This window comes from Capilliphycus salinus ALCB114379, assembly GCF_047276495.1.
Lineage (GTDB): Bacteria > Cyanobacteriota > Cyanobacteriia > Cyanobacteriales > Microcoleaceae > Capilliphycus > Capilliphycus salinus.
Window position 1 is genome coordinate 4,135,999 of record NZ_CP178543.1, and the last position, 57,671, is coordinate 4,193,669.

Below are 57,671 nucleotides of genomic sequence, written 5' to 3' on the forward strand. Positions count from 1 at the left end.
ATCTCCCGATCGCCGTCCGACGGTGGCGAAAAGTTTGATTGACTTGGATCGGTTGGTGGGCGGTTCGCTTTCCGATTACGTTCGAGTTCATGCGGAATGTCCCGTGTTATTGGCTAGAACTGCGGCATCCTAAAGTTTGATTGAAGCAGAAAAAGCGCCGTGAAGCTGACAGCTTTGCGGCACTTTTTTAAACATTCGCTTAGACGGGAGTGATGAACAAATAATGGGTTAAATTATTATCCTTCAGTCTCGCCACGAGTTTGAATGTACAGAATCAAGAGAAAAACAGAGGGAACAAGTACAAACAATAAAGTTGCAACAAATCCAAGATCATTAACTTCCATGATATCCAGCCTGTATGTAAACAATCAAAACGATAAAATTAGCATATCATTGATTGGCTGCTGTTGGTTCATAACAAACAGTTAACGTCCTTAACCTTGAATGCGATCGCGCGAGTTTCCCTTGGGGGCATTCTTCTCTAAAAATTCAATAATCTTAGCAGGAACATCAATTCCGGTGGCTTTTTCAATCCCTTCGAGTCCGGGCGAAGAATTCACCTCCATCACCACCGGGCCGTGATTGGATCGTAACATATCGACACCCGCGACTTTCAACCCCATCGCTTTCGCCGCCCGGACTGCGGTGGAACGTTCTTCCGGGGTTAATTTTACCTTCTCTGCGGTGCCGCCCCGATGCAAATTGGAGCGAAATTCTCCTTCTACCGCCTGTCGTTTCATCGAAGCCACCACTCGTTCACCAATCACAAAACAGCGCAAATCCGAACCTTTTGCTTCTTGAATAAATTCCTGCACCAAAATATTAGCATTTAAGCCCCGAAACGCTTCAATAACCGACTTGGCGGCTTGGTAGGTTTCCGCGAGTACCACCCCAATTCCTTGGGTGCCTTCGAGAAGTTTAACCACTAAAGGCGCACCGCCAACGGTATTAATTAAACCGTCAATATCTTTGGTGGAATGAGCAAAACCGGACACGGGTAAACCAATTCCTTCTCTGGCCAACAGTTGTAAACAGCGCAACTTGTCGCGGGCGCGAGAAATGGCTTGAGACTCATTGGCGGTAAACACATCCATCATTTCAAATTGTCGCACCACAGCGGTACCGTAAAAGGTTTGTGACGCCCCGATGCGGGGAATAACGGCGTCGAATCCTTCCAGGGGTTTTCCGCCATAGATGACCATCGGTTTATGGGAAGTAATGTTCATGTAACAACGCAAATAGTCAATGACATACATTTCATGGCCCCGTTGTTCTCCGGCTTCTCGGAGTCGTCTTGTAGAGTAAAGGTTAGAGTCTTGGGATAAGATTGCAATTTTCATAGTCTTATGTTTCTGACATTTTGGAGTTCAACTGGCGTTAAACAATTTAAGGTAACACGGGTCAAAATTAGAGGAAAATCCTCTTTAGAGTTAGTCCGTTAGCGGATCAAAAATGTTTAACATTCTTTCGTCTCAATAGTTATCTGAATCTGCTTTGGTTTTTCCATCTGTCCTGGGGATGTTAAAAATGCAGATTGCACCTGAACATGATAACGACTAACCGCCTTGTATCGGCGCAAAGCTTGCGTCGGGTACCGTTCGCGTTGGGGCTGTTGGTGCATTCCCGTATTGTATCCTGTTCGGTGATGTATCCTGTCAATCTAAAAGTTGCCCATCCTCTGTTTGCGGTTTAACCCCGGAATGGACAACTCCCCAATCGATTTTTGATTTTTGAATAATTATCAGGCGTTTAGCTGCGTTTGCGGGTCCAAGCTGTGCTTTTCCAAATGGCGATAAGCAACACACCCGAGATTAATGCCCCTAAATTCCATTTTATGGAGTTTTTATTTGTTCTAACTCTTGGGCGGATTGGATTTCTGGAGTTCGCCCTTGAGTGTCGAGACGGCTTAACAGGTTTTCCATTTGTTCTTCTGTTGTCGCCTGTTGGAGTTGTTGTTGTACCTGCTGAATTTGAGTCATTCGCTGTTCAACTTGAGTATTAATCTGAATATTACTTTGTCGATCAATTCTCAAGGTGTTTCCGATCCCCAAAGGCAGCATTAAAAGGAAGAAAATTCCAAATAATAAGGTCAACAACGATAAGGTTTTTAACAGGGTTTTTTCCCTTTTTTCTCGAAATTTATGCCAAAATTGAATGGGCTTTTTGCTCTTATAATTTCAGGTTTTTGGAATTGGAAATAGTCGCCAATATCGCCACTTTTAATACCAACTACACTCCCATTTGAACCAACGGTAAAAGCGAAAGCGGGAGTTGTGGCGCTAAAGACTGTAGTTGTTGCTGCTAATACGCCCGAAATCGGTAAAGATTTTCTCATAGTACAGGTTGAATTCTCCGAAAGATTGGCTCTTATAAAACAAACACTCAGGCTATAAACACCCAAGTGAATGCAGTTGCTCTAGTGATATTTTGGAATTGAGCTATTCTCAAGCCCAGTTTTTTTGATGAATCAATCTATCACTGTGATTCCTAGTAGACGAACAATTTTTGAAAACACAAGATTTACTGAGGTTTAGTAAAGATCGTGTATGTCGATACCCTTTACAGGCTGAAAATTGGCCTTGATACGGCAGAGTTTGAGGGGTTTTGTCCCGATAACTCTCAAACACTGAACTTTTCTATTTTGCCGGACGGGAGGTCGAACGATAAAAAGGACGCTTGACCACTTCCGCCGAATAGGTTTTCCCGCGAATTTCCACATCTAAAGACTGTCCTACCCGAGCAAAATCTGTGGGAACATAGGCCAGGGCGATCGCTTTTCCGAGGGTCGGAGATAAAGTCCCGCTGGTAATTTCCCCGATAATTTCGCCGTTCATCTTCACCGGATACCCGTGACGGGCGATGTGACGTCCTTGCATTTCCAAACCCACCAGTCGCCGAGAGACTCCTTCTGCTTTCTGACGTTCAAGAATAGACCGACCAATAAAATCACCCTTATCCCAGTGAATGACCCAACTTAATCCCGCTTCCAAAGGCGTTGTTGTGGTATCGAGGTCTTGACCGTACAAAGCCATCGCCGCTTCTAAACGCAGGGTATCTCTGGCGCCCAACCCGCAAGGGGTCACACCGGCTTCTAACAAACGCTGCCACAGTTGTACCCCAACTTCGGGGTCAACCATGATTTCAAAGCCATCCTCGCCGGTGTAGCCGGTTCGGGCGATAAAGGCGGGGTGTCCTAAAACGGTAGCGTTAAGATGTCCGAAAAAGGAAATTGATTCTAAATTTTCACCGACCAAAGGCTGTAATTTTTCTAAAGCCTGCGGACCCTGTACCGCAATTAAAGCCTGATATTTGGATAAATCTTCTAAGGTGATATCCGTCGGTTCTAACTGGGCCGATATCCAAGCTTTATCTCGCGAACAGGTGGCGGCGTTCACAATCATCACGCCCCGTTGATTTCCGGTGTCTGGATCTTCGCCTTGATAATAAAAAATAATATCATCGAGGATACCGCCTTGTTCGCTCAATAAGACTGTATATTGAGCTTGATTTGCTTTTAAACGGCTCAAATCAGAAGGAACTAACGGTTGTAGCGTTTCAATTAAGTTCTCTCCGACTAAAATAAACTTTCCCATGTGGGAAATATCAAACATTCCCGCTTGTGAACGCACCGCCTCATGCTCTTTGCTAATTCCTGAGTATTGTACAGGCATCTCCCATCCCGCAAACGGAACCATGCGAGCGTTGAGCGCTACGGCGACATCGTACAACGGAGTACGAGAAAGCGGTTGGGTGGGTTCATTCGGTTTGGCTTCTGTATGTTTGACTTCAGTTGACTTAGCCACAGGTTGTCTATCCCATTACTCTGCTCGGTTTTCTCGATTTTATCGGTAAATTGCCGCACTTGTCAGAACTAAGGTTTCGGGAAGACAGGAGGACCGGAGTTCAGGAGTTCAGGAGTTCAGGAGTTCAGGAGTTCAGGAGTACCTCCTTCGGAGTAGCTTCGCTAACAGGAGTTCAGGAGTTGGGAAAAAACTGTTCACTGAAATCACTGGTGACTGGTGACTGGTGACTGGTGACTGTCTAAAGTGTGTAACAATAAATAAGATTAATACAATTATTGTTTCAGCGAAGTATATTCATGTCGGTTTTGGCAGCGATCGCAGTTCTTGCAGTCTTGATTGTCGTCCACGAACTCGGTCACTTCATGGCGGCTCGGCTGCAAAATATTCACGTTAACCGTTTCTCTATCGGTTTCGGCCCGATCTTGATGAAATATCAAGGCTCCGAAACAGAATACGCCTTGCGAGGAATTCCGTTGGGTGGATTTGTGGGATTTCCCGATGAAGACCCCGACAGTACCATTCCCAAAGACGATCCGGATCTGTTGAGCAACCGTCCCATTTTAGATCGGGCGATTGTGATCAGCGCCGGGGTGATTGCCAATCTCATTTTTGCCTATTTTCTCCTGGTGGGGCAAGTTGGACTGATTGGTATTCCCGAATTTAACTATTATCCGGGAGTGCGGGTGCCGGAAGTGGCGACCGATGTGAGTTCGGCGGCTACCAAAGCGGGGATCAAACCGAATGATGTGATTATCTCGGTTGAGGGCGAAAAACTCGAACCCTCTCAACAAGCCATTCAGGACTTGATCGCCGAGATTCAATCTCATCCCAACCAACCGTTAGATTTAGAAGTCCAACGGGGTACGGAAATTATCCCGCTCGAAGTGATTCCCGAACCCGGAAATGATGGCAAAGGGCGAATCGGCGTCCAACTGACCCACAACCGGGATGTTGTCCGTCGTCGGGCCGATAACCCGATTGAAGCCTTTGGGGTTGGGGCGAACGAGTTCCAACGAATTATCACCCTAACGGTCGCGGGTTTTGGTCAACTGATCAGCAACTTCAGCCAAACGGCCGAACAGCTTTCGGGTCCGGTGGGAATTGTGGCGATCGGCGCCGATATTGCTCGCTCTGATGCGGGGGATTTGTTCCAATTTGCGGCGTTAATTAGCATCAACTTGGCGTTTATTAATATTTTGCCTTTGCCGGCGCTCGATGGCGGTCAGTTGGCGTTTCTGTTGATTGAAGCGGTTCGGGGTAAACCTCTCCCGACTCGGGTTCAAGAAAGTGTGATGCAAACCGGATTGATGCTGCTGTTGGGTTTGGGAATTTTCCTGATTGTCCGCGATACCGCCAACTTGGGTTGGGTGCGATCGCTTTTGCAACAGTAATCGTTTGGGGAAACTGAGCGATGACCATTCGCAGGCGATTAACCCCCCGGCAACTTGCTCTAGAGATTTTGGTGCGTCTCAAACTGCTGTATCCCGATGCGGGTTGTACGCTGAGTTATCAAACTCCGGTACAGCTTTTGGTGGCGACGATCTTATCGGCTCAATGCACCGATGAGCGGGTTAACAAGGTGACTCCGGCCCTGTTTAAACGCTTTCCCGATGCTTTTGCGTTGGCGACGGCACCGGAAGAAGAACTCCAAGAATTGGTGCGTTCAACCGGGTTTTATCGCAACAAAGCCAAAAATATTAAGGGGGCTTGTCGCATGATTGAGGAGAAGTTTGGCGGCAAAGTCCCGAAGTTGATGGAACAGTTGCTTGAACTCCCCGGAGTGGCCCGCAAAACGGCGAATGTGGTGCTGGCTAATGCCTATGGGATTAACATGGGGGTGACGGTTGATACTCATGTTAAGCGCCTGAGTCAACGGTTGGGACTGACCAAACAGACCGATCCGGTTCGGATTGAACGAGATTTGATGTTACTTCTGCCTCAGCCGGACTGGGAAAATTGGTCGATTCGCTTGATTTATCACGGTCGGGCGGTCTGTACGGCTCGCAATCCGGCGTGTTATGATTGTAAATTGTCTGATTTATGTCCGTCGGCCGAAATTGAGGCGAGTCGGGCGAGGGCGAAAGGGCTTTAAGCTCTATGGAGTCGCTCACTAAATAACAATACAGGTAGATTTACAGAGGAAAAACTCTCAAATGGCTAAGAAAAGTATGATTATGCGCGATATTAAGCGCAAAAAAATGGTCGAAAAGTACGCCGAAAAACGGGAAGCACTTCAAGAGCAGTTTGATCAGGCTTCTAATCAAGCTGAAAAAATGGAGATTCACCGCAAAATTCAACAACTTCCCCGCAACAGTTCTCGGACTCGGGTTCGCAACCGCTGTTGGGCGACAGGACGGCCGAGAGGATATTATCGCGATTTTGGACTCTGCCGCAACCAATTGCGGGAAATGGCTCACAAAGGACTTTTACCCGGTGTGGTGAAGTCCAGTTGGTAGGTTGAAGTGATTGGGAGCGGGGGATGGGGAACGCTGTCCCCGGATGTCCTGCACGTATTCCCTCTCCCGATTAACGTTTTGGGGTTATCTTCCACAGCAGCGTTCGTATCCCAAGCTATCTAAGAGTAAGTCGCTGACGGCGTTGGCGATCGCAAACTCTCCATAAAAACTTTGTGAAAAGTCAAACGATTGCATTTCCGTTACAATGGCAATCACTAATGAACCGAGATCGTTTTCTCCTTCCATGCGTTGACGGACAAAGATTTGAGCGGCTCTTTGGGCGATCGTTTGGTTGATGGCTTCGGGGATAAATTCTCGATCGAGCCATGTGTGTAAGGCTTTTTGCAGCCATTCCCCCTCCTGTTGGGGATTTTCGGCCGGGGGAAGTGTGATCGGTTGAATCGGTTCGGACATGGGTCTAAAATAGCGGTAAACTCGGTAATAGGATAATTAAATCAAATTATATCCTTTTGATTTGAGTCCGCCTGGGAAGGGATTTACTGGCGCACGACCGCGATCGCCGGGGCGTTACCGGGGTCGTAGCCTTGCAGGATTCTTTGTTTGACGAGATCGGCAAATCGTTGATTGATCGAAGATTCGATCGGGTTGGCTTCTTGTTTGAAACAGACTTGATAACTTTTGGATTTATCGTAGGTGCGGGTGGAACGGTTGTAGGTTTTGGTGGTTTTCGACTGCACAAAAACGGAGGGTTCGGGGCGTTTGTACCAAAATAGACGGTAAGAATGGGTGGATTCATTACTTTTGAACTTGAGAATCTCCTCGGTTTTTCCTAGAATATTGATGGTGTAAAAATCGGCCCGCTTGTTAATTTGTAAATACCCCCAGTTTTTTTCGGTTTTATTGATTAACTTCTCTAGAGTGGTTTCTAACAGGGGACTTTCATTAAATGCTAACATTGACTTTTAGTTTTGATTTAGACAGACTACTTAATTAATATATCAAAATCATCGGCTCATGCAATACGATGTCGCGGCTATTATTCAGGGTTATGCTCAAGGTTACTTTCTGATGTCAAATGATGACGATGAAGCCTTGGGATGGTATACTTCCCGCCAAAGGGCGTTGATTCCCCTTGACGATCGCTTTCGCTATCCGCGATCGCTTCAACGGGTGTTAAATCAAAATCGATTTAGTATTGCGGTTAACCGGGATTTCTCGGGGGTTGTCGCCGGCTGTGCGAATCGAGAAACCACTTGGATTTCGGAAGAATTAAAGGAAATTTACCACGTTTTGCATTATGCCGGTTATGCTCACAGTTTTGAAACTTGGCAGGGGGATGAATTAGCCGGCGGAATTTTGGGCTTGGTGATCGGGGGTGCTTTTATTGGAGAATCGATGTTTTATCGCATTCCAGAAGGCTCAAAAGTGGCAATGGTTAAGCTGGTTGAACGGTTGAGAGAACGAAATTTTTTGCTGTTTGATGCTCAAATGAATAATCCCCATTTGGAGCGCTTTGGAGCTTATATTCTTAGCAATAAAGAATACAAAAATTTGTTAACTAAAGCCTTGGGTCGTAACTGTTCTTTAAAATAATTTACAAAACACAATAAATACAAAACAAAATAAAATTGACTGTAATCAATAATTTCGATTAAAATTAAATTAGCAAATCAAATCAATAAACTTTTGAGTAAAGATCACGGGTTAGCCTAAAACTTGTCTATTCCTGAAGATTATATGAAAAACCCTCCCCTCTCTAAATCAAAAAATCAATAAACAGCCTTCACCGTTTTTCTAACCTCGTGAGTCAAAATTTGATTGCAGCAAATGTAACAAATTTTTACTCCACTAAGCCCCTATGAAAACCGATCGCGAAACCGAGCCAGATCCCAATCTAGATTATGGCATAAACCCGAAACAATCACCGCAGGAGTTAACAGGATCTCAAGCTTTTCGAGATCCGATAACCCGCGAGGAACTTTGGTATCGTCGATTAGAAGCACGCGATCGAGAAACTTTAGCCGTGTTTGAGTCGATCTCTGAAATTATTCTGGTGATCGAAGCAGAAGCCAAAAATATTACCGTTATCCCCACCCGGTTGGATGAAAAATCGGGTTTGAAAGGGGAAATTATCAATCAAACCATTCAACAATTTTATGACCCCGAACAGTCCGAACAATGGTTAGAATTAATTCGACAAGTTTTCACAACCCAAGAAACCATCAACTTTGACTATAGCGTGTCTGTAGAAAGGCGAACGTTTTGGTTTTCCGCTCGGGTTTCCCCCAGACTTCAATCTAAAACGGTTCTCTGGGTAGCCCACGATATCACCCAAGACCAACAAACCCAAAATCGCCTACAACTGCTTGAACGGGGAGTGGCGGCGAGCAGTAACGGGATTGTGATTACCGATGCGACCCAAACGGATAATCCGATTATCTACGTGAATCCCGGTTTTGAACGTATCACCGGCTACAGTTGCGAAGAAGCGATCGGAAAAAACAGTCGATTTCTTCAGGGAACAGATAGAAACCAACCGGCTTTGGAAGAACTTCGACAGGCGATTAAAACCGCAAAAAGTTGTTCTGTCACCCTGCGAAATTATCGCAAAGATGGCAGCTTATTCTGGAACGAACTGACCATTTCTCCGGTGCGAAATACCTGGGGAAAACTAACGCATTATATCGGCATTCAAACGGATATTACCGAACGTAAACAAGCCGAAGAAGAACGGGATCACTTCTTTTTGCAGTCCATAAATTTACTTTGTATTGCCAACTTTGAGGGCTATTTTACCCGGATCAATCCGGCATGGGAAAAAACGTTGGGTTATACCGAAGCCGAACTTTTAGCCACACCTTATATTGACTTTGTTCATCCTGAAGACCGAGAAAAAACCTTACAAGAAGCGGAAAGACTCAGCCAAGGGGTGAATGCAATTTCCTTTGAAAATCGCTATCGCTGCAAAAATGGAAGTTATCGCTGGTTGGTGTGGAATTCCACCGCCATTCCCGAAAGTCAACTGATTTATGCTGTTGTCTACGATATCACAGAACGCAAACAAATTGAAGAGGCTCTCAAACGACAAGCCTTAACCTTTGAAAATATTTCCGACGGGATTATTATCACTAATTTACAAGGGATAATAATTGATTGGAATCCCGCTTCTGAGTTGATGTTTGGCTACAGCAAAGCCGAAGTTTTAGGCAAAAGTGCCGAATTTTTATACTCGCCAGACCAAGCCAAAAACCTGACAACTCAAATCATCAGATCGATGATCAAAAACTGTCGTTGGAATGGTGAAATTAAAGTCATTTGTAAGGATAAAACTCAACGAATTTGTCAAACCAGCGTTGTTCCCCTCGAAGACGAACGGGGTAAAATTATCGCCGCAATTGGAGTCAACCGGGATATTACCGAAACGGTGAAGATTAGAGAGGAATTAAAAACCTCACAAATGCTGCTATCCGGGGTTCTCAATAGTTCTCTCGATGGAATTATGGCGTTTAAATCGGTGCGAGATGAAAGGGGTAAAATTATTGATTTTGAATGGTTATTATGTAATCCCTCCGCCTGCGAAATAGTCGGACGAACCGAAAGTGAACTGTTAGGAAAACGAATGCTTGAAGAATTGCCGGGACACTATGAAGTTGGACTCTTCGATCGCTATGTGGAAGTCGTAGAAACCGGAGAACCTCAAGAACATGAATTTTATTACGAATACGATGGAATTAAATCTTGGTTTATGAATATTGCGGTTAAATTAGCAGATGGGTTTGCTGTCACCTTTCGCAATATTACCCGCACCAAAGAATCGGAACTGCAACTAATACAACTCAATGATGAATTAGAATCTCGCCTCAGCCAACTTCAACAACGCAACCAAGAAATATTATTACTCAGTCAGATGAACGATTTTCTGCAAGCTTGTCTGACGTTAGAAGAAGCCTACAAAGCCTTTAAAACTCTGATTCAACCCCTATTTCCGCATTGTTCGGGAGGTATTTTTATTACCAAAGCATCCCGTGATTTTGTCGAAGCGGTCGCCACTTGGGGAAAACTTCCCATCGGAGAAACGATCTTTCATCCGATAGACTGTTGGTGTCTGCGACGGGGACGAGAACATTGGGTTAATGAAGATCAAATTGAGTTACTGTGTAATCATAGCGATCGCCGTTCACCGCCAAAAGCAACCCTATGTTTGCCGATGATGGCACAAGGAGAAACACTAGGATTATTTTACCTTTGTTCGGATTCCTCGGATTATCTCAGTGAAAGTAAGCGCCAACTCGCTAGTACCGTCGCCGAACAAATGTCACTTGCACTCGCGAATTTACAACTGCGAGAAGAATTACAAAACCGCAGCATTCGCGATCCCCTAACTGGATTATACAACCGTCGTTACCTCGAAGAATCTTTAGAGCGAGAAATTCATCGCGCCCGTCGCAGTCAACACAATGTTGGGGTAATAATGATTGATATTGACCATTTTAAACGCTTTAATGATACCTTTGGGCATGATGCGGGGGATGCGGTGCTTAAAGAAGTGGGAAAACTGTTAAAAAGCTGTTTGCGAGGTTCTGACATTGCTTGTCGTTATGGGGGCGAAGAAATGACTTTAATTTTACCGGAAGCTTCTTTAGAAAATACCTGTAAACGGGCCGAAGAAGTTCGCAGATTAATCAAACAAATTAATCTTGAATACAAACGTCAAAGCCTCGGACCAATTACGGCGTCTTTGGGTGTGGCTTGTTTTCCCGAACATGGAACTACAGGTTTTTCTGTTATTCACGTTGCTGATAGCGCCCTTTATCAAGCCAAAAAACGGGGTCGCGATCGCGTTGTTGTCGCGGCGGAGGTAGAATGATGGGGATGGGTAACGGATGGGTTGTTGGTGGGTTTTTTGGGTTAATGCTATTAGAAACAGATGGGTTGTTGGTGGGGAGGTGGGGATAATTTTAAGAGTTTCTCAGTAACCACTGATCTGGGTAATTCGTCATATTGACAATTATTCCCAAAATTTGATTATATTCACGATAAAGTTCTCGGCCTTTGTGAAGGTCTAAATAATCGCATTTAACAGCAAATTTTAACCAAACTTGAGTTTATGCTGCCTAGAAACCTGCATCATTTAGTCTGGTCAGAAAAGAACCTTTATTAATCATATCAAGTCCGGTTGAACCCATTAGAAAAGTGTGGGGAGATCAAGAGATTTTGACTAACAGATAATCTTGACTTGACTTAGGGTTTCAATCCAAACCCTGGCACCACAACCGAGAGGTTTATCGGGACTATAGACAACACGACATCCTCCCTGTATTTCGACAATATGCCCGTAAGTATTGGTGTTGCCCTTTTTGACCGTAATCACCGGAAGTTGTTCCTGGTGTTTTTGATTTTGGCGAATTCTGTGAGAATTAACGTGAACAATCTTTTTTGCAGGCTTTCTCAGATTGCGCCAACGCGGAGCCGGGCCTCTTGTGCCTCGCTCAATCATCGGTTTGCCCTTAAACAGGGGAATTAGCCACATCTTCCCGGTCTTATAGGCACCTTCGACTCGGCCGGCGATTAGGAGAACTCGCAGTCGAGCGGTAGAGATTTTTAAAATACGGGCTGCTTCTGTAGTACCGACAATCATTGAACTAGAAAGGTATAGTAATAGTTTTAAAGCTTTATAGCCAAATTATAAACGATCTGCGGATCAATAATCAATGATCTGGCTATTCGGTGTTGGGAGTCACGGTTCGACCGAAGCCTGTTGACTGTCGGTGGTACGGGTCGGGTGTCTGTTATTCGTTGGTTATACAACCAGATTTGATATCAATTTTCAACCAACCTCCCTATCTCCCCACCTCCGGTATCTCCCTATTTTGTTTTGTGTTCGGTGACTAACGTTAAACTTTGCCATTCTCCCTTATCGTTGTAGCGGCGAATTAAACGCTGTCGTTCGTGGGGATGAACCAACCAACCCGCCTCAAAAAAGAACCCTTGACGCAGTTTAACCTGTTGGGGAACCGTTGCAGAAGCGCCATCGGGTAACAGATAAACTTTCACATTTGAACGCCCGTCAAAATGAAGAATAGATCCGTCTATTGTTGCGGTTGAACTCATCGTATGATTGGCAAAAGATAGACTTTGGGTGAGTTTTCCGGTATTGTCTAACTGAAGATTCATTTGAGTCGAAAAGCGATCGGGAGAACGCAAATCGGGATAAAGGGTAACAGCTTCTCCCGTCCAAGTTCCCAGTAACGCTTCAACGGTGAGGTTCGGACGTTCAACGGCGTCGGTGTTCGCCCGAAATTCCCGAATTAACGTCAATTGTTCTAAGTTTCCCTCCGTATCAAACAATTCCACCAACCGCAAACGGCGATTTTCCCCCACAAAGCCAAATTCCGCCCCCGACTTCGCAAACGGCGCCAACTGTATTGTCCCCTGAGAAAACGCCCCATTCTCAAAAAACAGAATATCCCGTCCCAGAGATTGATATTCACGGACTAATTCATCAACGGGGGGTTTTGTGATACCATCAGGACTCGGCGGAAAACGACGCAACGTTAAGCGAACGGTTTTGTTGTCGTTAAACGCTTCTAACTGCAAAATACTGGGCGTATCCTTAACGATTTCCCCTCGATTGGAAAATTGTGTAAACGAACCGTGCCATTCGCCCAAATTTTCTCGAAAATTATCCCATTGCGATCGCATAATTGAACCTCATTGTATCTGCAAACGGTTTCCCCATGTCTCTATCTGGAATTGTCACCCTGCTGACGGACTTTGGTTTGAGTGATGTTTATGTCGGCGTGATCAAGGCTGTTATCGCCCAAATTAACCCGGAATTACGGGTGATCGATTTAACTCATAATATTCCCCCTCAAAATATTGCGGCGGGTCGATTTTGTCTGATGAATGCTGTTCCCTATTTTCCCCCAAAAACGGTTCATATTGCAGTGGTCGATCCGGGCGTCGGGAGTCAACGCCGGGCGATCGCCGTAGACCTGCCTACAGGATACCTGATCGGGCCGGATAATGGGGTATTGGGGGGGGCGATGGGGGCGATGTTGGCCCAATGTCAGACGCCCGATGAGTTTAATGTGATCGAATTGAGTAATCCTGATTATTGGCGGACTCCCATCCCGAGTACCACCTTTCACGGTCGCGATATTTTTGCGGCGGCGGGCGCTTATTTGGCCAGCGGCGTTCCTTTCCGAGAATTGGGTCATCCGGTCGATCCGGCAACGCTAACTGATGTTATTTTATCAGAGTCTAGCTTCACAGAGGAAGGAATCGAAGGCTGTATTCAGCATATCGATCATTTTGGGAATTTAATTACAAATATTCCCGGTCATTTTATTGAGGAAAAAACTTGGTTTGTGGCAATTGGCGGGTTGGAGGACACTGAAGAATCTGAAGAATTGGTTTTGGGAAATTTGGATAAAAATAAGGAGAAGAAAAAGAAGAAAAAAGGCAAAGGAAATAAGGATAAAGATAAAGTTTCTAAAAAAACGGCTTCTGAGATAGAATCTTTGTCTGGGGTTTCTCGAATTATTCCCGGTGGAATCACCTACGCCGACGTACAACCGGGAAATTTGGTGGCGTTGGTGGGTTCTCATGGTTGGGTGGAAATTGCGGCGAATCAAGGCAATGCTCAATCGATTTTACAGCTACAATGGGGATCGCGAGTTCATATATTATTGACGGATTCTTAAGTGTTGGTATCGTGTCAGCCCTTAACTTTTATAGATTAAGCAACTCCATATCCGGTGTAAGGGCGTTTGTAAGGTGGATGCAAACCGAGAACAATATCTTCCTTTGCAACGCCCAAAGAAACCAATTCTTCACCCACATCAATGTCGGTGGTGTTTTGCTGAAGCCAAATTTTATCCTCTTTAATGTCGAAGTGAAGAACTGTATGATAAACTCGTTTTAGCCCTTTCCAGCCGACCCGCATGAGTTGATAATGCTCTCGTACCGGGTCAAAAAGTAGCTGATTTTCTACGTCTTTATCGGAAGATTTGAACTGACTGTGACGTTCTAATAAGGTTTGAATGCAAGAGCGATAATGTTCTAGTTTATCCATTGCACAATCTCCTCGGTATTGTACATCTATTATGTTAAAATTAATGGATTCTGTCGGATTGAATGCGCCTGCATCGCAACAACGGACGCAATATCGGTACAATAAGGCTAACATTATTATAGACCTCAACCGAACTCATGTTATCTCCTGGAACAGTCCTCAACACTCGTTTCCGACTCAAAGAAGCCCTCAATAGCAATTCTGTCCGTCAAACTTGGCTGGCGGAGGACTTGAAGTTTAAAGATCAAGTCGTGGTAAAATTGTTAGCATTGAGCGGTTCGATGGATTGGGATGATTTGAAACTTTTGGAACGAGAAGCCCAAATTTTGCAACAACTCGATCATCCCCGTTTGGTGCGATATCGGGATTATTTCGCCGTTAATAGTTTGAATCCCTGGTTTTGTTTGGTGACGGAATATGTGCCGGGTGTTTCTCTCAAAGAAAGGTTGGATAAACGTCAGAAATTCACCCCAACCCAAATTCAATGGATCGCTGCGGAAGTGTTAGAAATTCTCAACTATTTGCATCAGTTAAATCCTCCGGTTTTGCATCGGGATATTAAACCGAGTAACTTAGTTTGGGGAACGGATAATCACATTCATTTGATTGATTTTGGCTGCGTACAAATTCAACCTCGAACGCCTGGGGCGACGTTTACGGTGGTTGGAACTTACGGTTATACTCCCATCGAACAGTTTGGCGGGGAAGCGGTTCCGGCGTCGGATTTGTACGCTTTGGGGGCGAGTTTAATTCATCTGTTAACCGGGTTGTCTCCGTCGGAATTACCGATAGATAATAACCTACAAATTCAGTTTAGAGAGCGGGCTGTTTCTCCGATTGAACCGCAATTTTATCACTGGTTAGAAAAGTTAATTCATCCCTCGGTTTCGGGACGCTATTCTAACGCCAATCAAGCGTTAATTGCGCTGAATGCTTCCATTTCTGCGCCGATAGAATCCCCGGAAAATACGGGAATTCGTTTGGCAAAATCCGAGAAGAATTTAAGCATCGAAATTCCGTCTCGGTTTGCGATAGAATATCTTCGCCCGAGTAAACAAACGCTACAAAAGAGTCTTTGGAATTGGGGCGAACGGCTTTTTTCTTTGCGTTTATTTGTCAAGTTGCAAATTGTTGGGGTTGTGGCTTTGGCGGGTTGGATGCTGTGGTTGTTACCGCTTCCTCTCGATAAAATAGGCTTGAATTTAATTTCCTCGCTGTTGGTTTTACCGTTGGTTTTACTGATTTTAGGTGTACCTGCGGGATTGATTTTGTTGATTTTGTTACTCAATTCTGGGGTGGATTATTTTGAGAGGGTTTCTCTAGAATTAAATGAACAAGGTTTAGAGATTTGTTGGAAATCTCTGGGATTACCCAAACGAAAAGTTGTCAATTTATCGGAAATTCAAAATATTAATTTAACTCAAACCAAAGCGGGAAATGGTCGGCTTTATCCAACGTTGGAAATAGCGATTTACAAACCCATGATGTTTTTTCTCTCTCAACGCAAAACCTATCACCTCGGACAACAGTTAAAAACCGAAGAATTGGAATGGTTAAAACGAGAGATGAACGACTGGTTAACAAGCCATTCTTCGCCCTTACCCCAACTCAAACCCAGTTCTACAAATTTTCTGAAAATCTTAAAATTCAACCAAAAAACAGCCGATTCTTAACCTGTAAATTCATTAAAATGGAGTTGATACCAATCCTCCTCTTAAACCTCCCCGAATATCCCCCAAATATCCCCCTACATCCCCCTCCCGTCCCCCTTGGAAAGGGGGAGGCTAGATGTTGCTTCGCTTTTGGTTGAACGGGGTAAGCCAAATGTTGCTTCGCTTTGATTTATACGGGGGACTTTCAAGAATTTTTCCCAATTTTCCCCCCAACCTCCCCACCCTCCGACCCCTCTTTTTAAGGGCAGGGCCGTTTCAAAGTCGAACTCAAATTGTATTTTGACCTCTCCCCCAACCCCTCTCCTACGAGGAGAGGGGAGTATTTTTTTTGATTATTAAATCTTTAAAACTATTAATTGCTCCCCCTTCCAAATAAAAAACTTTCTTCCTTTTCCCTCTCGACTAATAAATAGTCCCGCGAGGGACACCTTTCCCCTCTCCTTTTAGGAGAGGGCTGGGGAGAGGTAGGAGAGGGCTAGGGAGAGGTGGGAAGGGGGTTGGGGGGTTAGGTCATAAAATTTCTGGTCGAGAACGAAACGGCCCTGCTTTTTAAGGAGGGATCAAGGCTTGCGAGGGGGGATAAAAAAGGGGGACGAGGGGAGATATAATCATACTACGGAAATCAAATAAACATTTAATATAACATTTAAAATAACGATGAATAATAACAATGAAGAACGCATCCGACAACTGAATTTAGAGTTGGAAGAAACGCGCCAAAATCTGGAAAATAAAATTGAAGAATTAACGCAAGAAAACCAAAAAGTTAAACGGGAAAATGAAGAATTAAAATCATTCAATTCCCAATTAAATCGAGAATCTAAAGACCTAAATACGGTTCAAGATATACTAGAACTCAAAGCCGCTCAACTTGAAGCAAGCTACGAGAATATACCGATAGGATTGGCGTTGTATGATGAAGATTTGCGATGGGCTTGCATCAATCCAGTTTTAGCAGAGATGAACGGTTATACCATCGCCGAACATATTGGAAAAACGATGAGAGAACTTCTTCCGATTTTAGCCGATGAAGTCAACTCAAATCTCCGCTATGTTCTGGAAACAGGAGAATCTTTACTGAATCTAGAAATTCATGGAAAAACGCCAAAATCCGATGAAGAACGAGACTGGATTGTGAATTATTATCCGGTCAATCTTTCTAATGGAAAACGGGGGGTAGGAGTCGCAGTCACAGAAGTCACCCCTCTGAAAAAAATTCAACGCGAACTCGAATACAGCGAGGAAAAGTTTCGTCAACTGGCGGAAAATATCCAGAAAGTTTTTTGGATTGTAGAAATTTGTTGCAGTCCGCCTCTTGAGGAGAAAATTATTTATATTAGCCCGGCTTATGAAAAAATCTGGGGACGTTCCTGTGAGGAACTGTATCAAAATAACTTAAAATGGACAGAAGCGATTCATCCCGACGATCGCGAACGAGTCATCAAATCATTCAGTGAAAATATAATTGCAAGTCAGTATAATGAAACGTTTAGAATTATCCGTCCTGATGGTACAATTCGCTGGATTCGCGATCGCGGATTTTTAGTCAAAGCCGATCAGTTATGTCCGGTTTATCGAGTTGCGGGAATTGCAGAAGATATCACCGAACGTAAACAAGCAGAAGACAACCAAAGACAACAGCAAGAATTACTCCAAACCATTCTCGATAATATTCCTGTGTTGATAGCGTTGATGGATTTAAAAACTCAAAGCTTTATTTGGGTGAACGAAGAATGGAAAAAAGTATTCGGTTGGTCATTAGAAGAAGTGGGTAAAATTGACGAAATATTGCTAAAAATGTATCCAGAATCGGAATATCGTCAATATGTTAAAAACTATATTCAAGCCTCAAAAGGAACTTGGGGAGATTTTAAAACTCGGACAAAAGATGAAAAAGTATTAGAGATGTCTTGGGCGAATATATCCCTCTCCAATGAAATAAATATAGGTATTGGTCAGAATATTACCGAACGCAAACAGGCGGAAATTGCACTCAAAAAAGCCAAAGATGCGGCAGATGCGGCGAACGCAGCGAAAACTCGTTTTCTGGCGAATATGAGTCACGAACTGCGAACGCCTCTCAATTCAATTTTAGGTTTTACCCAACTGTTGCAACGTCAAACCAACCTTTCTCGGGAAAATCATCAAAAACTCAATATTATTTACCGCAACGGCGAACAGTTACTTAATTTAATTAATGATATTCTCGCGATTTCTAAAATAGAAGCCGGTCATTTGTTGCTGCATATCACTCCCGTTAATTTGCTTCAACTTATCGATAATGTGATGTCTATTTTTTCCCTAAAAGCCGCCTCAAAGAATTTACAGCTTACTCTGGAGTCCGAGGGCGAAGTTCCGCAATATATTCTGATTGATGAAGCTAAAATTCGTCAAATTTTTATGAATTTAATTACCAATGCCATCAAGTTTACCGAGCAAGGAAACATCACGATAAAAGTTGCAAATTTAGGAGAATTTGAGGGAGATTCTTCGCGGGTAATTTTGCAGTTTGAAGTTCTAGATACGGGTATCGGTATCGCCCCCAAAGATCAACAGCTTGTCTTTAAACCGTTTAGTCAAGTTCCCAACAATCAAACCTATCAAGAAGGTACGGGGTTGGGTTTATCGATCTGTCGAGAATTTGTTAAACTTTTGGGAGGAGAATTACAACTTGAAAGTGAAATTGGTCGGGGTAGTCGGTTCTATTTTAAAATTCCCGTATCTCTGGCGACAGAAGTAGAAAGTCTGTCTTCATCTTCCAATTCTAGAGTGATAGGTTTAGCAAAAGGACAACCTTATTCTCGAATTTTGGTTGTAGAAGATCATCCCGATAGTTGTCAGTTATTGGTGATGCTTTTGAAAAAAGTTGGGTTTCAAGTTCGCAGTGCGAATAACGGTCAAGAAGCTCTACAATTATGGGAAAGTTGGTCGCCGGATTTGATTTGGATGGATATGCGAATGCCGGTGATGAATGGCTATGAAACCACTCAACAGATTAAAGCCACAGAAAAGGGTAAAGAAACGGTAATTATTGCGTTAACCGCTTCTGCTTTTGAAGAGGATCGTGTTAAAATTTTGCAGGTCGGTTGTGATGACTTTGTGCGAAAGCCTTTTCAAGAAGAGGAAATCTTTGAAAAGATGAAACTTCATTTAGGGATCGATTACCAATATCAGGAAAATTCCTCTACTGAAGACTCGTTATCTTATAATCAATTAATGTTGCTTCATTCCTCCAAACTCAGTTTTATGCCTCCAGATTGGCTGCAACAGTTACACGATGCCGCTTATCACGCCAATGAGTTTTTATTGCTAGAGTTAATTAGACAAATTCCCCCAACTCATGTAGAATTAACTCGTCAACTTTATCATTTAGTTGACAATTTGGAGTTTGAAGAATTGATGAAACTGAGCGAGATATAAAAGTATGAATAGCACCTTAATTTCCGAGTCGGAATATATCCTGCTCGTTGACGATCAGATCGATAATTTAACCCTCCTCGCCAATATTTTAACTGAAGCAGAGTATAACGTTAGACGGGTAAAAAGCGGAACGCTGGCTTTAAATTTGGCGAAATCTCAAGAAAAACCGGCTCTAATTTTGCTTGATATTCTCATGCCGGAAATCGATGGTTATCAAGTGTGCAGACAGTTGAAATCCGAGGAAGATACTCGGGATATTCCGGTTATCTTTTTAAGTGCGTTAGATGAAATTCAAAACCAGTCTAGAGGGTTTGAAGTTGGCGGCGCCGATTATATTACTAAACCCTTTAACAATCAGGAAGTGTTAATTCGAGTTCGTCATCAACTTAACTTACAAAAACTGCAAAAACAACGAATTTTAGAAGCGGAGTTGAGACAAAGTTTAATTAAAGAGCAAGAACTGAATCGGTTTAGACAGAAAATTATCGAGACAATTTCTCACGAATATCGCACCCCCTTAGCGGTGATTTTAAATAGTAGCGAATTAATAGAATATCGCCTGCGCGATCAGATCACTCCTGCGATTAAAAAGCAATTTGATCGCATCAAGTTAATGATTGTTCGTTTAACGAATTTGGTGAATGATGTTTTATTTGCCAATCAAGTTGAACGGGATAATATCGAATTAAATATAACTTCTTTTAATGCCGTAGAAACCTGTCAAAGTATAATTGAAAACTTACAAAAATTTTCTGAAAATGAACGAACGATTCGTTTTAGTTTTTCCGAAAATCTCAATCAAGAAAATATTAATTTTGATTTGTTTATTTTTCGACAAATTATTGAACAATTGCTCAAAAATGCCCTAAAATTTTCCGGGGTTGAAAGTGTCGTCAGTTTGCAACTGATTCGAGAAGATCATCAGCTTATGATTGAAGTTGCAGATCGGGGAATAGGAATTCCTCTAGAAGATCAAGACCGGATTTTTGAGCTATTTTATCGGGGGAGTAATATTGAAACTAGACCCGGAGTCGGTCTGGGACTGGCGATCGTTAAAAAATCCGTCGATCTCTGTCAAGGCGAGATTAACTTCAGCAGCCAAGTTGGAGAGGGGACTTGCTTTACCATCAAATTACCGCTCTCTATTGAAGATCTATAACAGGATTGATATTTTGTAGCCGCCAACTCAAGACTTTTAAAAAATATATAAATTTTAGATGATTGGCTCTCTGTCGATCGCTACTCTTTCACCAGAGGAGATAAAAAGGCTAAAATCTGGGTATATTTAATACAGTTATAATTTATTGTTCATCGTGGGTTTGCCTGTGCCGAAGAGCGATCGAGGGGTGTCTTCTTTTTCTCAGTCATTTTGACTCATAATAGAACTATAGCGATCGCTGTTTTTCTAAAAAACTTCCAACCTCAGAATTTTTCAAGGATACATTAAGGATAAGGGCCATGTCGAGAGAAAATTCTCACCCGTCACAAGGAGCGTCATCATCAGAATTATATGTTGTTGGAATTGGTACTTCTCCAGAGGGACTCAGTGCCTTAGAAGAATTTTTTGATCGTTTACCTGCTGATACGGATGCGGCATTTGTGATCGTTGAGGACTTCTCTGCCGACTTGAAAACTTTAATCAAAGAACTTCTCGAACAACAGAGTCATTTGACGGTTCGAGAGGTTGTTGACGGGATGTTTCTCGAAGCGAATACCATTTATATCAATCCCGCTCAACAGAATTTAATTGTCAGAGATCGACAACTTTTTTTAAGTGTTTCATCAAGTATAAATCTTCATCCCAATCTTAATTTTCCCATTGATACTTTTTTTGAATCCTTGGCGGTTGACTGTGGCGATCGCGCGATTGGGATTATCTTTTTTGACCGGGGAAGCGATGGGATAAAAGGACTACAAGCGATTAATGAAGCCGGAGGAATTACCCTGGTTCATGCGATCCTCTCCGAATTGGATAGAATCGCTCAAAACATGATTCTCAATACTAGGGTTGAGCAACGGTTATCACCCCAAGAACTTGCTGAAACGGTTTATGAGATAGTCAAGACAGGTCGAGATCATTTGACCGAGCCATTCAACTCAGAATTGGCAATTGATTCTGAACAATTCCAAAAAATTATTCGGATTCTCAAAAAATACGAAGATATAGACTTTAGCTATTATAAATCTAGCACGGTTAATCGGCGAGTTTGGCGTCGTTGTTCTTTAAATCGATCCGAGAATCTCAATCAGTATATTCGTCAATTAGAAACATCTCCAGAAGAACGATTAAAATTAAAAAATGATTTGATGATCGGGGTGACTCAATTTTTTCGCGATCCATCCGCTTGGGAATATCTGAAAACCAATGTATTACCCAATTTAATTGAACAAATTCCCGACCGAGAGCAATTCAGAGTTTGGGTAGCAGCCTGTTCGACGGGAGAAGAAGCCTATTCGATGGCAATCATTATCGATGAAGTCTGCCGAAATCTCAACAAAAATATTCAGGTCAAGATTTTCGCCACCGATATCAATTCTAGCACGTTAGCGATCGCCTCCCAAGGGATTTATCCCCAAAGTATTATTACAGATGTTTCTCCTGATCGCTTAGAAAACTATTTTAACTTCGATGGTCAAGTCTTTCAAGTGCGCAAACAGCTACGTTCGATGCTGATTTTTGCCCCTCATAACCTGACTCAGAATGCGGGATTTACTGAAATTAATTTGGTAAGCTGTCGCAATGTTTTAATCTATTTTCAGCCTCCAATTCAGCAACAAGTTCTGAGAATGTTGCACTTTTCTCTCCGGGTCAAAGGGGTTTTATTTTTGGGTGATTCCGAAAATATAGGAGAGCTACAATCCGAGTTTAATCTCTTACAAGAACAATATAAACTTTTTCAGAAAAAAAGAGACATTCGCTTACCGTTACTTCCTCAAACCATAGATTCAATTCAGTCCATATCCCCCCAAACCTTTAGCATAAAGACCGTTAAAAAGGTGCAAAAACCTTCGGATAGTATTTTAGAGACTGCCTTTAGTGCCTTGGCGAAAAAATATCAATCTAGCTGTTTATTAATCAGTGCCGACTACAATCTTTTTCACATTGTCAGTGATGCGGCAAAAGTGCTTCAAATTCGGCCCGGAAAACTCAGCAACAAGATTGCTAACTTGATTATTCCCCCTTTAAAAATGCCTCTAAGTTTGGCATTACATCAAGCCAAACGAGAAGGAAATACGATTTCTTATATTGATATTCCCTGCGAGCATAATGAAAATATCAAGCGAGTTGATTTAGAAGTGCAGTTTCATCCCCGCAGCACTACAGCAGAAGAATTTTTTATGATCGTGGTTACAAATAAACAGGAAATTCAGTCATTTTGTTCGTTAAAAGATGCTCAATCCTACAATTTTGATCGGGCCGTTATTCAACAGATTCAACAACTGGAGTCCGAACTTCAACAAACCCGTGAAAATTTACAAGCTAGCATTGAAGAACTTGAAACCATCAACGAAGAACAGCAAGCCACCAATGAAGAATTAATCGCAGCCAACGAAGAACTGCAAAGTACCAACGAAGAACTACAAACAACCAACGAAGAACTTTACACCGTTAATACTGAATATCAAAATCAAATTCAAAAACTGATCGAACTCTCCAATGATGTCAATAACTTGCTGCAAAGTACGGATATTGGGGTAATCTTTTTAGATCGAGATTTGAAGATTCGGAAATTCACCCCTGCGGTTGTGTTGGCGATTAACCTCACCGAAGTTGATATTGGTCGGCCATTACACCATCTTTCCTCTAATTTTAATTGTCCCAACTTCAATTCATTATTGCAACAGGTACTTCAAACTGAAGAATCCCTAGAACAAGAAGTGGAAATTTTCACAACTGGGGACACCTTGCTGATGCGAATTCATCCCTATCGCCGGGAAAATAAAAGTTGTGATGGTTTGGTTTTAAGCTTTATTAAAATCACCCAACTCAAACAATATCAAGAGGAAATCAAACGCCAAAATATTGAATTGGAAAATATCTATGCCAATATTCCGGTTGGGTTATGTTTGCAGGATGAAAATTGGAGATATCTGCGAATCAATAAAATTTTAGCTGATATTAACGGCAAATCAATAGAAGAACATATCGGACAACTCCCCAAAGATGTAATTCCCGAACTGATCGAGATTGTTGAACCCATTTATCGGCAAGTTCAAAGCACTGGAAAACCCGTTCTTAACCTGGAAGTTCACGGAAAAACGGCCGCTCAACCCGATCTCGAACGGGATTGGATCACCAGTTATTATCCGGTCGAATTATCCTCCGATAAAGTAGGATTTGGAGTGGTTGTTACCGAAGTCACGCAATTAAAACAAGTTCAAGAAGCTTTACGTCAAAGTGAAGCCAGACTGCAATATTTACTGAATAATACTCCTGCGGTTATTTTTAGCTGCAAACCGGAAGGAGATTATGCAGCCACCTACATCAGTCCTAATATTAAAACTGTGTTGGGTTATGAACCCGAAGAATTTCTCAATAACTCTGACTTTTGGGTTACTAATTTGCACCCCGACGATTGCGATCGCATTCTGACTGGACTCCCCAAAGGACTCAATGAAGATGGTTTTTACACCCACGAATACCGCCTAAAAACTGCTGATAATAGCTATCGGTGGATTTCTGCTTCTCTACAATTGATTAGAGATCAACAGAATAACCCGGTTGAATGTGTGGGGTGTTTGATTGATATTACCGAGCGTATTGTCGCCGAAGAAGCTTGGCGTTGGAGTGAAGAACGCTTTAATTTAACCCTGAAAAATTCCCCGATTACGTTCACCACTCAAGATCGCGAATTACGGTATACTTGGGTATACAATCCCGCTCCCGGTTTTACCTTTGAAGAAATTGTCGGAAAGTTAGAAACTGAGCTTTTATCGGCTGATGAAGCCGAACGAATTCTAGCAATTAAACAACCCGTTATCGAGACAGGCCGCAGAAACCGCCAAGAGTATTTTATCGCTCGAGACGGACAGATGCGTTACTATGAGCTAAGTGTAGAACCGCTACGAGATGACAAAAATAATATTATTGGAATTGCGACGGTTGTTATTGATATTACCGAACGTAAACAGGCCGAACTCGAACGCCAACGCGCCCGAGAATTGCAACGGGAAAAAGAAGCCGCCGAGTCTGCTAATCTCGCCAAAAGCCGTTTTCTCGCCAATATGAGCCACGAACTGCGAACCCCCTTGAACGCAATTTTAGGGTTTACTCAGCTATTGCAGCGACAGCCCAAATTTGCCGGCGAACCGAGCGAATACCTGAATATTATTCATCGCAGCGGGAAACATTTACTCGGTTTAATCAATGACATTCTCACCTTGTCTAAAGTTGAGGCGGGTCGAATTACTTTGAAAACTCACCCATTTGATTTGTCGATTTTGCTAAAAACTTTAGAAAATATGTTTGCACTCAAAGCCGCAAATAAAGGCGTCGAACTTGAGATCAAAGCCGACGAAAATGTTCCTCAGGGGTTAATCGGAGATGAGGAGAAATTACGCCAAGTTCTGATTAATTTACTCTCTAATGCGGTGAAGTTTACCTCTACAGGTAGCGTGAGTTTAACCGTTCGCTATCAAACGCTTTCCCCTCACCAAAATTCAAACTCTTATTATCTTCAGTTTGAAGTTCGAGATACCGGAGTGGGAATTAATTGCGATGAACTCGATAAAATCTTTGAACCGTTTACCCAAACTGAAGCCGGAGAAAAAGTCAAACAGAGTACCGGACTGGGTTTGGCAATTAGTCGCGAATTTGTGGAGTTGATGGGGGGTATAATTACTGTAGATAGTCAGTTAGGGGTGGGAAGTGTGTTTCAGTTTACTCTGCCGTTCGAGCAGGGGTCTACGGTCAATATTCAACCGGAACCTCCTCAACGTCGGGTGATGGGTTTAACGAGCGGTCAACAAGAATATCGCATTTTGGTCGCCGAAGATCGTCCCGATAATCGTCAATTAATTGTTAAACTCTTGGAAACGGTCGGTTTTCAGGTGCAAGCCGCAACCAATGGTTTGGAAGCGATAAAACTCTGGGAAAGTTGGTCGCCCCATTTAATTTGGATGGATATGCAAATGCCTGTTCTCGATGGTTATCAAGCCATTCAACATATTAAAGCCATGCCGAAAGGGGAAGAAACAGTTATTATTGCTTTAACGGCTTCTGCTTTTGAAGAAGATCGCCAAAAAATAATTGCTCTCGGTTGTAATGATTTTGTTCGCAAACCCTTTGAAGAACAGGAAATTTTTGCTAAAATTCAGCAATATTTAGATGTATCCTATCGTTATGACGAGCCAGAGTTGACCTCTGAGCCGACCAGAAAAGCGGTGCGAAATCAGTTAAAACCAGAAGATTTTGCGGTGATGCCGACTCAATGGCGAGACGAACTTCATCAAGCCGCTTATCTGGCGAACGAAGCCGAAATTTATCAATTAATTAAACAAATTCCTCAGACTGAAACCTTCTTAATTGAACATCTAACAGAATTGGTCAATTGTCTTCAGTTTGAAGAAATTGAAGTCCTCACTCAACCCGAATCTCTATGAACAGCATACCCGATCTAGAATCTTCTGAATATATTCTACTGGTTGACGATCAGTTGGATAATCTGGCTGTTCTCTCCGCTTTATTGACCCAACAAGGTTACACCGTCAGACGGGTCTTAAATGGTCAAAAAGCCTTAAATTTAGTCCGTTCAAATGAACCTCCAGTTTTGGTTCTGCTCGATATTATGATGCCCCGAAATTGATGGGTATCAAGTTTGTCAGGAGATGAAAAGTAACCCGAAAACAGAGGACATTGCAGTTATCTTTTTAAGTGCTTTAGATGATGTCAAAAATAAGGTGAAAGGTTTTGAAGTCGGAGGAGCCGATTATATTACCAAACCCTTTGAAGCCTTAGAAGTGATTACCCGAGTTCAGCATCAACTGGGTTTAAGAAAGCTGCAAAAACAAATTAAACTCGAAGCAAAATTAAGAGAATCTCTGATTAAAGAACAGGAAATTAAAGAGTTTAAACGGCGAATCATTACAACCATTTCTCACGAATATCGCACACCTTTGTCGATTATTCTGACCTCGGCAGGACTGCTAGAACATTATTGCGATCCCGAAAATGCCAAGCAGCAAAAACACATTCAACGCATTCAACAAATGGTACAACATCTCAGCAGTTTGGTGAATGATGTGGCGTTAATTAATGAACTCGAACAGGATAAAATTATACTTCAACCCGTTCCTTTGAATTTGATTGAATTCTGTCAAACTTTGATTTCAGAATTGCAAATCGTCCGACAAGTCGGAGAGAGAATTAAATTTTCCTATCAAGGCAATCAGTTCGTTGGAAAATGGGATGAAAGAATTTTACGACAAATTTTGAGTCATTTACTCTCTAATGCGATTAAATTTTCTCCTCCCGAAAGTGAGATTGATTTAAAATTAATTCAAGAAGAAGACGAAATTCAGTTTCACGTTATCGATAGAGGAATCGGTATTCCTTTAGGAAACAGAGAAAACATTTTTGATCCGTTTTATCGAGGGGATAATATCGGCAGCATTCAAGGGGAAGGTTTGGGTTTAGCTATTGTTAAAAAATGCGTCAATTTATACGCCGGTCACATTTTATTTCAAACTGAACTCAACCAAAAAACCACTTTTATCGTCAAATTACCCCTTCAAGAAAATCCGCTGTCTCCTCTCTGGTAACGGGAGTCACCGAGTCAGGAGTTGGGAGTTGGGAGTTAGGAGTTAGGAGTCGGGAGTCGGGAGTCGGGAGTCGGGAGTCGGGAGTCGGGAGTTACTGAAAACTGACAACTGTAAAAACTGGTGACTCTCTTACAAACTTTGCTACCGACGGAAACCGCCGGGTCGCAAGTTTGCGCTGGTGACTGGTGAAGCAGCGCGGTCTTGGGGGTTTCCCCCATGAGCGACTGCTGAACCCGAAGGGTGACTGGTGAAGCAGCGCGGTCTTGGGGGTTTCCCCCATGAGCGACTGCTGAACCCGAAGGGTGACTGTCTCTCCCTATCCCCCGAGGATTTGTGTTGATTTGTTATGAATCCTTGGCAATTAAATCTTTAAAGTGTAACAATGAATACAGAAATCTAAAAACTCACCTTGATGAGCTAAGTTATTTTTCGTTCACAAATTAGGAGCGATCGCGAAAATGAGACTGACCTATCGTACAATTAACTATGAACGGCATCAGCCTCCGGTTGACATCGTTGAAAGCGAACTGGGGGGCAAATATCGGGGAAATGCTTGGCAGGTTCACTACCCCAGACACATTCCGGTTCCCTTACCCAACCCCAACCTGAAGTATCGGGGTGTTGCTTACCGTCCAGAGGAGGTCAGAAGCGCCGAACAGACTCAACCTCAACCCTCTGTTACCGCTCCCGTAGAAGCCACTCCAGAAAATATAATTGGGGTTCACACGGCTAATATTTGTCGAGTGTTGGAACATCGCCGAAAAGTCGCCCAAGCCCGAGGAGATGAGCAGTTGTTGAAAATGTTAGAGTTAGAAGCCCAACAATTAGCCTGTTAGTTTCCCTTTAGTTTCCCTGTAGAAATAAACCGTGAAACTTCTACAAAAGGCATTTGTTGTAACTAGCTCTAAAACAAGCTCTAAAACTTGGTGAAAATATTGATAAAGGTTCTGAGTAAGGCTGACGCACCTTTCAGTTCAGCCTCCAGTTCCTCAGGTTGTGTGAGAGTTTATAAAATCATATTCATGCTTTGAAAGTATCACTTTTAAAAGCAATTTATACACCTAAATTATACTTCAAAAATTTAACTTCACACGGGGGGCTGTGATTCCTGTTCTTGAGCGCGAACATCATTTAAAAGTTCCTCAATAATGCGACTTAACTGCTTGCAAATTTCCAGCAAAATACCGGGACGTTGCTCGATCAAACTCAGCAAACTATTTTTCTCTAATTTTAACAGTTGACAATCCGTTACAGCAATCGCCCCCACCGTAGACACCGACTCAGCAAAAAGTTGATATTCCCCAAAACATTCACCCGGAGAAAGCCGTTTAATCCTCTGTTGAGTTCCGCGAATTGATTTCGTCAACACCACAGTCCCCGCCATCAAAATATACAAATGAGTCCCGATACTTCCCTCTTGAATAATCACCTCATTGGACAGAAACTCCTCCTCAACTAACTCTTGATTCAGAATTAATAACTCATCCAAAGACATTCCCTGAAACAGAGAAACATTTTTCAGGATCAGAATGCGATTCATAAAATAATCTTGAGCAAATAAAGGGCTAGTCGGTGGAAAAACCTGTTGTACAAATTCTTGAACCAAAACATCAGAACTTTGGATAACCAAAAAGGGAACCGTTGCCAAAGCCATAATTGCTCCCATTTCTATCCACCGATTTTTAGATTGTATCGCCTCTAATAACAACTTGTAACCCTTGCTTTTCATCCACTCAGAATCGAGCGCCATTTCCGCTTGAGAACTCCCTCCATCCGCCCACTGTTCGAGCAGCGGTAAAATCGGTAAAATAAACCGACGATAGCGCAAAGAAGCAATGGTTTCCACCGCATTCGCCCGACTTCTTTTATCCGTAGAATATCGCAGCACTCGCAAGGCTTCTAAGGTGTGTTTGCATCCCAAGCATGATAACACATAAAAAACCCGTTCAATCACCCGCAAATGGAAATCTTCTATCGCGATCGCCAACAATTTCCAACTGGGATGTTCGCGGGGGAGTTGTTGCCATTTCCAAGTGCGAGAAACTTTTTGTAACTCCTGACTAACGTGGTTAAAAAGAATATCTTCCGCCCGAGAAGTTCCAATATAACCCATCGCACTAATTGCGGTTTTTACCACCTCTGGACGCTCAGAACTCAAACAGTTTTCGACAGAAGATAAACTCATTTCACCATACACAGAAATCGCTTTAGCCGCTTGATTTCGCACCCGATAATCGACATCCTGTAAACAATTTGCCACCTCGTTTAGCATTTGCGGATCGGCGATCGCCCCCAACAATTTTACCGCCTCCGCTCGCACTTCTGCGCTAGGATTAGCAAGTTCTAAAGCGGCGACCTCTCTCAACTCGCGATCGTTTCGAGAAGCTAAACTCACCAACGCTTTTAATCCCTGCTGTTTAATTTCGCAACTGGCTAGGGGTAAAATTTGACATAAAATAGGAAGTAACTCCCGTTTTTTCGTATGAGAAATTACATCTATTGTCGCCTGAGCAATCGGACAATCTAACTTCATTTCCCATAACTTTTGACAAGTTTTTTGCATTTTAGGATGCAAACTTTGTTGATGAGTCGCTATTGCCACACAAGTTAACGCCCGAATTTCTTCCGGTTCTTCCTTGAGTAAATTTACCAGTTTTTTCTCGGAAATTGATTTATTTTTATCAATTAAAAGTTCGAGAGAAACCGCTTTTCTTTGAGTATTTTTAGAGTTTAATCCTTCCTCTATCCAATCCGAAATAATCGGTTCCGGTAAATGACGGAGAAAGGAAACGATAGCTTGTCTAAGTTGGCGATCGGCTTGGGATAATAAAGCGTTAACTTGCGGTAAAAATTGCTGGATGGGTTGTAAATAAATAGCCAATTCTAAGCCGAGTATTTGATCGGCGCGATCGCCACTTTCTAAAAGGTTCTGCACTTCGCTTTGATAATCGGTATTCAGCGTTAAACCCTGTCGAACTCGATCTAAATTCACCGAACCCGAAAGCAACATTTTCACCAGCGATCGCCGATAGCTCTTTCCCGTTTTGAAACTCACCCCAACCAAAACTAAACTTAAAATAATTCCCAGTATACTCACTTGTAAAGATGTACCCGAACTCATTAATCCGAGCAAAATTAACCCCCCAATCATTTCGCCAACCGGGGAAAATAATCCCTCACTTAAAACTCTAAACGTTCCCAAAGCTTGAGCGGGTACGGCGTTGTAATTTATGGTTTTTAAAGGGTCGGCAATACTGCGATAAATTGCCACATGATTAATATTAGCAAAAACCGCAGTGGGTAATCCAAAATTCACCGCAAACCCGATAAAACCGAGCAGGGTTGTCAGGGGATAAATCAAGTTAGCGCGACTGACTCCCAAGCGTTGAATGAGGGGGGTTGTGACCAGAGAAGTTAGTAACAGTTGGATGAGGCTAAACATCGCCGAACTCAGTCCTAAAAAGCTGGTGAGATCCTGTTGTTCGGGAAATCTTTCGGCGTATACGGTTGAAAATAGAAATTCGGTGAGAAGTCTTAATAAGAGGATAATAAAAGTACCGATAGCCAAATAGAAAATAATCGGATACTGTTTGGCGAGTCGGGGAAATTTCTTGAGACTTTTAACCAATCCTTGGGAAGATGTTTTCGCCGCAGTCGGGTTGATTTCTATCGCCTGTTGATCTCGTTCCAAATACACTAACTGAGCGATGGCGATCGCGTAGAGTAGGGGAATACTTAAGAGTAAATTTTCGGGGGAAATAAACTGAACAATTAAACTCCCCAAGCTGTTGGCTAATAAAAACCCAATATTCGCGCCTAAAAATAAAACTGCGGTGTAACGTTTCAATCCCAGAGCGGTAAAATAGTCAGAAACTAAAGTAGAAAAGCTAATTTTAATCAGTAAAACGCTGAGAATATTAGAAAGAATATATAAGCCATAATAGGGAATAACAGTGCTTTGATGAGCAATTAGCGCTTGCATTCCCGCGACTAAGAAAATCCCAACAAATAAAATCCACTGAAACAGTCGGATGTGAGAAATGCGGTTGATCGCCGCAAGAAAACCGGTAGAAACGGCGATGAGAACAACCGGGGTAACGGTAAACAGAAGGGGAAGGGACTCGGCGCCAACGCGATCGAGGAACAAAGAGCGGGACAGCAGCGCAAACAACGCTTGGCTAGTCGTCAGAGACAGGATTAAAAACAAAAAATGAGCCAGTCGTCGGGTTTCTAGCGAGACCTTGAGATACTGTTCCAGAAGCCAGTTCAGCATAGACCAACACTCAGAAATAAATTATAGCCTAGCCGATCGCACGACAAACAAGGCGCTTAAATATCACATAATTTTAGATTTATGGCTTTATTCTTCGGGATTGCACTGATTTAAGGGGGGTTGGGGTTGGCGGTGAACTCCGGTTTTTGTGGGGTCGTAACCAACCAAAATAACCTCCCCATCTTCGGTTCTTATCCAACCCCTCGCCGGAACAATCGTTCTCGAATCTACAGGATGATCATCACGATTATTTTCTCGGTTTTGTGATATTTGTTGAGGACGTTGTGAGGAATGATTGGATTGAGAAATAACGGGTTCAATCAGGGGAGATTGTAACTCAACTAACCGGGGAATTGTTGATGAATCTTGAACGGGGTTCGGCGCTATTCCTCCCCGACCTGTTATCACAAATTCGCTAGTTCCTCTCTGTTTGCAAGGGTCTTGGGCGATTAATTCAGCCGGGTCAACAACCTCAACTTCTAGTGATTCTGGGGGGTCAAAATTAAGCGTTGTATCGATAGAAAGTTCTCCGGCTGCGTTAATAATGCTATTTTGAGATTGAAGAAGTCCAAGTTCGGAATTTCCAAAAGGACGAATATTAATATTACTTCCTCCCGTTGGATCAAAAGCACTGGTAACAATTTGGCTATTTTCCAACAACACTAAAAAATTAGAATTAATATCAATATTTCCATCAAAGGTTTGACCGCTTTGACTTCCAGTTGCTGAAATTAAACTTTGATTAAATAGGCGAGTATCACGCGATCGCAAATTAATATTTCCCCCTTGACCCGCCTCTGAACTTGCATTGAGTTGACCTTGATTATCTAAAAGGGTTTGATTAGCCGAAATATTGATATTACCCGGAATTCCTGAAGCATTGGAATTCACTAAAATTCTAGCTTGATCTCGAATTTGCAGTTGTCCTGTTTGAATGGTTACATCTCCTGCATTTCCAGTGGAGCGAGTTTCAGCAAATAAACCACCAGGATTTCCATTGGGTGCAGTTCCTCGAAGTTCTACTTGTTGAGGAGCATTAATGGTAATATTGCCTGCATTTCCGCTACTGTTTTCGGTTGCTGCAACAATAATTGACCCTCCATCACGAACACTCAATTGACCTGTTGTAATGTTAACGTTGCCTGCATTTCCCTGTCCTCCTGTAAAAGCAATTAAACCGCTTCCACCGCTTCCATCTGTAGATGTCCCTCCAATGTCAACGAACTCAAGAGCAGTAATGTTGATATTACCAGCATTTCCGGTACTGTCTTCGCCGGTTGAGACACCAATGAACGAGTTATCAAGAATGCTCACTTGTTCTGCGGTAATTGCGATGTCTCCTGCATTGCCACTGCTTCTTATTCCTGCTGATATTCCTGACTGGTCATCCATGACAAACCGACCCGTTTCAATAGTGATATTGCCTGCATTTCCAGCATTACTGGTCAAAGAGCTAATTTGAGCATTATTAGTGAATTCAACAGATTCAGAAGCGGTGATGTTAATATTGCCTCCATTGCCTCCTATCAAAGCGATTTCTTCGTTATCAGAAGTAGTATCGCCAACACTGATTCTTGCTTCATCTCGAATCGTTAATTGTCGAGTTAGGATGGTAACGTCTCCAGCATTGCCTGTTCCTGTTGTCAGTGCAGATAAGCCTGCCAGACTACCCGATAACTCAATTCGATCAGTTGCTACGATGTTAATATTACCTCCATCCCCCGCATTAAGACGGGTATCGTTTTGAGAAGAAGCACTGATTAATGAATTTCTAATTAGCAGTTGTCCTGTCTGAATATCAATATTTCCACCATCACCCTCCCCAAATGTGTTCGTAGATATTCCGATTGAAAATTCACCCTGACCAATACCGACTAACTCGACTGAATCTGTGGCAAATATTCTGATATTTCCGGCATTTCCTGTTGCCTCTTGGGGGACTTCTAGAGAGTCCAAAGCCACTGGTAAACCTGAAGTAGCACTAATATTAGAGCGATCTTGAATTGAAAGTTTTCTGGTAAAAATAGTGATATCGCCTGCGTCTGCACTTCCGGTTGTACTGGTAAAAAGACTGCTACCCAAAAGTTCCGAACCCGGTAAAATCCCGCTAAGTTCAACAGATTCAGAAGCATTAATCAAGATTTGACCTGTCTGACCTTCTCCATTTGCTGTTCGCGCTTCAATCCGTCCACCATTGCGTAAAACTAAACGTTCGGCTTCAATAATCACGCTTCCTCCACTACCCGTTCCTGTTGGTTTCACACTCGCATCTATTAAGGAGGTCGCTTGATTATTAACTGCATTTAATAATTCTACATTGTCTGCTCGTACAATAATTGTACCAGCATTTCCTGCATTATCGCTTGCCACAGAGACATTTGCACTATCAGTAATTCTAAGCTGTTCGGCTTCAATAATAATCGTACCCGCATTTCCCGTACTACCTGAGCCTGCTAAAAAACCTGTGCTAAATATCTCTCCTTCGGGTGAAAAACTGACTCCACTTAGGTTAATATTTTCAGCCTTTACTGTGATATTTCCGGCATTTCCTGTACTAGAAGTTGAAACATTAATCTGTGAAGCATCTGTCATTTGTAATTGTTGAGTTTCAATGATAATTTGACCTCCATTCCCGTTAGCTGTTTCCTCCACACTTGCAAAAAAACCGCTAGCAAAACCGTCTGTTGAAGTTCCCCTAAATTCGATATTATCAGCTTTAACAATGATATTGCCTGCATTTCCTGACCCGGAAGTTCGGGTAAGAATTTGCCCTCCTTCTAACAGCAATAAATTCCCCGTATTGATTTCAACTATTCCTCCATTTCCCCTTGCATCTTGTTCAAGATCACTAAAAATAGCACCGTTTGATAATTCAACAGAATCGCTTGCCAAAATTGAAATTAAACCACCATTTCCTTGTCCGAAGATACTACTTTGAATACTTGCTCCATCTGTCAATCGTAATTGTTCCGTTTCAATTTGAATTGAGCCTGCATTACCCATTCCTGTTCCACTGACATCAGCAAAAAAACCACTTATTAACTCACCATCAGCAGAAGTTCCTGTAAGTTCGATATTATCAGCTTTTACAGTTATATTACCTGCATTTCCTTGTCCTAAAGTCGTAGTAAAAATTCCCCCTCCTTCTGACAGCAACAAATTCCCTGTATTAATTTCAACTGTTCCACCATTTCCCACTGCACCTTCTATAACATTGCTAAAAATATTACCACTTAATAATTCAACAGAATCGGTTGCTAAAATTGAAATTAAACCTGCATCTCCTTGTCCCAATGTACTGCTTGAAATTACCGCGCTATCAGTCAATCGTAATTGTCCGGCTTTGATTTGAATTGTGCCTCCATTTCCTTCTCCGAAGGTACTACTTTGAATTCTTGCTCTATCCGTCAATCGTAATTGTCCGGTTTCTATGTAAATATTTCCTCCATTACCCATCCCTGTCTCATTAACATCAGCAAAAAAAGCACTCGGAAATTCACCATCAGCAGAAGTTCCCATAAATTCGATATTATCAGCTTTTACAGTTATATTACCTGCATCACCTTCCCCGGAAGTGCTAGTATCAATTTGCGCTCCTTGTGACAGCAATAAATTTCCTGTATTAATATTAACTGTTCCTCCATTTCCTAGCACATTTTCTTGAACACGAGTGAAAATATTACTACTGGATAACTCAACTGATTCGGTAGCGATAATAGATATTCTACCTGCATTTCCTTGTCCAAATGTATTGCTTTGTATTCTTGCTCCTTCTGTTAATCGGAATTGTTCTGTTTCTATGTAAATATTTCCTCCATTACCTTTGCCTGCTTCATTGACATCCGCAAAAAAACCGCTTGCAAACTCACCATCAGGAGAAGTACCCGAAACTTCAACGGATGCAGCTTGTACGCTTATATTCCCTGCATTTCCTTGTCCAAAAAGAGCAGTATTGAGAAACGCTCCACTATCCATTCTGAGTGAATTGGCGGTTATATTAATGTTTCCGGGTTGACCGATTGCATCAAAATCAATAACGTTTCTAATCGAACTTTCTGTACCTGTTATCAAAACGTTTTCTTGAGCGTTAATATTAACATCCCCACCTTGTGCTTCTAGAAACCCTAAACCTTGATCAATTCCGGCGCGAATAACACTATCACCCGAGATTTCAACATTTCTTGCATTAATATTAACGTCTCCGCCTCCATTTCCACGAATGTTAATTTCTGATTCATTGGTTAACGCTACATTTCCCCGTTGAATATTATCGGGAAAACTTAAACTATTATCGGGGTTAATTTGAATAATTCCTGGTTCTGATAATCCTCCTAATTGAATTCGACTCCCCGGAGAAATTGCAAAGCCATTATTAAATAATACATCTCCACCAACCAATGCTAAAGTTTGATTTTGAGGAACGTTTAATCCTTGCGAAATCAGAAATCCCGCATCATCTCTTAATGAACTCCCATCGGGTCGAACCAGTTGAGGTGCGGCTTGATTAACAATAGCCCCCGGATTTTCTCGAATATTTAATCCGATAGGCATATTTATGGTTAATAACGGCGGCGCTTCCGGATTACTCGCCGCAAATTCAAACCCATCAAATAATATTCCATCGGCTGTAGACGCAAAAAATGAACCCCCAACATCCAACCGTGCGTTAGGGCCAAATACAATCCCCGCAGGATTAATTAAAAATAAATTAGCATTCCCTAAAACGCCTAATGTTCCCAGAATTTCCGAGACATTTCCGCCCGTAACGCGAGTTAAAATATTAATGATATTATCTGGATTAGAAAAATAAGCCCCTCGTCCTTCGTCTACGTTAAATTCTTGAAAGCTATGAAATAGGTTCCCACCCCGTACAGCACCCCCGTCAATTCTATCGCTATTTATTCCCCGAATATTCACGTTCGGCGTAACCACAGAATTTTCATTACCCAAGCTGTTATCGGGGACAATTTGTGCTTGGGTGGGTAGAACTGGAATAATAGAACTCAAGGCAATTAAACCTGCAAATAAGGGGCAGGCCTAAGAGGTGATGCTGGACCACTGGCATTTTGAGATTTAAGGGATAATTCTATTACTTTGAAGTATACTACTAAAACAACAAAATCAGTCAACTTCAAGGCAACCAACGGGGATTAAACCCAAAAAACGGCAATTCTTCGGGCTTGATTTCCGCTTGGGTCGGATCGGATAATATCTCTAAGGGAAGTATCCACAACCGACTGGTAATAATTGCATCGCCGCCTTGGGTGCGGGGCGCATTCTCAGCTTGGGGTGAATTTTGTTGATTTTTAATCACCGTTTGATCGAACAACAACGCCAAACCATCCGGCGACAAACTAATATTAATTTCCTGTTGATTTGGTAAAATTACCAACGGCGCCAACTCGGCGGTTTTAATATCAATTACGGCAATATAAGGCTGTTCTTGATATTCTTGCTCCTCATCGAGAAGTTCGGTTAACAAACAAAATAACAACTGATTACTCGGATCGAACTGAGCATTTAAAATATTACCAAAAGGCGGGGTTCGATAGAGTTCCCGTTCTTCTCCTTGATTATTCACTAAAAATAGCGATCGCGTACCATCGAGGTTAAATTTCACCATCACAGCGGCTGAACCGTCATTGGTAAAGCCGAGAACTTGACCGTATCGGGGTAAATATTCTAACGGTTCCGATCCCGGTTCTAGCGGTAAAATAGTGGTTAAATCAGGTCCTTGAGCAATTAGCAGCGATTTACTATCGGGTCCAATTAAAAAGTCACCGCCTTCGGTTTTTAAAGGTTTCGCCGCTTTTCCCGACTCAATAATCCAGGGGCCAAAGTCGGCCGGATTGTCTTTTTTCACGCGCTGAACGACAATCATTTTACCATTGGGAGACAGGTCAAATTTGAGATTTCTATACTTTTGACTATCAAGAATTAACTCAATTTCTCCGGGCGGTTTCGGGCGTTTCGCTTTCTGTTGTTGAGGAGAATTCGGGTTAATTCCCGTCGTCACCGTGTAGAGTTGGGGTTCAAATTTTCCTCCCATTTGATCTTCGCGAGAAATCGCCGAAAATAGAATTTGATCGCCATTGGGATAGGGTTCAAACTCCAAAACCACCAAATCAGCAGGGGTGAGGGCGATCGGCTGCGGACTTTCTTGAGACAGGTTCACCAACATCAACCGCCCTTCTTTGTCTGCCGTGACTCCAATATACACAAAAGCCCGATCTCGGGTGCGAAAATACCCCGTAAACGGTTCAATCACCCGCCCTTGATTTCCCGCGTACAACTGATCGCGAGCATCCTGCAACTGCACGCTAAACGGCGTTCCATAGGGTGCGGGTTCGACCAAAGTATAAGCCATCCGTCGCCCCGCCCAACTGATTTTACCGGCCAGGGGCGGATCAATTCGCAAATTTCGCTCGACACTTTCCCGATTCATGGGACGATTGAACGTGAGAATAAATCCGCTATCTAAGGCGCCAATTTGTTTGTTATTCCAGCTAAATTCTCTCACTCTCGGCGTGGTGCGATCGCCCGTGAGCAACATCATTCCCATCAGCACCGTTAAGACTATCATTAGTGCGATCGCCACGCGATCTACAGGTTCACTGTTTTTAAGCCAAGCTTGAGTTTTAGTCTGGAATTGAGTCATCGAAGTTTTTAGCTGAAAGGGTCTGTGCGATGCAGATGTTTTCCCTTCACAAGATTACCATGTTTCAGGCAAGATTGGGGGAAAATTTTTTAGTCAAATTTTATATTTGTTTTTGAGATGAAGTTTTAAACTAAAAATAGCGTTAGAGTTTACACAGCACATGACACGTCTTTTTTCTACTCCAGATTTTCGTCAACTCCTCCACAAATATCCCGAGGCGGTTGCTGCGGTTAGCTGTGCGATTTTAGTGATTTTGGGTTGGCTGAGTTTAAACTTTGCTTCGGTGGGTATTGCTTTATTTTTGTTGACCGTTGCTTATGTAATTGGCGGTTATGAAAGCACCAAGGAAGGATTAACAACCCTGTTTGAAGAACATCAGCTTGATGTTGATTTGTTGATGATGGTTGCGGCTGTCGGGGCGGCTAGTTTGGGTTTGTGGCAACAGGATTATACTTTAATTATTGATGGGGCAATTTTAATCCTAATTTTTGCCATTAGCGGCGCTTTAGAAAGTTTTGCCATGCAACGCACCGAACGCAATATTCGCCGTTTAATGGCGGTTGCACCCGATACCGCCCGCACCCTTCGCAACCATCAAGAAGTTGAAATTCCGATTCATCAATTGCAAATTGACGATATTGTAATTGTCAGACCCGGCGAATTAATTCCCACCGATGCGATCATTATAGAAGGTCACAGTAGTCTCAATCAAGCATCGATTACCGGGGAATCGATTCCCGTTGAAAAAACCATCGGTGATGAAGTGTTTGCCGGAACGTTAAATGGTCACGGTGCCTTACGCTTGCGAGTTCATCAACCCCCAGAAAGTAGTCTGATTCAACGGGTAATTCGTTTAGTTGAACAAGCCCAAACCGAAGCCCCTCCTTCTCAAGAGTTTATCGAAAAATTTGAGCGGGGTTATGCCCAAGTTATTGTAATTTCCGGGATTTTACTGGCAATTATTCCGCCTTTATTTTTGGGGTGGGATTGGGAAACAACTATTTATCGGGCTTTAATCTTTTTAGTGGTGGCTTCTCCCTGTGCGTTAATGGCGGCAATTATGCCAACCTTACTATCTGGAATTGCCAACGGTGCGCGTCAGGGTATTCTGTTTAAAAATGGGGCGCAACTCGAAAAAATAGGGACTATAAAAGCTATTGCTTTTGATAAAACCGGAACCTTAACAACCGGAAAATTACAAGTGGTTGAAATTCTTCCCACCTCCGGGAATTCTCCCGAAAAAGTTCTGCAACTGGCTGCGGCTTTAGAAGCGGTTTCAGAACATCCCATCGGAGAAGCGATCGCCGCCGCCGCTTCTGAAAAAAACCTCAAACTTTTAACCGCCAAAACGGTACAGGCCAAAGCCGGTTTAGGAATTGTTGGGTTGGTGGAAAATCAAGCGGTAATTGTCGGAAAATCGAGCTTTGTCGCCGCCGAAGTTTCCCAAGACAATCAACAATTACAAGCGGAAACTACCCGCCTAGAAAACGAAGGAAAAACCGTGATTTGGGTGGCTCAATCTCAACAAATTTTGGGTTTAATTGCGGTTGCGGATACCGTCCGTTCCGAAGCAAAAATTGTGATTGAACGGTTAAAGAAAATGGGTGTTAAACAGATTGTCATGTTAACCGGAGATAACCAACGCACGGCTGATACTGTCGCTCAATCTTTGGGAATTACAGGGGTTTATGCCAATCTATTACCCGAAGATAAATTAACCGTAATTCGCCAGCTAAAACAGCAATATAACACCGTTGCGATGATTGGCGATGGAATTAACGATGCACCCGCTTTAGCCCTAGCAACGGTGGGAATTGCGATGGGTGGCGCCGGAACCGATGTGGCGTTAGAAACGGCAGATATTGTGTTAATGGCGAATCGTTTAGATAAGTTACCGTCAGCGATTCGTTTGGGGTGCCGTTCAAATCGAATTGTTCGTCAAAATATTGTGTTTGCTTTATCTTTTATTGGTCTGCTTTTAATTGCTAATTTTGCAGGTCAAATTAACCTTCCTTTGGGGGTCATCGGACATGAAGGATCGACAGTTTTAGTCACCTTAAGCGGTTTAAGGTTATTAAAAGCTTAGTTGATTAAACATTGTCGCGACAGCAGGGAAAATCTCAATCCGGTTCTAATTCCCCAACATAATCGGGGATTTTCTCCAAACGTACAAACTCGTACTCCGATGGGAAGATGTCCTTTGGGAGCGTTTTCCATATTGTTCCAAACTAATTCCGAATATTTCAGCCATCTTCCCTCTTTTAGCCATCCGACATCCCTTGCAAATTGTTCATGTCCCTCCGTCCAATTGTTAAATTTAATCGGTTCATTATACCCTTGCAAATCATTATTATATTTCAAAAACACTTGCTTTTGAACGCTAAACCCAAACCGATTTTCACTATATTTTAGCCAAAGTTTATCGATTTTGTTGATATCTTGACAGGGAATTTCTTGCTGCGCTTCTATATCAAACCAACCTTCTTCGGTGCGGCTGATAATATTGAGTAAAATTTTGCCCGTAATCAGATCGGCAAGCTTCCATTCTTTTCTTTTTAGCCAATATTCTAATTCTTTATAAAGTTGATTTTTTCTCTGTTTTTTGGCTTCAATTTTTACGGATCTCGCGCTTTCAGCCGGGAATATTTTCGGGCTGATTCCCAAGAATAATCCTGAAAATCCGAGGATAAATGCAATCAAAATCCAGAAATTAAATTGAGTTTTTTTGTCTGTATTAATCAGCATTTTACAGGTTTTATTGAATTCTAGGGTGAACAATTGAGTCTTTCAGTCTTCTTCAAAAATCTGAGACGTTTTTCGGGAACAGGAAATATAAATTTGAGAATGTTTAAACAAACTCTCGTTTACTTTCCTATTCCCTTGAACGGATCAATCAGTTCAGAAAAACTCAGTAAATTAACCAACAGGAAGCAGATAAATAGACTAAAAATCGGCTTCTGTTGGCATTTGATCACCCTGAACAATAACAACCTTTTTTAGCCGGCTATTATCTGTTTAAAAACACTACAGACCGCTTAAGCTTCTTGCCAAAGTTCTTTGACTTTTCCGGCGGGCAGCCAACTGTTAATTTCTTCTATACGTTCTTCTGAAAGTTCTTCTTTTGTTGCCGAAAATACAGCCGTTACCGCTTGTTCGCGATCGACAGTTTTCGGAAGTCCGCCTTCATTTGCTACTCGAAATAAGAAGCGATCGGAATCAATTTTAAAAATTCCAGGCCCCTGCCAGGGTGGACGAACCCGGCTTAAAAAGCCTACAATAGGATTGGTATCTTTCCATAGTTGGGCAACTTCCATCTGGAGTGCTTTTTCTTTCGTCGGCACCGCTTCTTTATGAAGTTCAGATTCTACGCGATCGGCGGCTTCTGTCGTCATTAAATCCCGCATCACCCGGAAGACAACCTCTGTAAAATCTCTCGCATCGTAGAGATCCGCCATGCCGCTTTTTTTCATCACCTTTTCAAGAAAAGAACGATGTTCATCGGCGATCACAGTTCTTCTATCCTCGACTTCCGTCGGGTCAACCTCAGGTAAGTTTTTATTTTTTATGTCATCAGGCATTATTAATTCCTTTTTTTATGATCATTTTCATTGCCTAAGTCTAGTAGAAGATTCGGCGATTTTTCCTCATCCCCAAGTTAGAGATATTAACTATCAAAGGATAGAGATTTTAGTGAGAATTTAAAAAAGCCTCAAAGGTTTCTCGGTCGGGAAGGGAAGGCTGCGCCCCCGATTTTGTCGTTGCCAACGCCCCCGCCGCCGTTCCCCAAATCACCGCTTCTCTTAAGGATAAACCCCGCTCAAAAGCCGCCGCCATCGCTCCATTAAACGCATCTCCGGCCGCCACCGTATCCACCGCTTTAACCGGGAAAGCTTCTACTCGAAAATGTCCGGCTTTATTCAGACAAAAAACTCCTTTTTCACCCAATTTTAACACCACAGTTTCTACCCCCCGTTCCCGGAAAAAATCGGCCGCTTTGAAGCCGTTTTTTTCATCGGACAAATCCAATCCGGTTAAAGCCTTGGTTTCGGTTTCATTGGGTGTTATAATATCAATTAGCGAGTAAAGTTCATCCGGTAAGCTTTCGGGAGCCGGAGCCGGATCTAAAATAATTTTTACCCCCGCTTTTTTCGCCTCTTTCGCCGCCGCAATATTCACCGCTAAAGGCACTTCTAACTGTAATAATAATGAACTGGCATTAGAGAATAAATTCTTCAGTCTGTCAACATCCGAACGTTCAACTCGACCGTTGGCACCGGGAATAATAATAATTGTATTTTCTCCCTCTCCATCAACCGCGATCATCGCCACACCGGAACTCGTTTTTGAGTCCACTTTTACCCACTCCGTTTGTACCCCGGTTTCGTTAAGATGGGCTAAAAGTTCCTGACCAAAACTATCTTCCCCCACTCGCCCCACCAAGTACGTTAACGCCCCCAAACGCGCCGCAGCCACCGCTTGGTTTGCACCCTTTCCACCGGGAGCGGTAAAAAATTGATCCCCTTGTAGCGTTTCTCCGGGACTCGGTAAACGCCCGGTTTGAACCACTAAGTCCATGTTAATACTACCAAAAACAATTACGCTCATAGGACATTAGATTTAACGTTTCGTTCTCAAAATGTTGCTGAAAATGGTATCATAAATTTAATCTACAATCATCTAACTTAATCAGGAACTTTGTTGTGCGCGTTTATTTGGCAGGCCCCGATGTGTTTTTACCCGAACCCTTGAAAATGGCGGAAGCTAAAAAAGAAATTTGTCAAAACTATGGCTTTGAGGGCGTATTTCCCTTTGATAATAGCTTGGATTTCACGAATTTAAACCCTCGGGAAGTCGCCCTCAAAATTTATCACTGTAATCTTAAATTAATGAACGGTTGTGATTTAATGATCGCCAACATGACCCCCTTTCGCAGTCCCAGTTTAGATGCCGGTACCGCTTTTGAAATCGGCTACATGACCGCCCTCAAAAAGCCAATTTTTGGGTACAGTAATGATGGGCATCTCTACGGCGAACGGGTCATTAATAAAACCTCAGAAACCCTCGACGATCGCGGAATGTTGATCGAAGACTTTGAGATGATGGATAATTTAATGTTAGAAGGGGCTATAATAACAACTGGCGGTGCTGTTGTTTATGAAACCGTAGAACCCCAACAGTATTATACCGAATTGCGGGTTTTTGAGAAAGTCGTTAAAATAGCAGCCCAAACACTTCTGAATCAATAACCCCGTAGGGGCGCAAGGCTTGCGCCCTAAATCAAGGAAATTTTTAATTAAAATGAACCAACAATTATCCCCACCCAAAATCATTTTAGATACCGACCCGGGCGGCGATGATGCCTTCGCGATTTTGTGGTTAATGAGTTTAGTTAAACAAGGATTAGCCGAACTTTTAGCCGTCACTTCAGTCGAAGGAAATGTCAATGCAAAACTCACCTTTACCAACGCTTGTAAACTCCTCCAACTGACAAATTTTTCAGAAATAGAAGTCGGACGGGGAGTCATTAAAACCCAAAAAGAAATTGCCGATGCTGCTTTTATTCACGGTAATGATGGCTTGGGAAATTTAGCCCACACCTTACCTTTTCCGCAACAGTCCTATGAAAAAGCCAGATATTCCGATGAAATTTTAATCGAAAACTTGACAACATTTCCCGGAGAAATTACCATTATCGCCCTCGCCCCCCTAACCAATTTAGCCGCAGCCGAAACCAAATCACCCGGTATTTTAAAACAAGCCAAAGAAATTATTATTATGGGCGGTGCCTTTAACATCGCCGGAAATGTTACCCCAGAAGCCGAATTTAATATTGCTTACAGTCCCGAAGCCGCCGAGATAGTTTTTAACAGTAATAGTAACCTGGTTATTTTACCCCTCGATGTGACGCGATCGCTAATTTTTCTTCCCCAAATGGCGGAAAGCATTTCCGAAGTTAACCCCGAAAGCGATATTTCTCAGTTTATTCTCGCCCTCACTAAAGCGATGACCCAAACTTCCCTTTCCCACCGAGAAACTCAAGGAATATCCGGTTTTTTAGTTCACGATGCGGTCACTTTAGCCTATTTATTTTATCCCGAAACCCTACAATTTCAACGGGGTAGAGTAGAAGTAGAAGTTATGGGGAAATTAACCAAAGGAAAAACCATCTGCGATCGCCGCCACCGTGCTAAAATGGGAACAAACGCCTGGGTCGCCCAACAGGTCAATTCGGCCGATTTATTTGCCGCTTTCCTAGAAGATTTAAAAATCCTGGTATAATATTAAATATTGGCAAAAATAATCGCTCACAATTGCAAGCGGGGCGGGTTTATGTCAGTTATTTCTAGGAAAACATAGATTTAGACAGAACCCGCCCCTACAACAGTCCCCTACTCAAGCACAAACAACCCGATTTCGACCTTGATTTTTAGCTTGATATAACGCATCATCGGCTTTTTTAATCACTTCTTCTGGGGTTGAACCCTGATCGGGGAAACAAGCCACACCCAACGAAGCCGTGATCTGACCCAAATCTTGACCCTGATAAAATAACTCAAGCTGTCGAATTCCCTCGCACAACAGTTGCGCCCTGGCTGTTACCGTTTCCAACGACATCTCCGGTAAAACCAACGTCATCTCCTCCCCTCCGTAGCGACAGGCGACATCCGACAGGCGAACTTGACGCTGAAGAAACCGAGCCACCTCCTGCAACACCAGATCCCCCGCCTCGTGGCCGAAGTTATCGTTAAACTGCTTAAAATGGTCAATATCAACCATAATAACACCTAACGGCCGACCCGAACGTTGCGATCGCTTAAATTCTCGGTGTAAAAACTCTTTCAAATAGCGGCGGTTAAACAGTCCCGTCAGCGGATCGCGAATACTTTGATTGCGTAATTCTTCGCGCAATTGTAAATTAGATAAACCCAAAGAAATCTGTTCGGCCACCGTTTGGGCTAACTGTTGTTGACCCTTACTCAAACCTTCAACTTCTTGAGTTCGCAGATAAAATAAACCAAAAGCCTGACCCTGAACAATCGTTGGAATACAAATAGAAGCCGTCGGTAGAGGTTGACAATCAACATGATGACAAAACAAACCCGGTTTAGTCCCATCCGCCAAATGAATTTGTCCCCGTCGCAACGCCCAACAATCATCAAAAGCGAGATTCAATTCACAAGAAGCCAACTCTCCAAAAGAAGCAATAGATTCGACTTGATTTGCTTTTTGATTGCTCAACAAAACCGTCCCCGCACAGTCGGGAAAAAGCTGTTTAAGAAACTCAGAAATCGGCCCGTAAGCTTCTTCAACCCTATGACAAGCTTGCAAAAACTCAATCATTTGATTAATAATAGCCGATTCTCGGTGGCGCTGTTCCAACTCTTTAACCGACTGTTCTAGGCGTTGATTCACTTCAGCCAGATGTTGATTCGCCCGTTGTAAAGCCAGTTCCGCCTGTTTCTGTTCTGTGATATTCTGAGAAACAATCATCCCCAAAATCACCTCGCCCTCTTCATTTCTAATCGGAACCGCCCTCACCAAATACGTCTGATCTTGATGTTGAATTTCCTCAACCCGTTCGCTTCCATCCAACGCCGTTTGATACAACGATTCAGTCGAAGTGTAAATTTCCGACGACAACGCCTCCGACAACGTATGACCTTCTAACGCTTCCCGACGCAATTGTAAATGAGCCAATCCTTGACCATCTGCCACCAAATAGCGTAAATTGCGATCGAATAAAAAGATCGTACCGTTGGGGAAATTATGAGCGATCGTCCGATAAAGTTGTTCGCTAGTGCGTAAATCTTCCTGAACCCGTTTAAGAATCGTAATATCGCTAAACGTACAGATAACGTGTTGAACTTTTCCGTCTTCTGTCAGTTGGGGTTCGGCGCTGACCAAAATCCAAATCAAGTTTTTTTCTTCTCCCCCTTTCCCCGAAGGGCGATAAATTCCCATCAACACATTTCTCACCGCCTGACGGGTTAAAATCGCTTGCGTCACCGGATGATCTCGAGAAGGAAAAGCAGAACCATCTTCGTGAATAATTTCCCATTCCGCAGACAGAGACGTTTTCCCCAACAGTTCCTCTTCACTCAACCCCAACAATTGCGACGCCTTGGGATTACACAACAACACCTCACCCTGGGAACCGTGCAACGTCACCCCGACGCTTAAATTGCGAATCAGCGTACTAAACCGTTCTTCACTCTGTTTGAGGGCAACTTCGGCCTGTTTGCGTTCGGTAATATCGAGCATCACCCCCTGCAACAAAATCGGCGTCCCATCTTCATCCCGAATCACCACCGCCGAATCCTGCACCCATAATACATCCTGATTGCGCGTTAACAGGCGATATTCGTAGCTAAACGGATGATCGTGGGTGGGGAGGTTCAATAACCGATTGCTCATCTGTTCTCGGTCTTCGGGATGGAGGCGTTGCGACCACAGTTGCGGGTTACTCATCCATTCATCGGCAGTATACCCCAACATTTGTTCGATTCGGGGGCTAATATACAACGGCATACTCGCTTCCCCGACGGTAATTGTATAAACCGCAGCCGGCATTTGTTCCACCAGCGCCCGATAACGGGCTTCTGAGGCGCACAACGCTTCTTCGGCGAGTTTTTGTTCGGTTACGTCTATCGCCACCCCAAACAGGCGAATAACCTCCCCTTCTTGGTTTTGGATCACTTCTCCTTGGGTATTAAGATAGCGCAGTTCTCCATCGGGACGGATGAGGCGATATTCGACTTCAAAATATTCTCCCCCCGTTAGGCTGCGGTTTAACATTTGTTGGTGATGGTCTTGATCTTCGGGGTGAATCATTTCTATCAGTTCTTCTAGAGTCGGTTCGCCGTCTGCGGGGTCCAAACCGAATATTCTAAACATCTCCTCAGACCAAGTAATTTGTTTGGTAATTACATCAAAATTCCAATTGCCAATATGGGCAATGCGTTGGGATTCTAACAGGTTTTGGGTCGTGTGGCGCAGCGCTTCTTCTATGTGTTTACGTTCGGTGATCTCCTCAATTACATAGCAGCATCGGGGATGGGTAAAGTTTTCCCCCTGTACCGCACAAATGGTGGCCGATAACCAATGTTCTCCCGTTGGGGTTTTGTGGAGATATTCAAACCGTGCGGGTTTCTGATTTTCTTGGGTTTGATTGCAATGTTTTATCCACAGTTGAATTAAGTTTTCCGGTATTCCCAATTGACGGCAGCTTTGATTTTTCATTTCCTGTTCCCCCAGGCCGAATAATTTCGCCGCCGCCGGATTATCCCAGAGATGATAAATCTCATGATTTATTAATTCAACTACGCCCATCATTAAGGTTGTATTTTCACATAAATTGCTGAGAATTGCTTCTCGATCTAACAGAATGGCTTCGGTTTTTTTGCGTTCGCTAATATCTTGAATGATGCTAATAATATATTCGGGTTCTCCTTTGGGATTGCGAACTAATGAACCGCTTAGATTTACCCAAATTTCGCTTCCGTCTTTGCAAATGTACCGCTTTTCAAAGGAAAATCTCGGAATTTTACCTGTTAAAATGGGTTCGACTAAGGCTAAGTCTTTCGGTAAATCTTCGGGATGGGTGATTTCTTGATAGGTTTTTGTTAAGAGTTCTTCTACGGAATATCCCACTATTTCTGTAAATTTGGGATTGGCTAAGAGAAAATTACCCGATGGGGAAACGGCTATTATTCCCACTTCGGCTTGTTCAAATATTACCCGAAATCTTTGTTCGCTTTCGCATAACGCCGCTTCTATTTCTTTGCGTTCGCTAATTTCTATCCAATATCCGATTAATTCTACCGGGTTTCCCGCTTCATCCCGAATTAGTTTTACTTCGTCTCGCATCCAGCGATATTTACCGTCTTGATGACGGAAACGATATTCGTAGCGATAATATCCCTGTTCTAATATTTTCTCCAGTTCTATTGTTAAAAAGGTTTTATCCTCGGGATGAACATGACTCCACCAAAAGTTATAATCGCTTAAAAATTCTTCGGGTTTATATCCTAAAATATTCCGCACATTTTCGCTGATAAAGCTGACTTTATAACTCTGATAGTGACAGCTATAAATGATTGCTGGATTTGAGGATAACAGTGCGCTTAATCTGTCTTTTTTCCACTTGAACTCGATTTCTGTACACCGATATTTCGCGATTTCTTGGGTTAATTTTTCCGTGCGTTCGTGTACCCGTTGTTCTAGTTCGTTACTCAGGTGACGGTAGGATTCTTCTCGCTCTTTTAGGGTGTTTTCTATCTGCCGACAGTGGGTTATGTCTTCTCCGGTTAATATTACATATTCCACTTGACCTTTCTCGTTGCACAGGGTATTATTAAAATGGGAAACCGTGCGCGCCTGTAGACCCTTCGTTTGCCAAGTCAGTTCTTGCTGGGGGGGAAAGCCGGAAGTTTGTAAGTTTTGGAAGCTGCTTTTGACTTGCTGTTGTTGCGGGGGGGAAAGAAAGATTTCCCAAAACACTTGATGTTGAACTTCGGACAACGAATAGCCGGTTAAGACTTCGCAGGCTTTGTTAAAGCGGACAATACGGCCGTGAGTATCGAGGACGACCACTAAATTACTAATCGTCTCGACGATCGCCCGATTCAGATCTTGTTCCGGGGGAGAGTTCACCGCTGGAGGTTGGGGGGGTTGACGAGTTAGCCGTTGAACTCGTTGACCTTGCAACTGGCGGACCTGTTGTTGCAGCATCTGAATCACAGTGTACATCTCCATCGGATCGAGAGCGTGCAGAATCGTGGTTTGGGTGACAATCCCCGCGATCGCCCCTTTTTCGGTTCCAACGATTAAATGATGAATCTGCTGTTGCTGCATTTGTTGATGAGCTTCCCATAGATTATCATCGGGATGGAGCAATTGCAAGGGTCCGTACATAATCCGATCGACTCGGATGTGATAATCTAAACCCAAGGCTTGAAACAGGAGTAGATCCGCTTCTGTTACCAGACCCAAAGGCTGTAGTTGATTGTTGGTAATTTTCTCGGCGATCGCAATACAACTGACGCGATATTTAGCCAACTGTTGGGCGACTTGTTTAACCGTAGCATCGGGAGGGGCATAAATCACCTCTGGACTCATCACCTCCTCAACCCGTCTGAGTTGAAGTAAATCTACCGGTCTCAAACAACTGCGAAGGCTTTCTAACGTAACCAACCCCAAAAGCTGTTCATCCTCGGACAAGATGGGAAGATGGCGGATGCGATGCTGACGCAAGAAATTAATCGCCGTAAACAGATTGTGAAATTGCGATCGCCTCAAAGCGATCAGTTCAGTGGTCATCACCGCAGAAACCCGGAGTGGGTTGTCTAGAGTTTCTGTAGCAATTAAGCGGACTAGATCTCGTTGGGTGACAATTCCCAGCAAACGAGAGTCATCCACGACCAACACACAACTTCCCCGTGCATCTCGGATCAAATCTTCCGAAGAGATCCGATCCGATCCTGACAACGTACAGGTCTTTCTCACCTGATACATCAAAGCAATCACTTCGCACAGAGGAGTTTGCGGAGAAACCGTTAACGGGTTGGAGTCGATCGCCGCATCCAGACAAGAATCAAATCGGGATAAGCTGCTGGCAGGCATAATCAGTCGAGGGTTATCGAGTTTGGGTCTATCTAAGTATTCATCATAATTTCCCTCAACCCAACCTGACCGTCTTTTAGCATTTTGCATCCCTAAGTGATTATCGCATCTTTTCCGTCGGTTGTCGGATGAAAATAATTATAGATCTGTTGAGCTAATTTTATTCCAATTCCCGGAACTTCGCTAATTTGTTCGGGGGTTGCCATGCGAAGATAATCAATAGAGCGAAAATGTGCCAACAGTTGTTTTTGGCGGTGCTGTCCCAAACCGGGTATTTCATCCAAACGCGATCGCTTTAGACGCTGAGAACGTTTATCGCGATGAAAACTCACCGCAAACCGATGGGCTTCATCCCGCAGACGCCTTAACAGTTGCACTCCCGGTTGTTCGGCGTCGGTTTCGAGGGGAAAAGACTCACCGGGGAGAAAGATTTCTTCTCGTTGTTTGGCTAAACTGACAACTCGCAACTCTTCCAATAAGTTCATTTCCGATAACACTTTAACAACCGCCGAAAGTTGACCTTTCCCCCCATCTATCATTATTAGATCCGGTTTATCGACGGCTATTTTTTCCGGGGATAGTGTGGGATAATCTCGAAAGCGTCTTCCAATGACTTCGGCTAAACTGGCAAAATCATCGGAACGTCCGGCACGAACTTCGGAGTTTCTAATCTTATAATGGCGGTACTGTTGGTTGGCGGGTAAACCGTCTATAAACACCACCCTTGAAGCCACCGCATCCGAACCCTGAATGTGAGAAATATCGTAACCTTCTATCCGGTGAGGAATATCGGGAAGATCGATAATTTCCGCCAAATCTTCTAAAGCTTGAGTATTGCGATCACTCAATTTTTGGACTCGTTCCAATTCATAACCCGCATTGCGTTCAACCAGTTCAATTAACTCGGCTTTGGTTTGTCGTTGGGGATTGATAATTGTCACCTTGCGACCTTTATATTCACTCAACCAATTAGATAGAATAGATTCTTCGGGTAACTCGTACTGAACCAAAATTTCGCTCGGAATTTCCACCGGATCGACCGTTTGATAGTGATCTTCCAAAACTCGCTGTAAAATAGCCCCGTATTCCGATAATTTTTCCGACTGGCTGTCAGCATCTTCGCTTAAAGTTTCCAAATTAAACCGTCCGACCTCCGCTTGAAACCCCAACCGTCCCACCAGTTGACCCGCCCGAATTTGAAACAGTTGAATACAAGCTTGTTTATCATTCGCCGCCAAAGCAATAGCATCTCTAGACACTCTATCATCGGGAAGGGAAACTTTTTGGTCGGCGTTGAGAGACTTCAACCCCTGTATTTGGTCGCGAATTTTCGCCGCAGTTTCAAAATTCATCTTCTCGGCTGCGGCTTCCATTTGTTGGGTGAGATAGTTAATTAATTCTCCGGTACGTCCCTGAAAAATCATCGCAACCTTTTGCATGGTTTGATGATAGTCCTCCGGGGAAATCAACAGTTGACAAACACCCGGACAGCGACCGATATCATAATTCAAACAGGGGCGATCTTTAAATAGGGGTTTTGGACGCTGACGGAGGGGAAAAATCTGTTTGACCAAATGCAGGGTACTCCGCAACAGTCGGGTATCAACGTAAGGACCGTAAAAGCGATCTTTGGGTTTTCCCAAGCGGCGTTTGCGGGTAATAAAAATCCGGGGATATTCTTCCGACCAGGTAATGCAGAGATAGGGATATTTTTTGTCATCTTTCAACAGCACATTAAAATAGGGTTGGTGCTGTTTGATCAAATTCGCTTCCAACGCCAAAGCTTCCGCTTCGGTATCGGTAACAATAAACTCAATTTCTGCCACCTGTTGAACCATCATGGCAATGCGGGGACTGTGGCGGTTGTCGTCGCGAAAATAAGAACGAACCCGCGATCGCAATTTCTTCGACTTACCAATATAAAGGATATGGTCCGACTTATCCCGCATCAGGTAGACACCGGGAACCGGCGGAATTTCTTTTAACCGGCTTTCCAGGCGATCGCGATCTTTAATTAGAGCTAGAGTTTGAGTAGAAGTCATTGGGTTCTATTTTTCTTTCTATATTATTGTTTTCTGTTTTATCGTATCGTTTTGAAACCAGAACCGAAAAACCCAAGGATACAAACCATTAAACCATCCCTAAAAAACCCGACCCCTTCGTCGGGGTAATTAATAACCGTAGGGGCGCATTGCCATGCGCCCTAACTAATTGATATCTTCCCGCAGACAAACTACATAAACCCACCCCACCCACAAAACCCGTCACCCGTTTAGGGGGTTGATCACAATTATCGATAACAAAGATAATTCTAGTCGGGGGCAGGTTTAGCAAAGTTATCGATAACACAGATAATTCTAGTTGGAGGCGCGCCCCTACATAAACCCATCCCACCCACAAAACCCGTCACCCGTTTAGGGGGTTTAGCAAAGTTATCGATAACAAAGATAATTCTAGTCGGGGGCAGGTTTAGCAAAGTTATCGATAACACAGATAATTCTAGTTGGAGGCGCGCCCCTACATAAACCCATCCCACCCACAAAACCCGTCACCAATGTAGGGGGGTTTAGCAAAGTTATCGATAACAAAGATAATTCTAGTCGGGGGCAGGTTTAGCAAAGTTATCGATAACACAGATAATTCTAGTCCGAACCCACTCCTACAAAACCCGTAAGCCGTTCGGGGTAATTAATCACCGTAGGAGCGCCTGGCAATGCGCCCTAACTAATTGATATCTTCCCGCAGACAAACTACATAAACCCACCCCACCCACAAAACCCGTCACCAATGTAGGGGGGTTTAGCAAAGTTATCGATAACAAAGATAATTCTAGTCGGGGGCAGGTTTAGCAAAGTTATCGATAACACAGATAATTCTAGTTGGAGGCGCGCCCCTACATAAACCCATCCCACCCACAAAACCCGTCACCAATGTAGGGGGGTTTAGCAAAGTTATCGATAACAAAGATAATTCTAGTCGGGGGCAGGTTTAGCAAAGTTATCGATAACACAGATAATTCTAGTCCGAACCCACTCCTACAAAACCCGTAAGCCGTTCGGGGTAATTAATCACCGTAGGAGCGCCTGGCAATGCGCCCTAACTAATTGATATCTTCCCGCAGACAAACTACATAAACCCACCCCACCCACAAAACCCGTCACCCGTTTAGGGGGTTTAGCAAAGTTATCGATAACAAAGATAATTCTAGTCGGGGGCAGGTTTAGCAAAGTTATCGATAACACAGATAATTCTAGTCCGAACCCACTCCTACAAAACCCGTAAGCCGTTCGGGGTAATTAATCACCGTAGGGGCGCCTGGCAATGCGCCCTAACTAATTGATATCTTCCCGCAGACAAACTACATAAACCCACCCCACCCACAAAACCCGTCACCAATGTAGGGGGGTTTAGCAAAGTTATCGATAACAAAGATAATTCTAGTCGGGGGCAGGTTTAGCAAAGTTATCGATAACACAGATAATTCTAGTCCGAACCCACTCCTACAAAACCCGTAAGCCGTTCGGGGTAATTAATCACCGTAGGGGCGCATTGCCATGCGCCCTAACTAATTGATATCTTCCCACAGACAAACTACATAAACCCATCCCACCCACAAAACCCGTCACCCGTTTAGGGGGTTTATCAAAGTTATCGATAACAAAGATAATTCTAGTCCGAACCCGTCCCACAAAATTCTGGGTTTCTGCCTGTTATCCTTCTGCGATGATTAGCCGGAATGCAAGGGGCGCAAGCAAAAGCACCCCTACAATTTTCTATTCCCTATTCCCTATAGCTAGATTGCCTATTTCCTGTAACCTGTCCCCTGTAACCTAATAACTGGTGACGGGTTCGGCAGTGCTGACTTGGCGGAATAGTCGAGGAGCGCGTTCCTTGCGACGGGCGCGGTTTCCGTCAGAAGCACAGTTTGCAATCTTAGCAACTGCCGTTCGCGCAGCGTCTCCGAAGGAGATACCCGCATATGGTGACTGGTGACTGGTGAGGTGATAATTGCCTGTTGCCTATTGCCCGTTGGCTGTTATATATTATTATGGACAGACAACCCCAAAAATAGCAGTCGCACCATCCGCGATCGCCATTCGGATTCTTACACTTCCTTTATACCTATGACTGTTGCTAGCGCTCCCAACCTGCTCGGCGAAGACGAAGCCCTTTCCTTAATTGAAACGGTTATCCAACAATCGGAAGCCGAAGAAGTCTTTGTGACGATCAGCAACAGCGAAGAATCCCTCACCCGGTATTCGGAAAATCAAATTACCCAAAATATCAGCAGCACCAAATTTAGCCTCTCGATTACCAGCTATTTTGGCAAACGCAGCGCCACCGCTTCGACAACCGAACTCGACCCCGATGCCATCAACGCCGCAATTAAACGTTCCGAAGAATTGGCAACGATCGCCCCGGAAGATCCAGAATGGGTACCGCTGCTAGAACCCCAAACCTACGATAACCGCACCCCCGCCTTTGATGAAGCAACCGCCCGTTTTTCCCCCCTGCAACGGGGAGAGCGAGTTAAAACGATTTGTCAGATGAGCGCCGAGGCGAACGTCGAAGGTTCGGGAACTCTCAGCAGCGATGCGGAAATCTTCGCGATCGGAAATTCTCGGGGGTTGAGAGCTTGTAACCGTTTAACCAGCGCCGATTTTGGGTTTACCGCCAAGATCGATAACGGTTCGGCCTGGAGTCGCCGCAGCGCGATCGCCATGCAAGATTTACCGATAGAATCGTTAACGGAAACTATTATTAATCGCGCCTATTCTGCTCGCAACCCCCGAGAAGTGCAACCGGGAGTTTATCCGGTAATCTTTGATGGTGCGGCTTTTGCGGATTTGTTGATGTGGGTGATGTTTAATTTGGATGCCCGGGCAGCCGACGAGGGGCGATCGTTTATGTCGCGTTTGGATGAAAGCGGAAAACCGGGGGGAAATCGCCTGGGAGAAGCGCTGTTTAGTCCGATGGTGAACGTGGGGCGAAATGCCGGTCATCCTTTAATTGGGGGTTCGACGTTCTTCGCCGACGGGCTGAAAAAAGACGATCTCGAAATTATCAAAGATGGAATTCCCCAAACGCTATCCTACAGCCGCTATTGGGCGGCGCAGAAGGGCGTTGAGGCGAACGGGGCGATGTATCCGGTGGTGATGGCGGGGTCGGAACAAAGTTTGGCGGATTTGATCGCCCAAACCGAACGGGGAATTTTGGTTAGCCGCGCCTGGTACGTGCGTTATGTGAACCCCCGCACGTTGGAGGTGACGGGGATGACGCGGGATGGCACGTTCTGGATAGAAGACGGGAAAATCGCCTATCCGATCAAGAATTTGCGCTTCAATCAACGCTTGCCGGAAATGTTCGCCGAGGTGGACGGTTTGAGTCAAGTTCACCGCTACGGTAGCATCGTGGTTCCGGGGGTGCGGGTGAAGGCGTTTAATTTTAGCAGCATCACCGATAGCATCTAAAAGGTGTCTCCGGGGAACGGCTTCTGGCTAATGCACATTTTGGGAATTCTGTCAACTGGGGGTCAAAACGGGTGGTGAAAATTCGTTCGTCGCGGGTGAAGGAAAGGGGTAAAAATTTCGGGGAATGGCGGGGTCAAGCAACGAATTAATAAGGGTTTCAGCCGTTAAGATGAGTAAAAACACCTTATAGGTCAGACCATTCCTGCATTATCTTCAAGACCTAGAATACCATAAAGCCTGAAACAACGCAAGCACGTTGCTTATTGATAATTATTTTCGAGTTAAGTTTTGTAAAAATGGCTGATTGATATAAATTACAAAAGGAAAAGCAAGATTACTATAAGCCGGACAAATAACTTAGGTAGGTTTTCAAAAACCCCGTTTCTCAATAGAAAGGGAGTTTTTAATCAACTTGAAACCCTATATACTAAATGGGGTTATAGTAAAGGATGGGTAAGATTAAACTGGGATATAATGTGCAGAAATAAGGGTAAAGAAAGGGGGTTTTTGGGGTAATAAATGAGATTATGGAATTTGTCGATATTCTAATTCTTTCTAACGGCCCCGGAGAGCTAACAACTTGGGTGCGTCCGGTGGTGGAGGCGCTGAGAAAACAGTTGGGAAACCAAAGCGAAAAGGTGAGAATTTCGCTGATGCTTTCGCCCTGTCCTCATGCAACGGGAAAAGAGGTGGCGATCGCGAATTCTTATCGGGAGATTGATCGGGTTCAGAGTGCGGACTATTTTTGGCAATTTTTATTATCGGGAAAAACGGCGGAAAATTGGGATTGGTTTTCTCGGGGTGCGGTGGTGTTTTTGGGGGGCGATCAATTTTTTACGGTAATTGCCGCTAAACGGTTGGGTTATCGTAGTGTGATTTATGCGGAATGGGATGCGCGTTGGTGGCGGTGGGTAGATGGTTTTGGGGCGATGAATGGTAAGGTTATTGAGGGAATTCCTAATGAATATTCTGCTAAATTTAGAATTGTTGGGGATTTGATGGCGGATGTGCAGTTGAGAAAAAATCAAGGTTTGGGGTGGGAGTTTTTGGGCGATCGCAATATTGAGTTAATTGGTTTGTTGCCCGGTTCAAAACCGGCGAAGTTGGCTCAGGGTGTTCCGCTAACGTTGGCGATCGCCGAATATTTATATCAGAAACGACCCCAAACTTGTTTTATGATTCCCGTTGCCCCCACGCTGGAGTTATCAACTTTAGCAAAATTTGCCGATTCTAAGTTTAACCCAGTTTTATCACAAATTGGCGATTTTCAGGCGAGTTTACATTATTCTAATCCGCCCTATTTTCAGTTGGCATCGGGGTTAAAAATTTACCTCTGTACGGAAACGCCGGCTTATGGTTTGTTGTCTCAATGTCGGTTATGTTTAACAACAGTTGGGGCGAATACGGCGGAATTGGGGTCTTTGGGGGTGCCGATGATTGTATTGCTTCCGACGCAACAGTTAGATGCGATGCGAGCTTGGGATGGAATACCGGGATTGTTGGCTAATTTGCCCTTGGCGGGTTCGTTATTTGCGAAGATGATTAATTGGATAGTATTGCAACAAAAGAGGCGGTTTGCATGGCCGAATATTTGGGCGAAAACGGAAATTGTGCCAGAATTAGTCGGGAAGTTGGACGCGAAAACAATAGCGGAGTTGGCGTTGGATTATTTGGAAAATCCCGAGAAATTACAACAAATGCGCGATCGCTTAGTTCAAGTGCGGGGTCAACCGGGGGCGGCGGAAAAGTTGGCGAAAATTGTGTTAGAACAAGTCTTATAAGTTATACTCTATTCAAGTTTCCTCCTTGACTAACCCTGATGTTCTACAGTATCGGGCATTTGTTGAATTATTTCCATTGTTTTGACGCTAACAGTGCAGACTCTTTGCAATAGATCTATCACTTGTTCTTTGTAGTCGGCAAATTTGTAGGTGTTGAATTTTTCGCGGATGGTGGGGTCGCGGGGTTTCTTTTCTTTGTATTGGTCGAGTATCCATTCCAAGGCGGAACGGTTGCCAAGTTTGTACTCCCAGGCGATCGCCGGAACGCCGATGAGTTGGGTATTTTCATCGAGGATAATGATGCCTTTTGTTTTGTCGGCTTTGAGTTTGGGTTTGGGGGTGGTTTTGCTCTTGAGTTGGCTGCGGGTTAAGCCGTAGGGTTCGATGATTTCATAGTTGAGGTGCAAATTCATTAATGCTTTACCCCAGTTTACCCATTGATGGAAGTTCGGATAGAAGGGGAGGCGGGGAAATTCCCGTTTGAGGTTGAGTTCGTATTTGCTGCGGTAGGCGGGGTGGTGAAGGACGGCATAGGTGTAGTGGAAGATGTCGAGTTTGCTGATCTGATCCCCCCTGCCCCCCTTGACAAGGGGGGTGTCCGCAGGACGGGGGGATTTATAGTGGGTTTGAAATTGGGTTAAACCCCAGTCGGTGATGTTGTCGATGCGGGTGCCATTTTCATCGTAGCGGTACAGGGGTAGACATTGGGCAGCAG

The 57,671-nt window shown here is 43.5% G+C and carries 39 protein-coding genes (2 of these 39 only partly in view); 20 read left to right on the forward strand and 19 right to left on the reverse strand.

Annotated elements, in window-relative coordinates:
• A protein-coding gene (locus tag ACL6C3_RS17175) for a universal stress protein (protein WP_413160146.1) crosses the window boundary here: on the forward strand, window positions 1–133 show its 3' end. The gene continues 725 nt to the left of window position 1, outside the view; 133 of the gene's 858 nt are visible here — the last part of the coding sequence; the start codon falls outside the window, past its left edge; its stop codon occupies window positions 131–133.
• Window positions 134–236: 103 nt separating this feature from the next.
• On the opposite strand, the gene psbM is transcribed toward ACL6C3_RS17175, so the two are convergent.
• Together psbM and rimK are read right to left on the reverse strand one after the other, a co-directional pair.
• Window positions 237–344 carry a photosystem II reaction center protein PsbM gene (gene psbM / locus ACL6C3_RS17180; protein WP_413160147.1) on the reverse strand — a complete coding sequence of 36 codons (108 nt, stop codon included), beginning with the start codon at window positions 342–344 and terminating at the stop codon, window positions 237–239.
• Between the two features lie 90 nt (window positions 345–434).
• On the reverse strand, window positions 435–1,340 hold the full coding sequence (rimK, locus tag ACL6C3_RS17185; RefSeq protein WP_413160148.1) for a 30S ribosomal protein S6--L-glutamate ligase: 906 nt from the start codon (window positions 1,338–1,340) through the stop codon (window positions 435–437).
• 206 nt (window positions 1,341–1,546) lie between these two features.
• Between rimK and ACL6C3_RS17190 the strand changes: the two genes are divergently transcribed.
• A complete protein-coding gene (locus ACL6C3_RS17190; protein ID WP_413160149.1) occupies window positions 1,547–1,693 on the forward strand; it encodes a hypothetical protein in 147 nt (48 codons plus the stop codon).
• A 139-nt stretch (window positions 1,694–1,832) separates the two neighbouring features.
• On the opposite strand, the gene ACL6C3_RS17195 is transcribed toward ACL6C3_RS17190, so the two are convergent.
• The 3 genes from ACL6C3_RS17195 to gcvT all read right to left on the reverse strand — a co-directional run bounded on the left by ACL6C3_RS17195 (window position 1,833) and on the right by gcvT (window position 3,803).
• Window positions 1,833–2,093 (reverse strand): HpsJ family protein, encoded by a 261-nt coding sequence (locus ACL6C3_RS17195; RefSeq protein ID WP_413160150.1) that lies wholly within the window; start codon window positions 2,091–2,093, stop codon window positions 1,833–1,835.
• 14 nt (window positions 2,094–2,107) lie between these two features.
• Window positions 2,108–2,335 carry a hypothetical protein gene (locus ACL6C3_RS17200; RefSeq protein WP_413160151.1) on the reverse strand — a complete coding sequence of 76 codons (228 nt, stop codon included), beginning with the start codon at window positions 2,333–2,335 and terminating at the stop codon, window positions 2,108–2,110.
• A 301-nt stretch (window positions 2,336–2,636) separates the two neighbouring features.
• Window positions 2,637–3,803 (reverse strand): glycine cleavage system aminomethyltransferase GcvT, encoded by a 1,167-nt coding sequence (gcvT, locus tag ACL6C3_RS17205; protein WP_413160152.1) that lies wholly within the window; start codon window positions 3,801–3,803, stop codon window positions 2,637–2,639.
• Window positions 3,804–4,099: 296 nt separating this feature from the next.
• On the opposite strand from gcvT, the gene rseP reads away from it, so the two are divergent.
• The 3 genes from rseP (at window position 4,100) to rpsN (ending at window position 6,259) form a co-directional block, all read left to right on the forward strand.
• Window positions 4,100–5,194, forward strand: a complete 1,095-nt coding sequence (rseP, locus tag ACL6C3_RS17210) for an RIP metalloprotease RseP (protein WP_413160153.1) — start codon at window positions 4,100–4,102, stop codon at window positions 5,192–5,194.
• A gap of 20 nt (window positions 5,195–5,214) precedes the next feature.
• Window positions 5,215–5,895 (forward strand): endonuclease III, encoded by a 681-nt coding sequence (nth, locus tag ACL6C3_RS17215; protein WP_413160154.1) that lies wholly within the window; start codon window positions 5,215–5,217, stop codon window positions 5,893–5,895.
• A gap of 61 nt (window positions 5,896–5,956) precedes the next feature.
• Window positions 5,957–6,259, forward strand: a complete 303-nt coding sequence (rpsN, locus tag ACL6C3_RS17220) for a 30S ribosomal protein S14 (protein ID WP_413160155.1) — start codon at window positions 5,957–5,959, stop codon at window positions 6,257–6,259.
• Between the two features lie 84 nt (window positions 6,260–6,343).
• Here rpsN and ACL6C3_RS17225 read toward each other — a convergent pair whose 3' ends face one another.
• Window positions 6,344–6,673 (reverse strand): hypothetical protein, encoded by a 330-nt coding sequence (locus ACL6C3_RS17225; RefSeq protein ID WP_413160156.1) that lies wholly within the window; start codon window positions 6,671–6,673, stop codon window positions 6,344–6,346.
• An 83-nt stretch (window positions 6,674–6,756) separates the two neighbouring features.
• On the reverse strand, window positions 6,757–7,176 hold the full coding sequence (locus ACL6C3_RS17230) for a hypothetical protein (RefSeq protein WP_413160157.1): 420 nt from the start codon (window positions 7,174–7,176) through the stop codon (window positions 6,757–6,759).
• 58 nt (window positions 7,177–7,234) lie between these two features.
• Between ACL6C3_RS17230 and aat the strand changes: the two genes are divergently transcribed.
• A complete protein-coding gene (gene aat / locus ACL6C3_RS17235; RefSeq protein WP_413160158.1) occupies window positions 7,235–7,813 on the forward strand; it encodes a leucyl/phenylalanyl-tRNA--protein transferase in 579 nt (192 codons plus the stop codon).
• A gap of 265 nt (window positions 7,814–8,078) precedes the next feature.
• Window positions 8,079–11,087, forward strand: a complete 3,009-nt coding sequence (locus ACL6C3_RS17240) for a PAS domain S-box protein (RefSeq protein WP_413160159.1) — start codon at window positions 8,079–8,081, stop codon at window positions 11,085–11,087.
• Between the two features lie 351 nt (window positions 11,088–11,438).
• Here the strand turns inward: ACL6C3_RS17240 and ACL6C3_RS17245 are convergent, their stop codons facing one another.
• Both ACL6C3_RS17245 and ACL6C3_RS17250 read right to left on the reverse strand, forming a co-directional pair.
• Entirely contained in the window at window positions 11,439–11,858 is a 420-nt protein-coding gene (locus ACL6C3_RS17245) for a DNA-binding protein (RefSeq protein ID WP_413160160.1), read from the reverse strand.
• 227 nt (window positions 11,859–12,085) lie between these two features.
• Window positions 12,086–12,922, reverse strand: a complete 837-nt coding sequence (locus ACL6C3_RS17250; protein ID WP_413160161.1) for a DUF3598 family protein — start codon at window positions 12,920–12,922, stop codon at window positions 12,086–12,088.
• Window positions 12,923–12,957: 35 nt separating this feature from the next.
• Here ACL6C3_RS17250 and ACL6C3_RS17255 point away from each other — a divergent pair, with 35 nt between their 5' ends.
• Window positions 12,958–13,926: an S-adenosyl-l-methionine hydroxide adenosyltransferase family protein gene (locus ACL6C3_RS17255; protein WP_413160162.1), complete on the forward strand. Its 969-nt coding sequence runs from the start codon at window positions 12,958–12,960 to the stop codon at window positions 13,924–13,926.
• A 35-nt stretch (window positions 13,927–13,961) separates the two neighbouring features.
• Here the strand turns inward: ACL6C3_RS17255 and ACL6C3_RS17260 are convergent, their stop codons facing one another.
• Window positions 13,962–14,297, reverse strand: a complete 336-nt coding sequence (locus ACL6C3_RS17260; RefSeq protein ID WP_413160163.1) for a XisI protein — start codon at window positions 14,295–14,297, stop codon at window positions 13,962–13,964.
• Between the two features lie 137 nt (window positions 14,298–14,434).
• Here ACL6C3_RS17260 and ACL6C3_RS17265 point away from each other — a divergent pair, with 137 nt between their 5' ends.
• From ACL6C3_RS17265 to ACL6C3_RS17295, 7 genes are all read left to right on the forward strand, one after another.
• Window positions 14,435–15,970: a serine/threonine protein kinase gene (locus tag ACL6C3_RS17265; RefSeq protein WP_413160164.1), complete on the forward strand. Its 1,536-nt coding sequence runs from the start codon at window positions 14,435–14,437 to the stop codon at window positions 15,968–15,970.
• 657 nt (window positions 15,971–16,627) lie between these two features.
• Window positions 16,628–19,390, forward strand: coding sequence for a PAS domain S-box protein (locus tag ACL6C3_RS17270; RefSeq protein WP_413160165.1), 2,763 nt, complete (start codon window positions 16,628–16,630; stop codon window positions 19,388–19,390).
• Window positions 19,391–19,394: 4 nt separating this feature from the next.
• Window positions 19,395–20,549 (forward strand): ATP-binding protein, encoded by a 1,155-nt coding sequence (locus ACL6C3_RS17275; RefSeq protein WP_413160167.1) that lies wholly within the window; start codon window positions 19,395–19,397, stop codon window positions 20,547–20,549.
• A gap of 299 nt (window positions 20,550–20,848) precedes the next feature.
• Entirely contained in the window at window positions 20,849–25,993 is a 5,145-nt protein-coding gene (locus ACL6C3_RS17280; RefSeq protein ID WP_413160169.1) for a CheR family methyltransferase, read from the forward strand.
• Entirely contained in the window at window positions 25,990–26,196 is a 207-nt protein-coding gene (locus tag ACL6C3_RS17285; protein ID WP_413160170.1) for a response regulator, read from the forward strand. Before ACL6C3_RS17280 ends, ACL6C3_RS17285 begins: the two co-directional genes overlap by 4 nt.
• A gap of 22 nt (window positions 26,197–26,218) precedes the next feature.
• The gene (locus ACL6C3_RS17290) at window positions 26,219–27,151 is read left to right on the forward strand and encodes an ATP-binding protein (RefSeq protein ID WP_413160172.1); all 933 of its coding nucleotides are present in this window, start codon (window positions 26,219–26,221) and stop codon (window positions 27,149–27,151) included.
• Between the two features lie 458 nt (window positions 27,152–27,609).
• A complete protein-coding gene (locus tag ACL6C3_RS17295; RefSeq protein ID WP_413160174.1) occupies window positions 27,610–27,987 on the forward strand; it encodes a DUF4278 domain-containing protein in 378 nt (125 codons plus the stop codon).
• A gap of 251 nt (window positions 27,988–28,238) precedes the next feature.
• Here ACL6C3_RS17295 and ACL6C3_RS17300 read toward each other — a convergent pair whose 3' ends face one another.
• The 3 genes from ACL6C3_RS17300 to ACL6C3_RS17310 form a co-directional block, all read right to left on the reverse strand.
• Complete coding sequence (locus ACL6C3_RS17300) at window positions 28,239–31,424, reverse strand: cyclic nucleotide-binding domain-containing protein (protein ID WP_413160176.1); 3,186 nt, start codon at window positions 31,422–31,424, stop codon at window positions 28,239–28,241.
• Window positions 31,425–31,511: 87 nt separating this feature from the next.
• Window positions 31,512–36,431: a filamentous hemagglutinin N-terminal domain-containing protein gene (locus ACL6C3_RS17305; RefSeq protein ID WP_413160178.1), complete on the reverse strand. Its 4,920-nt coding sequence runs from the start codon at window positions 36,429–36,431 to the stop codon at window positions 31,512–31,514.
• A gap of 124 nt (window positions 36,432–36,555) precedes the next feature.
• On the reverse strand, window positions 36,556–38,082 hold the full coding sequence (locus ACL6C3_RS17310) for a hypothetical protein (protein ID WP_413160179.1): 1,527 nt from the start codon (window positions 38,080–38,082) through the stop codon (window positions 36,556–36,558).
• A gap of 160 nt (window positions 38,083–38,242) precedes the next feature.
• Between ACL6C3_RS17310 and ACL6C3_RS17315 the strand changes: the two genes are divergently transcribed.
• Window positions 38,243–40,168 (forward strand): heavy metal translocating P-type ATPase, encoded by a 1,926-nt coding sequence (locus tag ACL6C3_RS17315; protein ID WP_413160181.1) that lies wholly within the window; start codon window positions 38,243–38,245, stop codon window positions 40,166–40,168.
• Here ACL6C3_RS17315 and ACL6C3_RS17320 read toward each other — a convergent pair.
• The 3 genes from ACL6C3_RS17320 to rbsK all read right to left on the reverse strand — a co-directional run bounded on the left by ACL6C3_RS17320 (window position 40,165) and on the right by rbsK (window position 42,687).
• Window positions 40,165–40,827 (reverse strand): GUN4 domain-containing protein, encoded by a 663-nt coding sequence (locus ACL6C3_RS17320; protein WP_413160182.1) that lies wholly within the window; start codon window positions 40,825–40,827, stop codon window positions 40,165–40,167. The two genes, ACL6C3_RS17315 and ACL6C3_RS17320, sit on opposite strands and share 4 nt — an antisense overlap.
• A 290-nt stretch (window positions 40,828–41,117) precedes the next feature.
• Window positions 41,118–41,660, reverse strand: coding sequence for a DUF2267 domain-containing protein (locus ACL6C3_RS17325; protein WP_413160184.1), 543 nt, complete (start codon window positions 41,658–41,660; stop codon window positions 41,118–41,120).
• A 109-nt stretch (window positions 41,661–41,769) separates the two neighbouring features.
• Window positions 41,770–42,687: a ribokinase gene (gene rbsK, locus ACL6C3_RS17330; RefSeq protein WP_413160186.1), complete on the reverse strand. Its 918-nt coding sequence runs from the start codon at window positions 42,685–42,687 to the stop codon at window positions 41,770–41,772.
• A 95-nt stretch (window positions 42,688–42,782) separates the two neighbouring features.
• On the opposite strand from rbsK, the gene ACL6C3_RS17335 reads away from it, so the two are divergent.
• Together ACL6C3_RS17335 and ACL6C3_RS17340 are read left to right on the forward strand one after the other, a co-directional pair.
• The gene (locus tag ACL6C3_RS17335) at window positions 42,783–43,328 is read left to right on the forward strand and encodes a nucleoside 2-deoxyribosyltransferase (RefSeq protein WP_413160188.1); all 546 of its coding nucleotides are present in this window, start codon (window positions 42,783–42,785) and stop codon (window positions 43,326–43,328) included.
• Window positions 43,329–43,380: 52 nt separating this feature from the next.
• Window positions 43,381–44,361: a nucleoside hydrolase gene (locus ACL6C3_RS17340; RefSeq protein ID WP_413160190.1), complete on the forward strand. Its 981-nt coding sequence runs from the start codon at window positions 43,381–43,383 to the stop codon at window positions 44,359–44,361.
• A gap of 114 nt (window positions 44,362–44,475) precedes the next feature.
• On the opposite strand, the gene ACL6C3_RS17345 is transcribed toward ACL6C3_RS17340, so the two are convergent.
• Both ACL6C3_RS17345 and uvrC read right to left on the reverse strand, forming a co-directional pair.
• Entirely contained in the window at window positions 44,476–49,794 is a 5,319-nt protein-coding gene (locus ACL6C3_RS17345; protein WP_413160191.1) for a PAS domain S-box protein, read from the reverse strand.
• Between the two features lie 2 nt (window positions 49,795–49,796).
• Entirely contained in the window at window positions 49,797–51,746 is a 1,950-nt protein-coding gene (uvrC, locus tag ACL6C3_RS17350; RefSeq protein ID WP_413160193.1) for an excinuclease ABC subunit UvrC, read from the reverse strand.
• Between the two features lie 2,082 nt (window positions 51,747–53,828).
• Here uvrC and ACL6C3_RS17355 point away from each other — a divergent pair.
• Both ACL6C3_RS17355 and ACL6C3_RS17360 read left to right on the forward strand, forming a co-directional pair.
• Window positions 53,829–55,175, forward strand: coding sequence for a TldD/PmbA family protein (locus ACL6C3_RS17355; RefSeq protein ID WP_413160194.1), 1,347 nt, complete (start codon window positions 53,829–53,831; stop codon window positions 55,173–55,175).
• 527 nt (window positions 55,176–55,702) lie between these two features.
• A complete protein-coding gene (locus ACL6C3_RS17360; RefSeq protein WP_413160195.1) occupies window positions 55,703–56,956 on the forward strand; it encodes a lipid-A-disaccharide synthase in 1,254 nt (417 codons plus the stop codon).
• Window positions 56,957–56,985: 29 nt separating this feature from the next.
• Here the strand turns inward: ACL6C3_RS17360 and ACL6C3_RS17365 are convergent, their stop codons facing one another.
• Window positions 56,986–57,671: the 3' portion of a type ISP restriction/modification enzyme gene (locus tag ACL6C3_RS17365; protein WP_413160196.1), read on the reverse strand. Its footprint extends 655 nt past the window's final position; the window shows 686 of its 1,341 coding nt (coding positions 656–1,341); its start codon lies beyond the right edge, outside the window; the stop codon is at window positions 56,986–56,988.

Excerpts from the sequence above, each read along its gene's own strand:
- psbM (WP_413160147.1), bottom strand. The coding sequence starts at position 344 with ATGGAAGTTAATGATCTTGGATTTGTTGCAACTTTATTGTTTGTACTT.
- rimK (WP_413160148.1), bottom strand. The coding sequence starts at position 1,340 with ATGAAAATTGCAATCTTATCCCAAGACTCTAACCTTTACTCTACAAGA.
- ACL6C3_RS17190 (WP_413160149.1), top strand. The coding sequence starts at position 1,547 with ATGATAACGACTAACCGCCTTGTATCGGCGCAAAGCTTGCGTCGGGTA.
- ACL6C3_RS17200 (WP_413160151.1), bottom strand. The coding sequence starts at position 2,335 with ATGAGAAAATCTTTACCGATTTCGGGCGTATTAGCAGCAACAACTACA.
- rseP (WP_413160153.1), top strand. The coding sequence starts at position 4,100 with ATGTCGGTTTTGGCAGCGATCGCAGTTCTTGCAGTCTTGATTGTCGTC.
- nth (WP_413160154.1), top strand. The coding sequence starts at position 5,215 with ATGACCATTCGCAGGCGATTAACCCCCCGGCAACTTGCTCTAGAGATT.
- rpsN (WP_413160155.1), top strand. The coding sequence starts at position 5,957 with ATGGCTAAGAAAAGTATGATTATGCGCGATATTAAGCGCAAAAAAATG.
- ACL6C3_RS17225 (WP_413160156.1), bottom strand. The coding sequence starts at position 6,673 with ATGTCCGAACCGATTCAACCGATCACACTTCCCCCGGCCGAAAATCCC.
- ACL6C3_RS17230 (WP_413160157.1), bottom strand. The coding sequence starts at position 7,176 with ATGTTAGCATTTAATGAAAGTCCCCTGTTAGAAACCACTCTAGAGAAG.
- aat (WP_413160158.1), top strand. The coding sequence starts at position 7,235 with ATGCAATACGATGTCGCGGCTATTATTCAGGGTTATGCTCAAGGTTAC.
- ACL6C3_RS17240 (WP_413160159.1), top strand. The coding sequence starts at position 8,079 with ATGAAAACCGATCGCGAAACCGAGCCAGATCCCAATCTAGATTATGGC.
- ACL6C3_RS17245 (WP_413160160.1), bottom strand. The coding sequence starts at position 11,858 with ATGATTGTCGGTACTACAGAAGCAGCCCGTATTTTAAAAATCTCTACC.
- ACL6C3_RS17250 (WP_413160161.1), bottom strand. The coding sequence starts at position 12,922 with ATGCGATCGCAATGGGATAATTTTCGAGAAAATTTGGGCGAATGGCAC.
- ACL6C3_RS17255 (WP_413160162.1), top strand. The coding sequence starts at position 12,958 with ATGTCTCTATCTGGAATTGTCACCCTGCTGACGGACTTTGGTTTGAGT.
- ACL6C3_RS17260 (WP_413160163.1), bottom strand. The coding sequence starts at position 14,297 with ATGGATAAACTAGAACATTATCGCTCTTGCATTCAAACCTTATTAGAA.
- ACL6C3_RS17265 (WP_413160164.1), top strand. The coding sequence starts at position 14,435 with ATGTTATCTCCTGGAACAGTCCTCAACACTCGTTTCCGACTCAAAGAA.
- ACL6C3_RS17270 (WP_413160165.1), top strand. The coding sequence starts at position 16,628 with ATGAATAATAACAATGAAGAACGCATCCGACAACTGAATTTAGAGTTG.
- ACL6C3_RS17275 (WP_413160167.1), top strand. The coding sequence starts at position 19,395 with ATGAATAGCACCTTAATTTCCGAGTCGGAATATATCCTGCTCGTTGAC.
- ACL6C3_RS17280 (WP_413160169.1), top strand. The coding sequence starts at position 20,849 with ATGTCGAGAGAAAATTCTCACCCGTCACAAGGAGCGTCATCATCAGAA.
- ACL6C3_RS17285 (WP_413160170.1), top strand. The coding sequence starts at position 25,990 with ATGAACAGCATACCCGATCTAGAATCTTCTGAATATATTCTACTGGTT.
- ACL6C3_RS17290 (WP_413160172.1), top strand. The coding sequence starts at position 26,219 with ATGAAAAGTAACCCGAAAACAGAGGACATTGCAGTTATCTTTTTAAGT.
- ACL6C3_RS17295 (WP_413160174.1), top strand. The coding sequence starts at position 27,610 with ATGAGACTGACCTATCGTACAATTAACTATGAACGGCATCAGCCTCCG.
- ACL6C3_RS17300 (WP_413160176.1), bottom strand. The coding sequence starts at position 31,424 with ATGCTGAACTGGCTTCTGGAACAGTATCTCAAGGTCTCGCTAGAAACC.
- ACL6C3_RS17310 (WP_413160179.1), bottom strand. The coding sequence starts at position 38,082 with ATGACTCAATTCCAGACTAAAACTCAAGCTTGGCTTAAAAACAGTGAA.
- ACL6C3_RS17315 (WP_413160181.1), top strand. The coding sequence starts at position 38,243 with ATGACACGTCTTTTTTCTACTCCAGATTTTCGTCAACTCCTCCACAAA.
- ACL6C3_RS17320 (WP_413160182.1), bottom strand. The coding sequence starts at position 40,827 with ATGCTGATTAATACAGACAAAAAAACTCAATTTAATTTCTGGATTTTG.
- ACL6C3_RS17325 (WP_413160184.1), bottom strand. The coding sequence starts at position 41,660 with ATGCCTGATGACATAAAAAATAAAAACTTACCTGAGGTTGACCCGACG.
- rbsK (WP_413160186.1), bottom strand. The coding sequence starts at position 42,687 with ATGAGCGTAATTGTTTTTGGTAGTATTAACATGGACTTAGTGGTTCAA.
- ACL6C3_RS17340 (WP_413160190.1), top strand. The coding sequence starts at position 43,381 with ATGAACCAACAATTATCCCCACCCAAAATCATTTTAGATACCGACCCG.
- ACL6C3_RS17345 (WP_413160191.1), bottom strand. The coding sequence starts at position 49,794 with ATGCAAAATGCTAAAAGACGGTCAGGTTGGGTTGAGGGAAATTATGAT.
- uvrC (WP_413160193.1), bottom strand. The coding sequence starts at position 51,746 with ATGACTTCTACTCAAACTCTAGCTCTAATTAAAGATCGCGATCGCCTG.
- ACL6C3_RS17355 (WP_413160194.1), top strand. The coding sequence starts at position 53,829 with ATGACTGTTGCTAGCGCTCCCAACCTGCTCGGCGAAGACGAAGCCCTT.
- ACL6C3_RS17360 (WP_413160195.1), top strand. The coding sequence starts at position 55,703 with ATGGAATTTGTCGATATTCTAATTCTTTCTAACGGCCCCGGAGAGCTA.